Below are 57,671 nucleotides of genomic sequence, written 5' to 3' on the forward strand. Positions count from 1 at the left end.
TCCCGGACAATTAATGTTTGCAAGATCCACAATCTCATCTGAAATACTTTCTACGACTTCTTGAATTACTTGCTCAGATAATCCTAGTACAGCAGCCATTGTACCTTGTCCTTTTGGAAATGCATCTTCCATTAATTTTCCACGGGTCGCTACTAATGGCAATGCATCTTCTATGGAGATAGATTTCGCAGCAACAAGCGCACTATATTCTCCTAAACTATGTCCAATAACCATAGAGGGTTTAACATCTGCATCCTCTAACAACTGAAAAAGGGCAATACTAGATAATAATAATGCGGGTTGTGCATTTTCTGTTTCGGTTAGGGTTTCTCCTGGTCCATCAAACATAAGACCTCTTAGGTCTTTACCAATTACCTCATTAGCCTTTGTATATAATTCTTGAATACTAGGAAAAGCATCGTGAATGCCCTTTCCCATCCCAACAGATTGAGATCCTTGTCCAGGGAACATAAACGCGATCTTTTTCATTAGCTTTCCTCCCCACCTTGTTTCAGCGTTTCGACTGTTTCTTTTATCGTCTCTATCATCTTTTGGTCGACCATGTTACAAGTTTGCTTAATCGCACTATAGATTGCTCGCCTATTAGAGGAACCATGTGCTTTAATTACTGGAGCAGCAAGGCCGAATAACGCAGCGCCACCATATTCAGAGTAATCTAATTTGTCTTTCAAACCTTTTAGATCACTCTTAACCAATCCAGCTGCAAGCTTCGTTTTTAAGGAAGCCATAAAAGTTTCTTTTAACATTGAAAATAGTGAAGAAGCTGTACCTTCAATCGTTTTCAAGGCAATATTACCACTAAAGCCATCAGTTACAACTACATCAGCTACACCATTTAGTAGGTCACGTGCTTCAACGTTTCCAACAAAATTAATAGGAGCTTTTTTCATTAAATCAAATGCTTTTTTAGTTAATTCATTTCCTTTTCCATCTTCTGTTCCCACATTCAGTAAACCAATTCTTGGATTTTTAATAGAACGTACTTTTTCTGCATAAACCGATCCCATAATAGCATATTGCAATAAGTGATTAGGCTTTGCATCAACGTTTGCACCAACATCTAACATTAAAAATCCTTGACCATCTAATGTTGGAAGGGTCGGACTTAATGCTGGACGGTCAATTCCAGGTATTCTTCCTACAACAAACAGTCCTGCACTCATAAGTGCACCAGTATTGCCAGCTGAAATACATGCATCTGCACGTCCACTTTTAACTTCTTCAGCCATCTTTACCATAGAAGAATTTTTCTTTCTTCTAACAGCCCTAACTGGTTCATCATTACCACTGATAACTTCATCTGTATGGATAATTTTAATTCGTTCTTGATTCGTCAAAAATTGTTTTATTTTTTCTTCATCACCAAAGAGTGTTATTTCTAAGTTATTTATTTCCTTAACTGCATCCATTGCACCTAGAACAATTTCTTTAGGTGCGTGGTCACCACCCATAGCATCAATTGCAATCTTCATTTGTTATTCTCCTTTTTTCTCTGTTGAACGGTACATATGAAATTCTCCAGAAAAAACTTTTTCACTCTCTACAAAACTATCAACCTGAACTATTGTAAGTCCTTTCTCACTCACACCTTGAACAAAAGCTTTAGCAATTACCCGTTCTCCTTGATGTACTTGTCTCTTAAATTGCAAAACAGAAGTAGCAGTTAACGCTAATTCGTCATTAATTACCGCAACCGCAAGTGAGTTTGCCTGAGCGAAAAGATGATGACCTCTAGCAATATTATTCCTTGTAAAAACATGCTCCCTATCGATATCCAATATAGAGATGGCACGTTTGTCCAGTTCTAAATCAATAATCTCACCAATTACGTCCTCTAAAGGCAAGGACTTTACTGTTTCATTCCATTGATACTTAGCTACAGTCTTAATCCTCTCCCGCAATTCTGGAATAGATAATTCCATACGGTCTAAACGAATGGTTTGAATACTAACACTAAATTTTTTCGCTAGCTCTTCATCTGTTATAAAAGGAGTTTCTTCAATTGTTTCCCTAAGTTTCTCTTGTCTCTTTACTTTCGGTATCCTCATGAAAGCACCATCCACTTTATTTATTTTCTATAAATATCCGTTGCTACTATGACTTGGTACTAATAGTAATATATATTACTCATTAAAATATTGCAAGTATGAATTAGTCGAGAATTGTATCAAACACTCCTTCATTTTCTAATAAAATTCTTAACTGTTTATAATTCGGGTCTTCTTCTAACAAATTAAATTCAATAATTTCTTGTGCATCATCTCTTGCTGTTTCTAATGCCCGATAATCATGAATCATATCTGCTACTTTAAATTCCGGTAACCCACTTTGCTTTGTACCAAAGAAGTCTCCTGGGCCACGCAACTTTAAGTCCTCTTCCGACAGTTTAAATCCATTATTAGTTTCGGTCATAATCCTCATTCTCTCTTTTCCGGTCTCACTCTTAGGATCAGCTATTAAAATACAATAACTTTGCTTATCACCACGCCCAACCCTTCCACGTAATTGGTGAAGCTGAGATAATCCGAAACGTTCTGCATCATAGATAACCATTATAGTAGCGTTAGGAACATTAACACCTACTTCTACTACTGTAGTTGAAACAAGAATGTGAATATTGTTCTCTGCAAATTCTTTCATTACTTCTTCCTTTTCTGTGGAATGAAGTCTCCCGTGCATTAACCCAATCCGAATCGATGGTGGATAATATGCTTCTAACTGATTGTATAAATCCACTGCATCTTGAATATCAAGTTTCTCCGACTCTTCAATTAATGGACAAATAATATAGGCTTGCTCTCCTGCTTCCACATGTTTTGCAATAAAGTGCAGTACCCGATCAAAAGTGTTCGCTTTCGTCCAATAAGTTTCGATTACTTTCCTTCCTGCAGGCATTTCATCAATAACAGAAACATCCATATCACCAAATGCTGTTATAGCTAATGTTCTAGGGATAGGTGTTGCTGTCATAAATAGGACATCTGGGTGCAATCCTTTACTAGATAATGCTCTTCTTTGGTCCACACCAAATCGATGTTGTTCATCCACGACAACCAAACCTAGATCGTCAAAGTGAACATCATCTTGAATTAAAGCATGGGTTCCAACAAGAATATGCACCTGATGATTTTCCACATTTGCCAGTATTTCTTTTCTTTTCTTTCCTTTAATTGAACCTGTTAGTAATTCAACCTTTGCAAGTGGTCCAAACATTTTGGTTAAGGATTGAAAATGTTGCTCAGCTAAGATTTCTGTTGGCACCATTAAAGCACCTTGTTTTTTTGCAGTAATAGCAGCATACAAGCTCATCGCAGCAACAGCAGTCTTACCCGAACCAACATCCCCTTGTAACAAACGATTCATTCGATATGGGGATTTCATATCAGATAATATTTGTTCTAAAGACTTCTTTTGTGCATTTGTCAACTCAAAAGGAAATTGTTCTATAAAGTCACGGAGCTTACCTGCATCATATTGTTGAGCATTCCCAACACTCGCTTCACGACGCCTTTTTCTAAGTATTTGTATTTTCAACTGGAATAGCAATAATTCTTCATAGGTAAATCTTCTCCTGGCATGCTTTAATGCAACCCGATTTTCTGGGAAATGCATCGTTTGCATTGCATCTTTTCGACTAGGAATTTTGTATGCTGTTAACATATCCTGGGGTAATATTTCTTCAACCTGATTAGCATAATCACGAATAGCCTGTTGTATAGCTTTTTTCAAGCGATAACTCGTGACATCTCCTCTTACGGAATAAATCGGTTGAATATCAGTAGATTTTTCTATGGAGCCTTTCTGATAATTGCTAACGGTTATTTGAAGACGATGTGCATCCCATTTTCCTGTCAAGGTAACCACATCATCCATATTAATTTGTTTTTTAGCAAAAGCTCTGTTAAACATGACTGCTTTTACAGCAATATTCTCTACCTCAATATTAAACGTTAATCGGGATTTTTTTCTTCCATAAAAGGAAAGAGAAGGGGTATTTAATACCCTTCCCTCTATCGTAACTTTATCCTCATGAACTAACTCGCTTAGAGGTTGTATCTCGATTACATCATATCTCGAAGGAAAATAGAACAATAAATCTTTGACTGTGACTATATTCAAAGCCATTAATTCTTCCGCAAACTTATCTCCTATTCCCTTAATATCGACAACCGAATTATCTAACATATTTCTTCACTCATTTCTAAACTGTCGTACCAAAAATCTTTTCCTTTAACAATCTTCCAGTTGGCGTATCAGCAAGACCACCTTCACCTGTCTCACGTAATGAGGATGGCATTTGTTGGCCAATACGATACATTGCACCAATAACTTCATCACAAGGTATACGGCTTGTTACACCTGCCAATGCTAAATCTGCAGATACTACTGCTAACGCTGATCCACCTGCATTTCGTTTGACACAAGGTACTTCTACTAAACCTGCAACAGGATCACATACAAGGCCGAGCATATTTTTCAGTGTCATGGCAAAAGCTTCCGCAGATGCCTGGGGAGTTCCGCCTGCCATCTCTACAATAGCCGCCGAGGCCATTGCTCCTGCCGAACCAACTTCAGCTTGACAACCTCCTGCAGCACCTGATATAAACGCATTATTTGCAACAACTAGGCCAAATGCACCAGCAGTGAATAAATACCGAATCATTTGTTCTCGAGTTGGGTGAAGTTGTTCTTTGACTGCGAACAATGTTCCCGGTACTACACCTGCACTACCAGCGGTTGGTGTTGCACAAATGACCCCCATAGCTGCATTTACTTCATTCGTACCCATTGCTTTACTAACTGCGTCCAACATCAGGTTACCAGATAAGGGAGTCTTCTCACGCATATAAGTTTGGATCTTTACTGCATCTCCACCCGTTAAGCCAGTAACAGAGTGTACGCCTTTCAAACTATCTTCAACTGCTTTTTCCATTACTTGAAGATTTCGTTCCATTTCTGCAAAGACTTCTTCGCGTGTTTTATTTTTAATGTCCATTTCTTGACGTATCATAACCTCAGAAATTAACAGGTTCTCTTTTTCAGCAATTTCAACTAATTCCGCAACAGTACGAAACATGGTTATTCTCCCCTCTAGCTAACAATTTTAGCAATTTGAATAATATGGTCAGCCTCTTTTAATTCTAGTAGAATATTATCTTCAACATTTTGATCTGTTTCAATTACCATTAAAGCTTCTTTTCCAACATCTTTTCTATTAACTTCCATGTGTCCGATATTAATCTCATGCTTTGCTAATATCTTGGTAACAGAAGCAATAGCTCCGAAACGATCGTTATGCATGATAAGAATTGCCGGGTGATTACCTGATAACCTTAATTGAAACCCATTTAATTCCGTTATTTCAACTTTACCTCCACCAATGGAGATACCGACAATTTCAAGCTTATCATCATCATCCCCAATAATGAGCCGAACTGTATTGGGATGATCCGTTTTAGCACTGTCTTCAATAAAAACAATTTCGAGACCTTTATCTTTAGCTATATCCAATGCTTTACTCATACGTGTATCTTCAGTTGCAAATCCTAACAGGCCTCCAGCCAATGCAAAATCTGTACCATGTCCTTGATATGTTTTAGCAAAAGAACCATATAAATGAATCTTTGCCCATTTTGGTTGTCTTCCAAATAAATTTCGTGCTGCAAGACCAATTCGTGCTGCTCCTGCAGTATGGGAACTAGAAGGTCCAACCATCACTGGACCAATAATATCGAAAACGGAATTGTATTTCATTTTGACACCGCCTTGTCATATACTTAAATTTTGACGCCTATTGTAAATTATAACAAAAACTACTATAATAATCATTTGTGGATTATAGATTTTTAGATTTATATTGATTATGTATATAATCGGGTGGGAGAGGGAAAAGAAAACACAGGAGAAATCTATGCCTTTATTTTCTAAAGACATGAATGTATCATACAAAAATGAAATCATTGCAGGTATTATAGGATATCTCACAACAGTCTATATCGTTGTAGTCAATGGATCTATTTTAAGTGAAGCTGGTATTACAGTAGAATCTGGTATGATGGCTACTATTTTAGCAAGTTTTGTTGGAACTCTTATTATGGGGATTTTCGGTAAATTACCATTAATTTTAATTCCAGGCATGGGAATTAATGCATTATTTGCATATTCCATTGTACAGGGAAATGGCCTAAGCTTTCAGGAAGGTCTTGCTGTTGTACTAGTAGCTTCTATACTGTTCCTAATTACCGCATTCACTAAACTGGGACTACTTCTAAAAGAAGCTATCCCCGATTCTCTAAAACACGCAATTAGTGTAGGTTTAGGATTTTTCTTAATTTTAATCGGATTAGAAAAAAGCGGTTTAATTGCAAGTGGAGAAAATACAATCATTGCAATAGGAGACTTCAGTTCGCCAGTTATTATAGTGAGCTTAATGACCCTTTTTATTGCGATATTTTTATTTGTGAAGAATGTTCCGGCTAACTTCCTAATTACGATGCTGATTGGAACGGTACTTGCCTATCTTTTTGGCATTATAGAAAATGGTACCCAAGTAAATAATTTCTCAAGTGATTTAATTTTCATACCGGCTTTTACAGCAATAGATCAATTGTCGTTTTGGCTAGCAGTATTTCCACTGGCAATGATCCTGATCTTTGAGAACATGGGATTGTTAAATGGTCAATTAGCAATGTTAGGAAACGAAAAATCCTATAATAATGGCTATAAAACAACCGCAATCTCATCCTTGACATGTGCATTTCTTGGTACATCACCAACAGTTTCAGCGGCAGAAAATGCAGCGGTTATTGCTTCAAAAGGAAAAACTGGACTTGCTGCTATCATTGCAGGCCTATTGTTCCTTGGGACTATATTTGTGATTCCTTGGATTACCATGATTCCAAATGTAGCAATAAGCCCTATCTTAATTATAGTCGGCTTTCTAATGGTACAAAACATCCGGCATATTCCATTAGATAATATCTCAGAAGCTATACCTGCATTCTTAATTATCGTGATGATTCCATTTACTTATAGCATTGCTGATGGTATGGCATTTGGGTTTATTGCTTATCCAATTGTGAAGCTTGCATTAGGTAAACAGAAAGAATTGTCTGTAGCTATAGTCATTATCTCTTTATTATTCATTTGTGATTTTGCTTTGAAAATTGCAGGTGTCTAATAGAACTAAAAGATTCGCCTTCTGTGAGGCGAATCTTTTTTTAGTAGTACTAATTAGTACGTACAGTTTGTTACTATTTATAAGAAACTGTGCGGCTAATAGTTGTGGTTGGGAGCAACATACCCGCTACAGAAATACACTCCGCTTTCCGCTGGCGGCTGGTGAGCCTCCTCAGAGCTAAAGCTCTTGCGGGGTCTCACCGATGCCTATCATCCCGCAGGACAATGGTTTTCGGTGGGGCGAGTAATCGCAGTCCCAAGGAACGCTACGAAAGCGATACATCGCACGCAGAAAAAGTGATTTTATTTTTCAAGGAGTCTCCGTGTATTTCCTTCGCTAGTTTGAGTGAAAAAAGATTAACAATTAAAACCAACACAATCATTATTTGCTATCTTAAAGTAGGAAACCTAAACCAGCGCAGGCAGAATACGTAGACTCCTGCGGGAATAGCACGTGTCCGAAGACCCCGCAGAGGTGGTTTTTCCTCGAGGAGGCTGAGGCCGGGCCCGCGGAAAGCGGAGTATTCTGCCGGAGCGGTAACATACCACTTTCATCTATAATAGAAATGACAATCGTTACCGCACAGTTTCTAACACACTATTTGTAGATTAAACTAATCGGTATATCAACAATTTATTCTTGGGAATTTTCCTCTTCCCATACCTGATTTAAAACTTGAGAAAATACTTCTACCGGTTGCGCACCAGATACAGCATATTTGTTCACAAACACAAAGAACGGAACACCTTGTACACCGACAGTTCGTGCTTCTGATATATCTTGTGTTACTTTATCGCTATAGGCTTCAGATTGTAAGATACTTTTTACTTCCACACCATCAAGTCCAACTTCTTCTGCCAAATTAACAATCGTATCTGAATCGCTTAGTATTTCACCTTCTGTAAAATGGGCCAAGTAGAAGCGATTAAAGAATTCATTTCCTAAGCCTTTTTCTTTTGCATATTGAAAAACGCGGTGTGAGTCATTTGTACTAGCAAGCTTGGCTGTATTGTAATTAATATCTAAGCCAGAATCTTTCGCCATATCGACAACTTGATTTAGCATTGTATTAGCCTGTTCCAATGGTATTCCTTTCATTTCTGAGAAGGTTTGTGCATAGCCCTGATTAGGAACATATTTTGCATCTGGCATTAGTAAGAAGCTCTTATATTCCACTTCTACTTCACTTCTGTGTTCAAAGTTTTCTAATGCTTTTTTCAGATGAGATTCCCCTATAAAGCAGAATGGACATACAAAATCTGACCATATCGTTATTTTCATTATTTTCCCTCTTTCTTTTTTTCAATTGGTCCACAAATTCCAGTATTAATATCACATACAAATCCTGCGGAAGTGTCTATATCTAAACTTTTAATTTTTCTTATCCCATTCATTCCTTTTGATGCTACCTTAGAATTCTTTTGATCTGAAGATTGCATAGAGTTGGATTCTTCATCTCTTAACATTGCTAATTCCTCCTCCCTTGATTATGTATGATTATAAAGGAATACTCTACTACAATCTAATAATTGGACTGTGAAATTAGCATAATTAGGCTTGTTCAAAGAAATAAAAAAGCCAAATCTAAGAGATTTGACTTTTTTTCCAGACAACAAATATTATTCTACAGAGAAAATATAGGAATAAATCGGTTGGTTGCCATTATGAACTTCAATTTCTATATCTTCGTAGTTCTCTTCTACATAGCTTACTAAGCTATTCACTTCTTCTTCTGTAACATCTTCACCAAATAGGATAGTTAAGATTTCATCATCTTCTGTGATTAACTCCTGGAAAAGCTGTTTTACAGCCTCAAATCGCTCCTTATGAGTTGTCACAATCTTACCATCAGCTATACCCATGAAGTTTCCATTTTCAATAGAGATTCCGTCAATTTGTGTATCTCTAACTGCATAAGTAATTTGCCCAGTTTTAACAAATGAGCTAGCTTCAGTCATATTATTCTTGTTCGTTTCCAACGATTCCTCTGGATGAAACACTAAAAGAGCACTTATCCCTTGTGGAATAGTTTTAGTAGCTATTACTGCAACATTTCCTTCAGCCAACTCTTGTGCCTGTTCAGCCGCCATCACAATGTTTTTGTTATTAGGAAGAACGATCACATTCTTGGCATTTGCTTTGTTAATAGCTTCTGTAATATCCTGTGTACTTGGATTCATAGTTTGTCCGCCTTCGATTACAACTGTTGCACCTAAGCTTTCAAATAATGTTTTAAGACCAGAACCCATTGCAACTGTTACAATACCAAACTCGGCTTTTTCTTTAGGTGTTTCATGTTGGGCTTTTTCTCCGACGATAGCTGTATGTTGTTCACGCATGTTTTCAATTTTCATATTGATTAAGCTACCATGTCGTTGACCAATTGTTAATACATTACCAGGATATTCAGTATGAACATGTACTTTCACAACGTCTTCATCAGACACAACTAGTAACGAATCACCATGTTCACTTAATTCATTTCTGAAATCTGTTTCATCAAACGGATTTTCCTTTAATTTGTCATCTTCAAATTTAACCATGAACTCAGTACAATATCCAAATTCAATATCTGATGTATCCATAAAATCTTGGGCAGATTTATGGTGCTCAGCATTTATCATATTATCCATTTCAACCGTATCTATATCTTCTGGAAGTTCCTCACCTTTTAAAGCAGCTAAGAATCCCTCGTATACAGTAACAAGACCCTGTCCGCCGGAATCAACCACACCTACCTCTTTCAAGACAGGTAATAAATCCGGTGTCCGTTTCAAGGATGCTTTTGCTTCTTGTAGGACTTTTTCCAACATAACAATAATATCATCTTCTGTCTTAGCTATTTCAACAGCTCTTTTCGCTGCATCTTTAGCTACAGTTAGAATCGTTCCTTCAACAGGCTTCATAACTGCTTTATAAGCGGTTTGCACACCTGTATCAAAAGCAATAGCCAAATCATCGGTTGTTAATGAAGCTTTCTTCTCCATCCCTTTTGCAAAACCTCTAAAGATCTGAGATAGGATAACTCCAGAATTTCCACGCGCACCCATTAGTAGACCCTTAGAGAAAGCAGCTGCTACCTCTGAGATATTTTCTGATTTGTTCTTCTTAACTTCATTTGCACCTGAAGTCATGGATAAATTCATATTAGTTCCAGTATCACCATCTGGCACTGGAAATACATTGAGTGCATCTATTTTCTTGGCATTATTTGTTAAATGGTGAGCTCCCGTTAATACCATTTGTGAAAAAGTGATGCCATCTAGCTTTTGTACTGCCACAATATTTCCTCCCTTTAAACAGGCGTGCAAAATTAATCTTTTGCAACACGTACTCCTTGTATGTAAATATTCACGGAATCAATTTCAAGCCCTAATGTTTTACTTAGTGTATATTTGACTTGAGATTGTACATTATTAGCTACTTCGGAAATCTTTGTACCATAACTAACTATAATATACATATCGATATGTAAAGAATTCTCTTCTTGTCTTACAACTATTCCCCTGGAATAATTTTCTTTACGCAGAATTTCTGCTATACCGTCTCTGATTTGACTTTTAGATGCCATCCCAACAATTCCATAACACTCAACTGCTGCACCACCTGCAATTGTTGCAATAACTTCATTAGTTATAGTTACGTGACCATCTTTTGTATTCAATTCAATGGACATGATTATCCTCCTTTAAAGTTCTTCATCTTAAGGATATTTTACTACAAATCACTTGCATTTGCACTTAACACTCTTTGGGTTATCTTTTCTTTTTCATGTAATAATTATGATGTATAATCCTATAATGTCATGTGTTACAAAGATTTTGCCTCTTATAACAATGAACGATTCCACTCATTCTGTCAAGTGATAATTCTTTGCATACTTATTGCAATCTATCTCTATCTGTGGTAAATTGTATAAGTATTAATTTGACTTATGTTAGAGTAGGAGGGATTAACATGGCAAGAAAATGTGTTATTACTGGACGTAAGACTAGCACTGGAAACCAACGCTCTCACGCTATGAATTCCAACAGACGTAATTGGAAAGCTAATGTACAAAAAGTTCGTATTATGGTAGACGGAAAACCTAAACGTGTTTACGTATCTGCACGCGCACTTAAATCAGGTAAAGTGGAACGCGTATAATATATACCTTATCATTTTACTGTATTACATTAGTTATTAGCTAAAAGCACCCATATTAAACCATGGGTGCTTTTTTCTATTTGTGTGAGTTATTTCAACCGGTAACCAAATTAAATGTGATCAGCTTGTATACATTCTAATGAGTCCATACAACCCGTACAAAAAAAGTGCTTCTGCCAATAAATGACAAAAGCAAAGTGAAATTACTTATCTTTCTTAAAAATCCCGATCACTACACGAACAAATCCTCCAAGTACTCTAGGGAGCTTAATAGTATAAAATTTCATAAGTTCGCCCTCCTCCATTTACAAACACGTATACATGAATCGTATTAATTTTTATCCACGACTCCTTACAACTAATACTATGCCTTTATTAAATGAAAAAGTACCATTATTTGATATTAGCTTGTTTGAAATAGAAAGAGTTGAACTCATTTTAATTGTTGCATTTGTTAATGGATAGTAAAACCCAGTAAGTGTTAAACCACTAACTTGTTTCGTCATGGGAATAAAAGAAACAGTAGGAAAATGCTCATTGTGTCTAATATGATGTTCCCCAGGATGATAGAGAACTAGCTCGTTAAAACGGTCTATAATCACTCCAGATACGTTAAACTTTAAAACCTGCTCTAATAATTGAATATTAATTAATGTATGATCCAGTCTACCACCAGTTACACCAAAAAAGTTTATCTTAGATGGTTTTAGGGATAGTGCCCGTTGTAGAGCAAGTTCTAAATCCGTAAAGTCCTTCTCAATCCCAAATTGTTCAAAGCTCTCAGTATGATCCTTTATGATTTCTACCTGTTCATCAGTAACCGAATCAAAGTCCCCTATAGCATAGTCTAGTGGTATCTTCTGCTCAATAACGAAAAGAGCCCCTTTATCAGCTCCTATCCAAATATCTATTGTTTCACGATATAAGGATAAATCAGGAATTAGATCTTTAGGGCCATTTCCAACTATTCCGATTGCTACCATTTAGTTCTACCTATTGTCTAGCAGCTTGTCTTATTTCAAGAATAGCTTGCTCTCTATCCGTTTTATTAAAGACTGCACTACCTGCTACTAAGACATCTACTCCAGCATCCACACATGCTTTTGCAGTTTCAATATTTACTCCACCATCTACCTCAAGTTCGAAAGATAGCCCTCGTTCTCTTCTCCACTCAGCAACTTGTTTCATTTTTTCTAATGTCTGAGGGATAAATGATTGTCCACCAAAACCAGGATTGACTGTCATAATTAGTACTAAATCAACCTCACTCAAACAATCACGTATCATTTCTACAGGCGTCCCTGGGTTCAATGCAACACCTGCTTTTACACCGTTAGCCTTAATTAGCTGAAGTGTTCTATGCAAGTGAACGCTTGCCTCTTGATGCACTGTAATGATGTCTGCACCAGCCTTTGCAAATTCTGGTATATATTGATCAGGATTATCGATCATAAGGTGAACATCTAATGGAAGTGTTGTTACGGGTTTTATTGCATCCACAATCAAGGGACCAATTGTAATATTTGGAACAAAATTACCATCCATTACATCTACATGGATATAATCAGCTCCACCTATTTCGACATCTTTAATTTCTTCCCCCAGCCTTGCAAAATCAGCTGATAATATGGAAGGTGCTATTTTAACCATCTTAATACCTCGGCTTTCTAGATTGTATTTCTTCCAAAAAACTAATGTAATGCTCATAACGGTATTTTGGAAGTTCTCCATTTTCTGCTGCACTTTTAACAGCACATTTAGGCTCTTTAGAATGTAAGCATCCTCTAAATTTACAGTGTTCCTTTAATTCTCTTATCTCTGGAAAACAATCCATTAATTCCACAGATTCAATTTCAGTGAAATCTAATGCACTAAATCCAGGAGTATCAGCTACAAGTCCATCATTTACTTCTATTAATTCAACATGTCTAGTTGTATGTTTTCCTCGTCCTAGACTCTTGGATATATCCGCCGTTTTTATTAAAGCATCTGGACTAATCGTATTTATAAAGGAGGATTTACCAACTCCTGATTGTCCAGCAATAACAGTTACTTGATCCTTTAGGTACCCTTTTATACGATCCATATCTTGTGGCTCTTTTGAGGAAAAAAGCTCAACTTGGTAGCCAATGGACATATAGTCAGCCTGATATTTTTTTAGAGATTCTAATTGATTCTCAGTCAGTAAATCCGTTTTAGAAATAAAAATAATAGGTGTAATTCCTTTTGCTTCAATTAGCACCAAAAAACGATCCAGTAACGTGGTACTAAAATCTGGCATAATCGCCGAACTCACAATGATAGCCTGTGTAATATTAGCAATGGGAGGACGAATTAATTCATTCGTCCTTGGTTTTATTTCCGTAATATAGCCCTCTTTTTCCTCACGTATATCAAATGACACGAAGTCACCAACTAATGGAGTAATATTCTTTTTACGAAATACACCTCTACCTTTACACTGATATAAATCATCCGTTGTTTGAACATAGTAAAATCCACTTAAAGCTTTTACAATTCTGCCCTCCGGCATTTATTCACCTTCTTCATATGGAATAGTTTTATCAACTAGGATCTCCCCGTCACGCATGACTTTATAACGTCCTTCTGATCCCTGTTCAATTCTTAACTTTATGGTTATTGTTTCATCTTTTGTTATTTCATATTGTTCAGCTACCACGGAAAAATCTTTATTATCATAGTCTTGAATATAAATGTTAATGATCTGAGGAGGAAGATTTTCATCTTGATTTCCTTGTTCATTGCCATTTCCATCCCCACTACCGTCACCATTTTCATCTCCGTTATCAGGATTAGGTTCATCATCCAGTGTATATTTAACATCAAATTCAATTGTGTAGTTATTTACTGGTAATGTTTCTGGTCCGATTGATATATATACATCAACCGTATCCCCTTCATTTAATTCCGTATTGGCGGCTGGGTCTTGACGTATAACGATGCCTTCCTGAACCGTTTCTGAATGTTCTTTAATTGCATGCATCTTTAACCCTAATGATTCTAAGTGTTTTTTCGCAGCCTCTTCCGTATACCCATTTAAATTATCTAATTCAATTGGTTCTTTACCTTTACTTACTTCGAAAATTACATTTGTGTCTTCAGGGATAACTTCCTCCCCTGCTTTTGGTTGCACTTGTTTTAAGATTTCTCCTGCAGGCTTATCCGAAAATTTCTCATAGATAACAATGTTGTCAGAGGAGTATCCTTTTTCAATTAATAAGCGTCGAATATCCCCAATCTGCCTGCCTTCATAATCAGCAAATTCTATCTTTTCTTTTCCAGAACTAACGTATACTGTTACGGTTTGTCCTTCTTTAATAGTTCCGTTTGGGTTAGGATCAGTTTTAACTACTTTCCCTTCTTCAATTTCTTCTGAAGGTATGTCATCGCCACGTTCCACCTCTAAGCCTAGCGCTTCTAATTCATCGACTGCATCATTATATTCATAATTAATAACATCCGGAATGGTGACATCTTTTGGCTTTGTGAGTCCAGGAATAACAAAAATTAAAACTAGGGCTAAAGACAATAACCCAAACAGAATTATGGCTGTTATAAGCCATTTTTTCTTTTTATTTTTATTTTTATTTTTCGTTTTGTTTTTCTTTTTACTTTTCTTTGTCTCTACTGTTCCCTTTTGGGGTTGTGCATTTTCAGTAACTTTCCTTGTTTCTGCATTCGCTTGATGAATGATCGTATCTTGATGTATATTCTCTAGTTGATTTTCTGTAATGATGGGTATAGCCTTAGTTTCTTCTCCCACTTCAGATGGTGGAACAAATTTAGGTTCGTCCAATTTTTCTGGAGAAAGAGCCACATCTAAACTGTCTTCCATTTCATAAACAGTATTATATCGATGAAATGGATCTTTCGCTGTTGCTTTTAGAACGATGTTTTCTACACTTTGAGGCACATCTGGACTAAACCTTCTAACAGAAGGCGTATCACTCTGTAAATGCTTTAAGGCAATTGAAACTGGAGACTGACCTTGGAAAGGTAATCGTCCTGTTAACATTTCAAAAAACACGATTCCTAGTGAATAAATATCAGATTTTTTAGTAGCCATTCCTCCCCTTGCTTGTTCAGGAGATAAATAATGTACAGAACCAAGAATGGAATTGGTTTGGGTAAGAGATGTTGCACTTAATGCAACAGCGATTCCAAAATCTGTTACTTTTATATGACCATATGTATCAATTAATATATTTTGTGGCTTAATATCACGATGAACAATTCCATTTTCATGGGCGTGAGCAATTGCCGCAGTCATCTGCTTCATAATTTCTATTGCTTCAGGCACATCAATTGGACCATATTGTTGAATAAATTCCTTAAGAGTCATACCATCTACATATTCCATGACCATATATAGAATTTGTTCTTCTTCACCAACATCATAGATGGTGACAATATTAGGATGAGAAAGACTTGTCGCAGATTGAGCCTCACGATCAAAGCGTGCGATGAATTCTTGATCATTCGCATATTCTAATCGAAGAACTTTAATAGCGACTTGACGATCTAGAATAATATCCTTGGCAAGATATACGTCAGCCATCCCACCTCCGCCAATTTTTTCTTTAATACGATAACGCTCGCTTAATAAGTGTCCATTTAGCATGATTGTTCACCTTCTTCCACCGTCGTTTCATGCTGTAAGATTACAAGCGAAACATTATCCTCCCCACCACGTTCATTTGCTAAATCAATAAGCTTTTGACCAACTTCTTTAATATCCGTAGTAGATTTCATATAATCGGCTAGTTCACCATCTAGAACTTTATCTGTCAACCCATCCGAACATAATAATAGCTTATCCCCATCTTCCCAAACTATGGTCTGAATATCAGGTTCGACTAATTCACTCGTTCCAAGTGCTTTAAGTACAACATTCTTCCTGGGGTGAACAAGTGCATCGTCTTTTGAGATTTGTCCTGATTGAACAAGAGCATTGACTAATGAATGGTCTTCCGTAATTTGTTTAAAACTAAACTCATTATATAAATAACATCTACTATCCCCTATATGGGCAACTGTAATGAACTCTTCCGTACATATTGCCACTACAATTGTTGTACCCATTCCTTGACATTCTTCTTTCTCCAGTGAATGTTGATAGATTGATGTATTTGCTTCAATTAAGGTTTGCTCAAGCCATTCCTCTGCCGCTTCAGGGGACTTTAATCCTTCATTTTCACGCCATCTCTTTTCCAAGATTGTAGTTGCCATCTCACTCGCAACGTCACCCGCTTGATGACCACCCATTCCATCTGCGATAATGGCTAAATACTGACCGTTATCACCTGGGAAAATACCACCTGAATCTTCATTGTGGATTCTGACTTGACCACGATCTGTCAAAAAATGTCCTTCCATTTCTACCACCCCTAATCATAAAGCAATACTTTTTTAATATAAGTATTACACAAATTACCAAATAAGAATATCTTTTTCTTGCAGATTCCCATACTTTACTACTAGACTTCTGGAGTTATTAAGATTTACGAATTAGTCTAGTTAGGAAAAAACCATCGGTCTGAAAATCTTGTGGAAATAGTTGTAGACCAAACTCAGATACACCCTTTGATTTCTGCAATTCTGTAGGTAGTTCATTAAAAAAGGATTGATCCAGTTGATAGTTCGGATGGTTATATAGAAAATCCTTAACTACATATTCATTTTCTTCTGGGTCGACCGTACAAGTACTATAGACTAATAAACCATCTTGTTTAAGCAAGGGAGCAATGGTATTCAAAATTTCCTGTTGTATCTCAGAAAGTCTCTTAATATCTTCTTCCTTTTTATTATACTTAATATCAGGTTTCCCTCGCATTACTCCTAACCCTGAACAAGGTGCATCAACTAAGATTCGATCAAACGTTTCTGATTTATATCGTTTAGATAACTTCCTTGCATCAAGTGCCTCGGAATCAATAATGGATAAATCTAGTTCTACAGCTTTATTTTCAATAAGCTTAATTTTTTTCTTATGTAAGTCATGTGCATGAATGACACCTTTATTTTGCATTTTCTCAGCTATATGAGTGGCTTTACCTCCTGGTGCACTGCACGAATCTAATACAGTAAACCCAGGTTGTGCGTCAATCACTTCTCCAACCAGCATGGAACTTTGATCTTGAATCGTGATAAAACCCTTTTCAAATAAAATTGACTTTAGAATATTACCTTGTTCAATAATAATTCCTTGATCCGAGAAAGTAGATTCTGAAACTTTGTAACCTTCTTGCCTTAATTGCTCCATCGCTTCATCTCGTGAAATCTTCATCGGTTGAATGCGAATGGAAATGGATTTATGACTAAGATTAGCCAAACACATCTCTCTTGTTGTTTCATGACCATAATGGTCTATCCATCTTTTTACTAACCATTCTGGATGACTTGTTTCAATAGCTAGACGCTTAATTGGATCCTTAATTTCATTTAATGTTGGAACACCATTTCGTTGAATGTTTCGTAGTACTGCATTAACAAGGGAAGCAATGCCTTTATGCCCTCTTTGTTTTGCTATCTCAACTGCCTCGTGAATGATGGCATGATCGGGTACTTTATCTAGATAAACCATTTGGTAAGTAGACATTCTTAGTAACATCATGACCCATGGCTCTACCTTCTTCTTTTGATTAATATAATGGTTTATATAGTAATCTAATGTCATTTTTCGTTGTATCGTACCATAAACAATTTCAGTTAATAACCCCTCATCCTTTGGGGAGATATTCTTTGATTTAATTTCATGATTGATTAATAGATGACTATATCCGCTATCTTGTTCAATACGGAGTAATAAGTCTATTATGGTATTTCTAAGAAGATATTTTCCCATTATTATTCACCCATTTTTGTGCCGACTTTTATTCGTTCACTAGAACCTTGAAGATAGTCCTTTACGGTCATCCGTTTCTTTCCAGCTGGTTGAATTTCCGTGATACGTATTCCTTTATTATCGCCACAAACAACCGTAAAAGCTTCATTATGATCTATTGTAATAATTTCCCCAGGCTCTCCATTATATTCCACGTCAATCGGTTCCCCCCACCAAATCTTCATATTTTGATTTTGATAGGTTGTAAAGGCCACTGGCCAAGGATGAAGTCCTCGAATTTGGTTATAAATTTCGATGTTAGATTTATTCCAATCAATGCGCTCTTGCTCACGTTTAATATTTGATGCAAATGTTGCTTTAGAATCATCTTGTTTAATCGGCACTATTTCTCCATTAAATAATTTAGGTAGTGTTTCCATTAATAATTGGGCACCAACTTCAGATAATTTATCATGCATGGAACCTACATGGTCATTTTTTTCAATCGGGATACTTTCTTGAGTAAGAATATCGCCAGCATCCAATTTCTCAACCATATACATTATCGTAATTCCAGTTTCATTCTTGCCTTCCATAATTGCATAGTGTATTGGGGCTCCACCTCTTAACTCAGGGAGTAATGACGCATGTACATTAATACAACCATATGAAGGTCCTTCTAGAAGTTCATTTGGCAGAATCTGTCCATATGCAGCTGTAACAATAATGTCTGGATTATAATTCAATATTTCCTGATATTCATGCCGAATTTTTTCAGGTTGAAACACTGGAATGCCATGAGTTTCTGCTTCAATCTTAACTGGAGGAGGTGTTATAACTTTCTTTCTACCTTTTGGCCTATCTGGCTGAGTAACTACTAAAACTACTTCATATTCTGAATGAACTAACTTGTTCAATATCGGAACAGAAAAATCTGGCGTTCCCATAAATACTATTCGCTTCATTACATAACCTACTTCCTACATAAGATGGTATGGTTGCATATCTACTGTTATTAATAAGTCCTCTTTTCGGACTTCATCAGCAAACTGATCCATTATTTTTTTAATGTATTTTCTAAGATTTGGTTCATTTTTGTATTTTATCATGCATTGATAGCGATATCTATCTTTCATCTTAGATATCGGTGAAGGTGTCGGACCGAGTACAATGGTTTCTTCACTAACAACTCTCATCAATAATTGGACAATTCGTTGCGTGATTTGGACTACCTTAACATGATTTGGATGTGAAACGGTTAATAAAGCTAAAAAAACATAAGGAGGATATCGAAATGTTCTTCTTATCTGCATCTCCCGCTTAAAAAACTGATTAAAATCATAGCTACTAGCAAGCTGAACACTATAATGTTCCGGAGTATACGTTTGCACTATAACCTTACCTGGTAATTCATGTCTACCAGCTCTACCACTTACTTGTGTAATAAGCTGAAAAGTCTTTTCACTCGAACGAAAATCAGGTAAATGTAGCATAGAGTCTGCGGTTAATACACCTACCAATGTTACATTTCCAAAATCAAGTCCTTTAGCAATCATTTGGGTTCCTAATAAGATATCTGCTTTTCTCTCTGCAAAACTTTTTAATAACTTTTCATGTGAGCCTTTTTTCCTTGTTGTGTCTACATCCATCCGTATAACCCGTGCATGTGGCATTAGTTGATTTAATGATTCTTCGACACGTTGTGTTCCGGTTCCAAAATAACGAATAGAATCACTTTGACATTCTGGACACTCTAATGGCATTCTTTCCTCATAAGAGCAATAATGGCATTTTAATTGATTGTTTCTTTTATGATAAGTCAATGCTATATCACAATGTGGGCATTGTTTAACGTGACCACAATCTCTACACATAACAAAGGTGGAATAGCCTCTGCGGTTAAGTAGTAACACTATTTGTTCACCACGGGCAATTACAGATTCCATACTTTCCATTAGTTTAGAAGAGAACATGGAGCGATTTCCAGCATGCAATTCTTCACGCATATCTACAATCTCAACATCTGGCATTGCTTTTTCATTTGTTCGTTTATCTAAGGTTGCTAACTTATAGACGTCTTTTTTCGCTCGAGCATAAGATTCTAATGTTGGAGTTGCACTTCCTAGAACAACGGGACAATGATGGTACTGACCTCGTTTAATTGCCACATCCCTTGCATGATACCTGGGTTGATCTTCTTGTTTATATGTAGTTTCATGTTCTTCATCAATGATAATAATCCCTAAATTTTCAAAAGGAGCAAAAATTGCTGACCTTGCACCTACCACAACTCTTACTTTTTTGGTTTGTATCTTACGCCATTCATCATACTTCTCACCATTTGACAGAGCACTGTGCATGACTGCTACTTCATCACCAAAGCGTCCCTTGAAACGTCTAACCATTTGTGGTGTAAGTGAAATTTCTGGAACTAATACAATGGCCTCTTTTCCTTTGTTTAAGACCTCTTGTATGGCTTGAAGATAAATTTCTGTTTTTCCACTACCGGTTACTCCATGTACAAGAAACACATCATGTTCATCGTTAATTATTTTTTCGTTTATAGGTTGTAATGCCATTCTTTGTTGTTCGGTTAATGTAAGCGGATATGTTGTTTCAAAGGAATGGTTCTCATAAGGATTACGATATACTTCTTTTTTATACTCTTTTAATAATTCTTTATCAATAAGTGCTTTAACAACCGTTCTATTTCCATTTGTGAATTGAAATAATTTATTTTGCTCAATTGGATCTGGCTGTTGAAGAAAATGAGAGAGAATTGCTCGTTGTTTTTTTGCATTAGCTGGTAAATCCATTAATGTTTCTTCTAATAAATAATGTTCTTTGTTTGGTTCAATTACTGTAACTAGTTTTTTAGTAACTTTTGATTTAACAAGATAATTAATGGAAATCGTAGTTTCCTGGACGGCCTTCTGCAATTTAGAATATGGGATATTAGAACCTTCGAATTCCTCAAAATCTATAACATCCCTACCTGCAAATAAAAACTCAAATTCTTCTTCCATTCGTTCTTTAGTGTTCCGAACAATCTCTTTCTTATATTGTGCCTTTAACACTTGAGGTAACATGGCCTGATACGCAGTTATGTACATGGTTAATGTATCCTCAGCTACCCATTTACCTAATTCTAATAATTCCTTAGTTAAAACAGGTTGAATATCTAGTACATCGATAATTTCCTTCAATTTATCAAATTCAGATGTAGACTCGATTGCCACAACAAATCCAGTTATTTTCCTTGGTCCAAAAGGAACAATGACTCGCATGCCTTCGGAAAGAATATCTTGAAATCGATTTGGTATTGCATAATCAAAAGTTTGGTTTATGGTTTTCGCTTGAACATCAACTATTACCTTTGCAATATTCACGCTTTCTCATCCTTCATATCTCGTAAAATCAGCGTTAGTATTTCTTTTGCAACTTCTTTTTTAGTTGCTTTTGGGATTTCATATTCTTGCAATTTCTTATTAAAATAGGTAGCTATATTGGTATCACCTTCAAAACCAGCACCCTCTTGCCCTACATTATTAACAACAATAGCATCTAAGTTTTTGCGTTTTAGCTTGTCCAACCCATACTTTTTAAGATTCTGTGTTTCTGCAGCAAAACCAACGAGGAATTGTTTGGTTTTCATCTCACCTAAAGTTTTCAATATATCTTTTGTTCGTTCCATTTCAATTTGTAGTATGCCATCTTGCTTTTTCATCTTTTCATCATAGGTATGAATAGGTCGATAATCTGCGACCGCAGCAGCTTTTATAACTATATCATGAGAAGGAAATTCTTTAGTCATTGCTTGATACATCTCTTCAGCAGTGACCACATCAATTCGGTTGATGGAACTAGATGGGACATCTAAATTTACTGGGCCTGATACTAATGTTACTTCTGCTCCCATTTCTAGAGCAGCTTCAGCTAGTTTATATCCCATTTTGCCTGATGAGCGATTAGTGAAAAAGCGTACTGGGTCAATACTTTCCCTTGTGGGGCCAGCAGAAATCAGAACTTTTTTACCCAATAATGGTCGTGGGCTGTTTTGATGCGCATTTATCACTTCAATAATGGTCGATGGTTCTTCTAACCGCCCTTTACCAATCCATCCACAAGCTAGATAACCTGCACCCGGTTCGATAAAGAAGTATCCAATATCTGATAATGTCTGCATGTTTTTCATAACGGCAGGATGTTCATACATATTCACGTTCATGGCCGGTGCAATATAAACATTAGCCTTCGTTGCCAGTATAGTAGTTGTAATCATATCATCTGCAATCCCATTGGCAATTTTGCCAATAATATTTGCTGTAGCTGGTGCGATGATTAAGATATCAGCCCAATCAGCCAAATCAATATGAGCAATTTTTTTTGCATCTTTTTCATCAAAAGTGTCCGTAAAAACCGGATTTCTTGATAGTGCTTGAAACGTTAGAGGGGAGACAAATTCAACAGCTGATTTTGTCATCATCACTTTTACATTGGCCCCTTGTTGAGTTAACTTACTAGTTAATGCACAAGCTTTATAAGCAGCTATTCCACCAGATACTGCTAATAATACGTTTTTATTCTGCATCGCTAATAAACACCTTTCCGAATACTACTTAAATCTTCTAGTCTAGTTATACCATAATTTACAATTAAAAAATAATCCCTTGCATCTTAATGCAAGGGATACTGTTTTACTACTCATTATCGAGTTTTAGTTCTTCTGCTGCAATTTCCTCAAGAGCCATTCCTACAAATTTATGAGATTTCGGATTTGCAATTCGATGGTTCTTTAATTCACGTAATTGTCTAGCTCTTTTTGCAGATAGTGTAACTAGTGAATATTTTGATCTGATTTTTTCTTGTAATTCATCAATGGATGGTTCTAGCATCATGATAAATCATCCTCCAGTATTTTTTTATATTGGGCAGCAATTCGCTCTCTCTTACAATGTTCAGCTTGAATAATAGATTGTACCTTTTCTACAGCTTTTTCCACATCATCATTTACGACAACATAATCATACGAATCCATCATCTCTATTTCATTGCGAGCTTCCTTTAATCGATTAAGGATTACATCCTCTTTTTCCGTTCCTCTATTAACAATTCGATTTTTTAACTCATCTAGACTTGGTGGGAATAAAAAGATAAAAACACCTTCAGGAAAATTCTCCTTAACTTGCATAGCCCCTTGTACTTCAATTTCTAAAAATACATCATGACCTTTATCTAATGTTTCCACCACGTAATCTTTAGGTGTGCCATAGTAATTATTGACAAACTTAGCGTATTCTAACAGCTTACCTTCCGCAATTAACTTTTCAAATTCTTCATTTGTCTTATAAAAATAGTCAACACCATCTACTTCGCCTGGACGAATTTCTCTTGTTGTCATGGAAATGGAATATCTCAATTCCGTTTTCCGTTCAAAAAGCTCTTTTCTCACCGTTCCCTTTCCTACACCGGATGGCCCAGAGAGAATAAATAAAATACCTTTCTCTTCAATCAAATTATTTCCTCCTAAAAACTTATCACTATTATTCGTCAGTCATCTCATCATGACTTAATACGCGTTGTCCAACCGTTTCTGGTTGCACGGCAGACAATACTACATGGTCACTATCCGTAATAATTACTGCTCTGGTTCTTCTTCCATATGTAGCATCTACTAGTTTATTGTTATCTCTTGCCACAGAGATAATTCTTTTAATCGGAGCTGATTCAGGTGACACTATTGAAATAACGCGGTTCGCTGAAACAACATTACCGAATCCAATATTTATTAATTGTAATCCCACTGTACTTCCCCCTGTCGTTCTAAACTATTATATAAGCTTTTTTATGAAAATAAAAGTATCTCCAATGCATTACTCGATATTTTGGACTTGTTCTTTAATTTTCTCAATTTCGCTTTTAATTGAAACGGTCCATTCACCTATTTGTGAGTCTGTAGATTTTGAACCAATTGTATTTGCCTCTCGGTTCATTTCTTGCACAACAAAGTCAAGTTTTCTACCAATAGGGTCTTCGCTTTGGCATATTACTTTTATCTGTTCCAAATGACTTAATAGACGAGTAATCTCTTCTGTGATATCGCCTTTTTCTGATAGCATTGCTATTTCTTGATGAATTCTTCCATTATCTAAGGAAATAGAATCTTCTATGTATTCCTCTATTCGCTTTTTAATTCGTAACCGGTACTCTTCAATTACTTTCTCTCTTCTTCCCTCTAATAATAGTACCATATTCCGAATACTTGATACACGCTCTATTAAATCTTTTATTAGATTTTTACCTTCCTCTAATCGCATTTCATCAACTTGCTCGCAAGCCTTTGTCACAGAGGAGATAATCATTTCTTGAAGTTCTGCAGGTTTATCTTCATTTTCAACAATTGTAAAAAGATCTGGCAATTCCGTTAGTATAGATACTGGTATATCACCCTTTAGTGAATATCTGTTCTTAGCAGTTTGTAATTGTTGAATAAATTGGTCCATTAAGTCCCAATCGGCGACAATTGTCTTATTTTTGAAGTTGCCACCATTTAAATCTATATGTAATTCAATACGACCACGATCGAAATAAGACTTTATGGTCTTTTTAATTTTATCTTCTAAGAATAGGAAAGTTCTTGGGTATTTTGGAATGATATCTAAGAAACGATGGTTTACAGATTTAATTTCAACTGTGATGGTTGTGTTCCCTAAATGAGTTGTAGTGGTTCCATATCCTGTCATACTCTTTGCCAAAAAATCACCTACTTTTTAAGAGCTATTGTACATTATAGCATATAAGACAATTATTAATCGATATCCAGACATAGTTGATGTAGTTTTTAATGCATGATGATTTATAGAATTATTTATTAATCTCATTAAAAAAATAAGAAAAACCTTCCACAGTAAATTAGTGAAAGGTTTTTCTATTATTATTTTTTTGTGAATCCAAAAAGTACTGTAGGTATTGCAGCTAGTCCGAGAATTAACATCCAATCTCGTAATGCTAATGGTACGGTATGGAATACAGGTTGTAACGGTGCCCAGTAGATAACTACTAACAATAATAGCACGGAAGAAATGACAGCAAATACTAGATACATGTTTTCAAATGGATTTCGTTCAAATACTGATTTTTCACTTCGACAATCAAATACATGTATTAGTTGTGCCATTACTAATGTTGTGAATGCAATTGTTTGTCCATAAACAAGATTATCTGGATTATCTTGGTAGGCAACCATAAATCCGATTAAAGTTACGATTCCAATCAAGATACCTCTAGAAATTATTTTAAAACCCAATCCTCTTGCAAATACACCCTCATTTGGACTTCTTGGTGCACGTTTCATAACGTCATCTTCTGGTTTATCAAGCCCTAATGCCATGGCAGGTAATCCATCTGTTACTAAGTTGACCCATAGTATTTGCACAGGAACTAATGGAAGCGGCATTCCAAGTAACACAGCAAATAACATGACTAATATTTCACCAACGTTTGAAGCTAATAAATACCGAATGAATTTTCGGATATTTTCATATATATTACGCCCCTCTTGAATAGCTGCTTTAATTGTAGCAAAGTTATCATCTAATAATACAAGAGAAGAGGCTTCTTTGGTTACATCCGTACCACTTATCCCCATACTGATACCGATATCACTGGCTTTTATCGCTGGGGCATCATTTACTCCATCACCAGTCATTGCAACAATATGTCCCTTTGACTGAAATGCCTTTACAATCTTAAGTTTATGTTCCGGTGTTACCCTTGCAAATACATATACATCCTCAATTGTCTCCTCTAACTCACTCGTTGACATTTGATTTAATTGACTTCCTTCTAAAACCAATCCATTATCAGGTAATAATTTCAAATCTTTTGCAATTGCCCGAGCAGTTTTGACATGATCACCAGTAATCATCACAGTCTTAATGCCTGCTTGTCGACATTCCTCTATGGCAGCCCTCACTTCTTTACGTGGAGGGTCGATCATTCCATAGAGCCCGATAAATGTTAAATCCTTTTCAAGAAAAGCAGACTCTAGAGACATCTCCTTAGATAAAGGCCGCATACTGATGGCAATAGTACGGAGTGCTTTTTCAGCCATTCCATCAATGGCATGTTCTATATGATCACGATCACGTTGTTTTAATATTTTTCTTTCTTTGTGGTCTAGAAAGTAATTACAACGTGGTAATAGTACATCTGGTGCTCCCTTTGTTATAAGGAAACGCATTTCATTTTCGTCTTCAACTACTACACTCATACGCTTACGATCAGAATCAAATGGAATTTCCTTTATAATTTTAAAATTATCACCACTCAAATGATTTAAGCCAATCTTCCTTGCTGCTACTACAAGAGCCCCGTCAGTTGGATCTCCATCAACATAATACTTTCCCTTTTTTACTTGAAGGGTTGCATTATTACATAGTTGGCCATATAAGAGCATCGTTTCAAGATTGGGGTGTTTCTCATTTAACTTCTTCTTCCCAATTAAAAATTTCCCTTCAATATCGTATCCATCACCTGTAACAAGAATATTTTCTCCGTTTAAGAACATTTCTTTAACCGTCATTTGATTTTCTGTCATCGTACCCGTTTTATCTGAACAAATTACAGACGCACAGCCTAATGTTTCTACTGCGGATAACTTTCGAACAATTGCTTTTTTCCGGATCATTCGCTGTACTCCTAGAGAAAGGGCAACGGTAACAATTGCTGGTAAGCCTTCTGGTATAGCTGCAACTGCTAAAGACACTCCAGCGAGGAACATATTATAAACAGGATGCCCTTGTATTACCCCTAAACCGACTACTAATATGGTTAGAAGAATAGCAACTACGATTAATATTTTCCCTAGTTCTGCCAGTTTCCTCTCTAATGGGGTTGGGATTTTCTTAGTACTTGACATTAAGGATGCAATTTGACCCATTACGGTATTCATTCCAGTGCCAACCACGATACCAATTCCGGATCCTCTAGTTACTAAAGTTCCCATGAAGCCCATATTTACTTGGTCACCAGCATCCAAGTCATCACGAGTTATTGCTGTAGCATGCTTCATAACCGGTAACGATTCACCCGTTAAGGCAGATTCTTCAGTTTCTAAGCTTGCGGACTTCACAATTCGAATATCTGCTGGAACACGGTCTCCACTACTAACCTTTACAATATCACCAACAACTAATTCTCTTGAAGAAATCTTTTCCCATTTTTGATCACGAAAAACATTCGCCATTGGAGCAGACAATTCTTTGAGTTTCTCTAGTGATTTTTCAGCCTTTTGTTCTTGGAAATAGCCAATAAAACCATTGACTAATACAATTACCATAATTGCAATAGCATCAACAAATTCTCCAAGCATCCCCGCAATTAAGGTAGCTGCAAGTAATACAAGTACCATAAAATCCTGAAATTGCTTTAAAAAGATAATCCATTTTGATGTTTGTTTTGTTGACTCCAGAACATTATAGCCATATTGCTTGTGTCGTTGTTCGACCTGCTTAGGTGTAAGTCCCCTATTTGTGGTCACTTGAAGCTTTTGTTCCACCTGTTCTACATCTAATTGATACCACTTTTTCACGTCGCATTCCTCCAGCTTTAGACGAGGCAAAAATGAAGCCTCTTTTACTCAATAGTGATATCTATGCAGACTTGTCCTAAAAAATGCTATAATTTGGGATGAGAGGTGAATCAAATGCCATTTGACGGTATTGTAACGAGAGCAGTGACTAATGAATTAGTTGACCTGCTTGTTCCAGGAAAAATAACCAAAATACATCAACCATCTGATACTGAAGTAATTATGACTATTCGGAGTCAAGGAAAGAATCAAGTATTATTACTATCTATTCATCCTACATACTCACGAATACACATAACAAAGAACACTTTCCTTAACCCACCTGATGCACCTATGTTTTGTATGGTTCTACGCAAGCACTTATCTGGTGCTATTCTTGAATCAATCGAGCAGGATGGAATGGAGAGAATTATTACCTTCACCGTAAAATCTCGAAATGAAATTGGAGATATCTCTTCTAAAAAACTTATTCTTGAGTTAATGGGTAAACACAGTAACCTCGTTTTGGTTGATGGTGAAAGAGGACATATTATTGATAGCTTAAAACACGTTTCAATGGCTCAGAATAGACACAGAACGATACTACCTGGGTCAGAATATGTCTCACCACCTAAACAAGATAAATTAAACCCTCTTGAGACAGATGGAGATACATTCATTCGAAAACTAGATTTTAATGCTGGTAAATTGGACTCGCAAATCGTACAACTTTACACAGGATTTTCTCCATTTATTGCAAAAGAAATCATAAGCCTAGCAAATTTAGGATCAGATGAAACTTATAAAGAGATTTTCATCCAATTACAGGAGCAGATAAGCTCTCATCAGTATGTTCCTACTATTTATCAAAATAAAAAAGAAGAATTCCATGTGATTCCTATAACCTCATTTACAGGAGAAAAGAAAGAATTCTCTACAGTAAACGAGATGTTGAACCAATTTTATTCAGGTAAAGCAGAACGGGATCGGGTCAAACAGCAAGCAAAAGACCTATTTCGATTTATTCAAAATGAACGAGATAAAAATGAAAGAAAACTTAAAAAACATGAACGAACTTTACAAAAAGCAGCAAATGCTGATAAATACCAAAAACTTGGGGAACTATTAACCGCTAATATGCACCTTGTTAAACAAGGTGATACTGCTATTTCTGTAGTCGATTATTATGATCCAGATCAAAATGAAATAACAATTGAATTAAATCCAAATAAAACTCCAAGTGAGAATGCTCAAAGTTTCTTTAAGACTTATTCCAAATTGAAAACTTCAAAAATAAAAGTAGAAGAAGAAATCAAAAAAACAAAAGAAGAAACTACCTATTTTGATCAGCTACTGCAGCAAATCGAGGTAGCGGGTGTAGAGGATATTGAAGAGATACGGGAAGAACTTCGTGAAGAAGGTTACCTAAAAAAACAGAGTCAGGGTAAACGAAAGAATAGGCAACAAACTCCTAAACCTGAAGAATATATAGCGACAGATGGAACTTCCATTTTCGTTGGAAAAAATAATAAACAAAATGAATACTTAACTATGAAGCTTGCTCATCGTGATGAACTGTGGTTCCACACAAAGGACATTCCTGGTTCTCACGTCATCATTCGTTCCAAAGAACCAAATGAAGAGACGATTCTAGAAGCAGCCCAATTAGCTGCATATTTTAGTAAATCCCAGAGTTCCTCATCTGTACCAGTAGATTATACTAAAGTTAGACATGTGAAAAAGCCTAATGGTTCTAAACCTGGATTTGTAATTTATGATAATCAGAAGACTGTATACGTAACACCGGACAAATCGGTTGTAGAAAAATTAAAGAAATAAGAAGAGTAGGTAGACACTGTAATGCTACAATACACAGTTGTCTACCTATTCTTAAAAATTATGTATTTAACCTAATAGGTCTTTTTCTGAAGGATTGTGAATGAAGGTTAATCTTATACTGAGTAGATAAAAACTGTGTGGTAACCACTGCTAATCTCTCAAAAAATAAATGGGTATAGTGGTATGATTCCGCTCCGGCAGAATACTCCGCTTTCCACGGGCACGGCCTCAGCCTCCTCGCGGAAAGTTCACCGCTGCGGGGTCTTCGGACACGTGCTATTCCCGCAGGACAATGGTTTTCGGTGGGGCGAGTAATCGCAGTCCCAAGGAATGCTTCGTCAGCGTAATCATCGCACGAAGAAAATTGTTCTTTATTTTCGAGGAGTCTCCGTATTCTGCCTGCGCTGGTTTAGTATTCTAATTATTGTTAGTTATTGATCATGTTTTGGATTTAAGTGGTTCTATTGCCCTTAATCACTTATTACTAGTGTATTTCCGAAGCGGGTATGTTGCGCTATACAAAATCCTTAGTTACCGCACAGTTTCTATCAACTAGGACACAAACTTTAAGAGAATAGCCTAATAAAAAGGAATGTTCGAGTTATTAGTTTCGAACATTCCTTTTTATTATTACATAAACGATTTCTCTGTTAACATCTTTATAAACTCATTTACTTGGGGTAATTCAAGTATTCCTTGCTGATAAGAAACCCATGTATAACGCGTTACAGGCTTACCATCAAATTCCAGTGCAACATGTGGAAATTCATCCATCATAGAATCCGAAACACTTTTTGGAAGAACGGCCATTCCAATCCCTTGTTTCATGAATTGTTTACAAGTTTCAATTTGATCCACTGTCATGGTTCTGAGTGGCTTAATTTGATGTTGGTGATGATAAAGCCAGTTATCTACAAGCTCATGCATACTATCATCACTTTTAAAAGAAATAAGAGGTCGTTCCTTTATGGATTCCTTTGGAAATGGCTCTGTATCAAAAATATATAATGGATCATCAAATAACCGAATACTTGTACTTTCTTTAAGCTTTTCGCCACGTATAATACAAACATGGTAGTCCTTATGATTCCTCTTAATATCCTCACTGATTCCAGTAACTAAATCAATCGTCACTTTAGGAAACTTATTTGTGTATTCTCCGAGTATTTTAGGGAGAAAACGCTGACTGATTAATGAAGAACAAGCAATCGAAAGAGTTCCTTGCACTTCATGACTTGACTTTGAAAGCTTATTCTTTAAAGCTTCCTCTTTCTCGATAACCTGTTTTGCGTGATTTAGAATAATCTCCCCACTTGGTGTTAGAACAAGACTTTTGGGAGTACGGATAAAAATCATTACCCCAAAGTATTCCTCTATATACTTCAGTCGCTGCGTAACAGCAGGTTGGGAAATTAATATTGCTTTTGCTGTACCACGTATTGTTCCAATCTCATTCAATTTAAGCAGTAATTCATAATCCTCTATTTTCATAGTTAGCGAACCTCGGGTTAGATAATTTTTAATTATATACTTCTATTATATAATAAAAATCTACTTATTACATACTGTTTTTAGGATTCGATAGAGTTGCGCCATTTTAATAATATAGATTTCTCGTTTTCACCAAGTCTACCTTCTTCTACTAGCACTTGTATTATTTCCTCATAGTTTGTAAGACTTCGATAGTGAATATCCGCTACTTCAAAGTTAGTTTGTGCTTTTTTTAGCCCATATGTAAAGATTGACATAACTTCAAGCACCTTGGCTCCAGAATTTCTTAGTGCATGAACAACTTCTAATGAGGAACCCCCAGTGGAAATTAAATCTTCAATGACTAGTACATTACTACCCGCAACACTTTCCCCTTCGATTTGATTCCCTTTACCGTGACCTTTTGGCTTGGAACGAACATAAACCATCGGAAGGTTTAAACGTTCTGCTAACCATGCTGCATGAGGAATCCCGGCAGTCGCACAACCGGCAATAACATCTGGTTTAACCTCCATATGACCAACCATTTCTACAAAAGCATCGGTAATACGTTGACGGACCTTGGGATATGACATGGTGATTCTATTATCACAATAAATTGGTGACTTTATTCCAGAAGCCCATGTAAAGTACTTATTCGGGTTTATTAGCACAGCTTTGATGCTTAATAGGTCTTTTGCCAGTCCTTGACTTAGTTGCATGTTGATTCCTCCCATTCTACTAAAGCCTGTTCATAAGCTTTTTTTGGATTTTCTGCTTGTGTAATACTACGACCAATCACTAAGTAATCCGCTCCATTTTTCCGGGCAATGCTAGGTGTTGCAACACGCTTTTGGTCATTTACATTGGAATCAACAAGCCTAATTCCAGGTGTAACCGTAATAAAATCTTCACCACAAATGGCTTTAACTCGGTTTACTTCATGTGTAGAACAAACCACTCCATCTACCCCTGCTTTTTGGGCAAAAGAGGATAATTTCACGGTAGTTTCTAGCAGATTACCAGGTATACCCATTTCGTTATTTAACACTTGTTCATCCATAGAGGTTAATACGGTTACAGCTATTAGTTTGGTATCAAAGTTAGGATTACCATTTAATAGCCCTTCCCTTGCTCTTTGTATCATTTCACTTCCTCCAAGTGCATGAATATTAACCATATCTACTTCTAAACTTGAAAGTACACTCATGGTACGCATAACAGTTGTAGGAATGTCATGAAGTTTTAAATCCAGGAAGATCTTATGGTTATTCTGTTTTAATCGTTCAATAATCCGAGGACCTTCACGATAATAAAGTTCCATTCCAACTTTAACTGGAACACCTTGTAAATGATTGTCCTCTATAAAACTATTCGCTTCTTGCCAATTCGGAAAATCCAATGCTAGATATATAGATTCTTTCATGAAACAATCCCCTTTCCAATCACTTCTTGAACGGAGTGGAAGCCGTATTTTTCTATTACACTTGGTAACTCATCAATTATGTCTGAACAAATAAATGGATTTTGAAAATTTGCTGTACCAATCGCAACAGCACTTGCACCAGCTAATAAAAACTCCAAAACATCCACCGCACTTTGGATACCACCCATTCCAATAATTGGAATATTAACTTGCTGGCTTACTTCATAAATCATACGAATAGCCACAGGTTTAATGGCAGGTCCAGATAATCCTCCCGTTTTATTAGCAATAAGTGGTTTTCTACTTGGCACGTGGATTTGCATACCTGTTATAGTATTAATCATCGATAATCCATCTGCCCCAGCGGATTCAACTGCTTTAGCCATCGATACAATATCGGTTACATTCGGTGATAGTTTTACATATACCGGTAGATGACTAACTTTTTTCACAGCCTCTGTTACACGTGCTGCCATCGATGGATCCGTACCAAATTGAATCCCACCTTCCTTTACATTAGGACAGGAAATATTTAGTTCAAGTGCATGGACTTTGTCCGCTTCGTTAAATGCATAGGCTACTTCTTCATATTCCCGTAATGTGCTTCCTGCTATATTCGCAATTATATTCGTATCGAACTGAGACAAGAAAGGGACTTCCGTTTCGATTATTTTATGTACCCCTGGATTCTGAAGCCCAATTGCATTCAACATTCCCGAAGCTGTTTCTGCAACTCTTGGTGTTGGATTACCAAAGCGTTCACTACCGGTTGCTGCTTTCATGATCACAGCACCTAGTTTACTAAGATTATAGAATTCACCATACTCACGGCCAAATCCAAAACAGCCTGATGCTGGCATAATCGGGTTCTTTAAAGACAAGCCAGGAAGTTCAATTGCTAGATTCATAATGTAACCTCCTCTGCTTGGAAAACCGGCCCATCTTTACAAATTTTTTTATAACTAGTACCATCCATGGTTGGTAAGACACATGCGAAGCACGCTCCAACCCCACAGCCCATTCGCTCTTCTAAGGAAATATAACCATTCTTTCCTTTAAGCTTAGTTGTTAGAGCCTTAAGCATTGGAATAGGGCCGCAGGAATAATAGCAGTCAAATTCATTAATTTGATCTAATACATCTGTTACAAATCCCTTATACCCATACGAACCATTATCGGTAACAATTAAGGTCTCCCCTAATTCTTGGAATTGCTGCTCATAAAACACATGATCTTTCTGTTGAAATCCAAGAACGGATACTATGTTAATTCCTTTTTCTTTTAGTGTTTTACCTAAATAATACAATGGCGGTACACCAATTCCTCCCCCAATCAACAACACCGTCGAATTGGTTTCACCGTCCATTGTGAAGCCATTACCAAGGGGACCGATTACATCCAAATATTCACCTTGTTGATAACTTGCTAGTTTGTTTGTACCTTCGCCATTTACCTTAAATAGAATTTTTATTTGATTTAATTGTTTATTACAATCCGCAATGGAAATGGGTCTTCTCAAAGTGTGTGTGCCTACATGGATGTGTAAAAATTGACCTGGGACGGCAAACTCAGTAATATTTGAGTTTTCAAGCACCATTTCTATCGTATCTTTTGCTATATACGTGGTGGATACAATTTTCATTTTGTCCTTTAACATCATAATAAAATAGCCTCTTTTGTCTGTACAGGATAGGCAGAAAACGTGGTGGAATCAATAACATTTAGTATAGCGTTTGCTGTGTCTAAGTTTGTCAAACAAGGAATTCCCCGTTCTACAGATACCCTCCGAATTATAAATCCGTCAGATCGTGGTTGCTTTCCTGTAGTAATGGTATTTACTACAAATTGAACTTTGCCTTGTTCAATGATAGATAGAACATTCTCATCCTTAGCTCCAACTTTTGCTACTTCAACAACTGGGAGGTTTGCCCCTCTCAAGAAAGACGCTGTTCCCGCTGTTGCGTAAATCTGAAATCCTAATTGATGGAACCGCTCAGCAACATCCAACATTTCAAGTTTATCTTTATCTGACACTGTAATTAATACTGCCCCTTCACTTGGCACCGAGATACCCGCTGCAAGTAACCCTTTATATAAGGCTTTTTCCATTGTTTTATCATAACCAATTGCTTCGCCTGTTGATTTCATTTCCGGACCAAGAATGGTATCTACACTTCGTAACTTCTCAAAAGAAAATACTGGTATTTTCACAGATACTAAATTAGCTTCTGGTAGAATACCTGAATGATAGCCTAATTTGCTAAGCTTTTCCCCTAAAATACATCTTGTTGCTAAGTTTGCCATAGTAACTCCTGTAATTTTACTTAAGAATGGTATGGTTCTACTCGCTCTCGGATTTACCTCTAATACATAAACATCCTCATCACAAATAATAAATTGGATATTCACTAAACCTTTTACTCTTAAAGCTTTTGCTATCTTTAATGTTGCGTCGAAGCATTTTTCTTTTACTGTTTCCGATAGTCTTTGTGGTGGGTATACGGCAATCGAATCACCTGAATGGACTCCAGAGCGCTCTATATGTTCCATTATTCCTGGAACAATTATAGTCTCTCCATCACTAATGGCATCAACTTCTACTTCAATTCCCGTGATATATTTATCAATTAAAATTGGATGTCGGTCTGTAATATGACCTGTTTTTTCTAAATATGCTTCTAGTTCAACGGTATTGTAAACAATCTCCATACGGCTACCACCGATAACATACGAAGGACGAACCAATACTGGATACCCTATAGATTCAGCCACTTCTATTGTATGGTCCATATGTTTAACTGCTTTTCCTTGAGGGCGTAATAAATGAAGTTCATCCAATAACAACTCAAATTTATCCCTGTCTTCTGCAGTATCTATTGCCTCAAGATCCGTTCCAAGGATTGTAACCCCGCGTCTTGTAAGACCTTCAGCCAAGTTTATAGCGGTTTGCCCCCCAAATTGAACAATAACGCCTTCTGGTTTTTCAAGGTTAATTACATGCATAACATCTTCCAATGTTAACGGTTCGAAATAAAGCTTATCTGATATACTAAAGTCAGTTGAAACTGTCTCAGGATTATTATTCATAATAATAGCTTCATAACCCATTTCTTTAATTGCTAAAACAGAATGGACAGTTGCATAGTCAAACTCAATTCCTTGCCCAATGCGGATAGGTCCAGAACCTAGTACCAATACTTTACGATTGGTTGAGGATATAGATTCATTCTCCTCTTCATATGTGCTGTAAAAATACGGTGTCTGTGACTCAAATTCCGCTGAGCATGTATCAACCATTTTGTATATAGGGATGATATTTTCTTTCATACGAAATTGATAAAGTTCATCAACAGTTATTTCCCAAAGTCTTGCGATATGATTATCTGAAAAACCTTTTTCTTTTGCCTCATGCAAAACCGTCTTGGAGTACTGATTAGAACTAATTTTGTTCTCAAACATGACTAGGTCTTCAATTTTCTTTAAGAAGTATGGATCTATTTTTGTTAAAGCAAAGATCTCGTTTAACGTGATACCTCGACGGAATGCTTCAGCTAATACAAAAATTCGTTCATCATCTGCTTTCTGTAATCTAATTTTTAAATCCTCAACAGATGCAAATGTTAAATCTGCTAACCCTAACTCCTCAGTTCCAATATCCATGGAACGTATTCCTTTTAACAAGGATTCTTCAAAATTTCTACCAATAGCCATAATCTCTCCGGTTGCTTTCATTTGTGTTCCTAATTTACGGTCACCGGTTACAAATTTATCAAACGGGAAACGGGGAATCTTTGTCACTACATAGTCGAGTGCTGGTTCAAATAAAGCAAATGTCGTTCCGGTAACTGGGTTAATAATTTCATCCAAAGTTAAACCAACAGCAATTTTTGCTGCCATTTTCGCGATTGGATAACCAGTTGCTTTTGACGCTAGTGCACTTGATCGACTAACTCGTGGATTTACTTCAATGACATAATAATGGAAGCTGTTGGGATCTAATGCTAATTGCACATTACATCCACCCTCAATTTTTAAAGCACGGATTATTTTTAACGATGCATTTCTAAGTAGTTGGTATTCTCTATCACTTAAAGTTTGTGAAGGTGCAACTACTATTGAATCACCAGTATGAATACCAACAGGGTCAATATTCTCCATATTACAAACAACAATTGCTTGGTCATTTTTATCACGCATAACTTCATATTCAATTTCTTTAAATCCAGCAATATTTCTCTCTATCAAGCACTGATGAACTGGGGACAAGGCCAAGCCATTTCGGGTTATTTCACGTAAATCACTCTCGTCATGACACATACCGCCACCGGTTCCACCTAATGTATAGGCTGGTCTAACAATAAGTGGGTATCCAATTCTTTTCGCAAAATCAATAGCATCTTCAACGGTATTAACAATTCTACTTTCCGGTACTGGTTCCTCTAATACACTCATTAGTTCACGAAATTTTTCTCGATCTTCAGCTTTTTCAATTGCTTCTAATGAAGTACCTAATAATTTGACATTGTATTGGTCAAGAATACCGATTTTATCGAGTGCAACAGCTAAGTTTAAACCAGTTTGACCACCTAATGTTGGGAGTAAAGCATCTGGCTGCTCTTTTCGGATAATTTTAGTTAAAAATTCAACTGTTAATGGCTCCATATAGACTTTGTCTGCAACGGTTTGATCCGTCATAATAGTCGCTGGATTTGAGTTAGCAAGTATAACCGTATATCCTTCTTCCCGTAATGCTTGACAAGCTTGGGTACCTGAATAGTCGAATTCAGCTGCTTGCCCTATTACAATTGGACCTGAACCAATTACTAAGATTTTCTGGATGTCTTGGTTTTTAGGCATAAACTTCTTCCTCCCTATTCGCAATGTGACCTTCAATTAAAGTAAGAAAATCATCAAATAGATAATTAGAATCTTCTGGTCCTGGAGAGCTTTCTGGATGATATTGAACTGAAAAAGCAGGATACACTTTATGCTTAATTCCTTCAACTGAGTTATCATTTAAAGCAATTTGTGTTAAAGTTAAATCAGTATTTTTTAATGAAGACATCTTCACTGCATAGCCATGATTTTGTGAGGTTAAGAAAGACTTCTCATTCACCAAATCTTTAACCGGATGGTTTCCACCTCTGTGACCAAATTTCATCTTTTCTGTCTCAGCTCCACAAGCTAAAGCTAGTAATTGGTGGCCAAGACATATTCCAAAAATTGGAATAGTTGGCACAACTTTTCGTATCATCTCAATTGCCTCAGGTACATCTTGCGGATCTCCTGGACCATTTGTTAGCATGATTCCATCTGGCTTTAATCGTAAGATATTCTCAGCTGGATAATTGTATGGAACGACTGTCACATGACAGTTTCGTTTGGTTAATTCTCGTAAAATACCATGCTTCATACCAAAGTCTACAAGAACGATACGGTATCCACGTCCTGGAACAATATATGGTTTAGTTGTTGAAGTTTGTTTAACTTGGTCATGTGAAATAGGTGTAGCCGCTAATCTTTCCATTATTTCTTCTTTGGGAACCTCAATATTGGCTAAATAACCTCTCATTGTCCCAGCCTTACGAATAATCTTCGTAAGCTTTCGGGTATCAATTCCAGCTAGGCCTGGGATATCATGTGCTTTTAAAAAACTATCAATAGTTTCAACGCTTCTAAAGTTTGAAGGATACTCACTATACTCTTTAACAATTAATCCATTGATAAAAGGGGCTACTGTTTCAAAGTCATCTCGGTTAATGCCGTAGTTTCCAATTAATGGATAGGTTAAGGTTACGATTTGTCCACAGTAGGATGGGTCAGTGATGATTTCCTGATAACCTGTCATACCAGTATTAAAAACTACCTCACCACTTATTTCTTTATTACTTCCAAAACCTTTTCCAATCAAAACAGTACCATCTTCTAATACTAGTTTTCTTTTAATCATTTGCATCCTCCTCGTAGACAATTTCTCCTTCATACATGGTGAGTACTGGAATTCCTGTTACATTCCAATTATGAAACGGTGTATTTTTTCCTTTTGAATAGAAAGTAAACTTATCAATTGTCGTTTCTACTTCAAGATTGACTAATGTTAAATCTGCTATTTCTCCCTCGGCTAATCTCCCATATGGCAATTGAAAAATTGTCGCTGGTTTAATGGTTAGCCAGTCTACTAATTGCTTTAATGTAACCTCACCAGTTCTCACAAGATTGGTATAAAGTAGTGGAAAGGTTGTTTCTAAACCAACGATTCCAAACGGAGCTTTTAATATGCCTTGAGCTTTTTCTTCCTCTGAATGTGGAGCATGGTCGGTTGCGATAAAATCTATGGTTCCATCTAGCAAGCCCTCCATTAAAGCTTGTTGATCTTCCTTACTTCTAAGAGGCGGGTTCATTTTATAATTAGCATCATCATGAAGTATGGATTCTTCATTTAATAGCAAATGATGTGGTGTCACTTCAGCCGTAACTTTAATCCCAGCTCTTTTAGCATCCCGAATGACTCTTACCGATTCTTTTGTACTAACATGACAAACATGGTAATGACAGCCAGCAGACTCAGCTAATAAGACATCTCTTGCGATTTGTACGGATTCACTTAATGAAGGGATTCCTGGTAGATTTAAACGGTTACTCACATCCCCATCATGTACAACACCTCCGTAAATTATTGAATTATCCTCACAATGCGCTACAATGGCTTTGTTATTTTCTGCTGCTTTTCTCATCGCTTGAAGCATAGTATCAGCAGTTTGAATGCCAACACCGTCATCTGTAAAAGCAAATATTTCTAACTTTGATATACGATCAATATTCGTTAATTCTTCACCTTTTAGTCCTTTTGTAATAGACGCATAAGGAAGCACACGAATAGAAGCATCTTGTTCAATTTTATCTAGTAAGCTATTAATTGTTTCTTCACAATCTGGAACCGGATTCGTATTAGGCATAGAGCAAACAGTTGTATAGCCACCTCTTGCAGCAGCTTTTGTTCCTGTCTCAATGGTTTCTTTATGTTCACCGCCTGGTTCACGTAAATGGATATGTACATCGATGAATCCTGGTGTTAAAAGATTACCTTTACAGTCTATCGTTCTGTCTAAATTCTCTTCCTCTATTGAGGAGCTAATTTTTAAAACTTTACCCCCATCAACTAGAACGTCACAGCTTTCTAACTCACCATCTTCTAACAATCTTCTAGCATTCCTTAATAAGACTTTCATCAATAATCCCCCATTCTTCTAGCACATATGTTAAGATTGCCATTCTAATATAAACACCATTTTCCATTTGTTTAAATATTCTTGAACGGCTACACTCCACTAAATCTCCATCTATTTCCACACCGCGATTAATAGGTGCTGGATGTAAAATAATGGCATGTTTTTGCATTTTACTTTCTCTTTCTTTTGTTAATCCAAATTGTGTAAGATAACTTGAAGTTTCATGTTTTTCATCATGTCTTTCATGCTGGATTCTTAATAGCATGACAACATCACAAAACGGAATAGCTTCATCCATGCTTACATATGGATATTCGAGTGATTCATCTTCATAACCTGGCGCTGCACTTAAAAATACATTTGCACCAAGCCTTTTCAATGCATGTGCATTAGATTTAGCTACCCGACTATGCTTTATGTCACCAACAATGACTACATTCAAATTCTCAAATCTACCATATTCCTCATAAATAGTGAGTAGGTCTAACATACATTGTGATGGATGTTCTGCTTTCCCAGCTCCAGCATTGATGATTGGGATGTTAATACTTTGCTCTAATTCAGAAATCCAATCATCAGCCTGGTGCCGTATTACCAGTACATCGGCACCGATGGATTCAAATGTTTTGACCGTATCGTATAGAGACTCACCTTTTTGTATGCTTGATGACTCAGGGTAGAAGTCTAATGCTTCTAATCCTAGTTTTCTTTCAGCTACAGTGAAGCTCATTTTTGTTCTTGTACTAGGTTCAAAAAATAAGTTCGCTGCGAATAGTTGTTTCGGTATGGCGTAGTTTGTTGCTTTGTATGTTTTGGCTTTTTCTAGTAGTCTTGTGATTTGTTCGTTAGATAATTGGTTGATTGAGATAAAGTGGTTCATGAATGACACTCCTGTCCGGTTGAAATGTTGGAAAACGTGAGCCTCTTGAAACCTATACGTTTACAATAAAAAAACCTCTTTGCGGTTTTAGTCGCAAAGAGGTATACGTGCAGAATTTTTAAGCACGTAACATGAGCGACCTTGTAAACCTCTCTGGATTTAATTAAAGGTCAAAATATTATTTTTCATAGATAGATACTAAATCAGTACCATGATCCACTTCGTTTAACTGAACAACAATTATCTCCTTGTCTGATGTTGGAATGTTTTTCCCAACATAATCGGCCCGGATTGGTAGTTCTCGATGTCCACGATCAACTAAAACTGCTAATTGGATTTGAGAAGGTCTTCCTAAATCCATAACTGCATCCATCGCAGCACGAACAGTTCTACCTGTGTACAGTACATCATCAATCAAGATAACTTTTTTATTGTTTATATCAACAGGAATATCTGTATCACGTATTTCAGGCTCATTTGATTCTACTGCCTTCGCTAGATCATCGCGATACAATGTAATGTCTAAATCACCAATGGGTAGTGTAATACCTTCTATGTTTCTTATTTTTTCTTGAATACGCTTTGCTAAAGGTACTCCCCTAGTTTTAATCCCTACAATAACTAGGTCATCTCCACCTTTATTTTTCTCTAAGATTTCATGAGCAATACGGGTAAGCGCTCGATTAACTGCTTGCTCATCCAAAATTTCTGTTTTTTTATTCATTTCCTTACCCCCAAAATAAAAAACCCATTTCTCCATGAGGAAAAAAGGGTTTTAAATACATGTATCCCGTAATTTAACCGTTCCCTTTTTAGCCTCTCTGGACTGATTTAAAGGTTCTTATTCATTTGCTCTATTATTTCAGAATTAAATAGTTCTGTCAATACATTTGTTCCAGAGTTTCAAGAAGCTTTTGAAAATAGCTTGGTGCTTCCACTTCAAAACGCAACCACTCTCCAGATACAGGATGTGTAAACCCTAACACTTTTGCATGGAGAGCTTGTCCATTCGTATCTAAAGTTTTACGAGGACCATATTTAGGATCTCCAACTAGCGGAAATCCAATATAACGCATATGAACACGGATTTGATGTGTTCTTCCGGTCTCTAGTTGACACTCAATATGAGTGAATTCTTTAAAACGATGTAAAACGTGAAAACGAGTTACAGCTGGCTTTCCATTTTCGACAATTCCCATTCTTTGCCTATCTTTTAGGTCTCTACCTATCGGTGCATCCACCATACCAGTATCATGATTGATAACACCATGAACTACTGCTTCATATTTTCTCTCGACATCCTTATTAGATAATTGTTCAGCAAGGCCTGTATGTGCTTTATCACTTTTAGCTACTACTAAAAGCCCACTTGTATCCTTATCAATACGATGTACGATACCCGGACGTTCAACACCATTGATTCCTGATAAATCATTGCAATGATACAAAAGTGCATTTACAAGCGTTCCGGACTGGTGCCCTGCAGATGGATGAACTACCATTCCTTTAGGCTTATTTACTACTAATAAATCTTGGTCTTCATAAACTATGTCTAATGGGATATTTTCCGGCTCGATATCTAATGTTTCGATTTCGGGCGTATTCCACGTAATAATATCGCCTACCTGACATTTATAATTAGCCTTAATGATTGCATTATTAACTTTAACTAGCCCTTTTGTTATCCAGCCCTGAACTTGTGATCGTGATTGTTCAGGATTGATGTCAGCTAAAAGTTTATCAATACGTAGTTTATTTTCTTTTTCGGTTACAACATGCTGTAAGCTCATTTAAGCCTTTCCCTTCTGTTTCTTTTCCTCGAATAATGTTGCGATTATAACTAGTATAACACCGATAGTTAATGCTGAATCAGCAATATTAAAGATTGGAAAATCATAGCCAAATATAATAAAGTCAAAGAAATCTACAACCTCTTGATGGAATAAACGATCAATAAAGTTCCCAATTGCCCCACCTAAGATGAGACCAAGAGCTGAAGCAAAAAGCTTATTGTCCTTACCATATTTATGTAAATAATAAATAATCCCGATGATTACAATAATAGTAATAACATAAAAGAAGCCCATTTTACCTTCTAATATTCCCCAAGCAGCACCACTATTTCGATGTGATGTTAAATAGAAGAAACCGTCAATTATTGGTATTTGTTCATATAATTCCATGTTCTTCACGACGAGATATTTTGTGATTTGATCAATTGCAATTGCAATAACTGCTATAAGATAATAACGATACATTCATTTTTCCTCCGATATAGCTATTTCTCTCTCTGTAAGTAAGATTAAAATCCTTAGTTTATCTTATACTTTATTAGGCAGAAATTCAATAATTTGTGATAGAGATGAATACCTTTTCGGCTTAGTAAACAAATAAGAGTACAAATCACAAAGGATTTGTACTCTTACTCTCTTCTAAATACTTAAGTTATACTTAAGCATGATAATGCTCTTCAACTACATTTGCACAACGTGTACATAGTGAAGGATGATTGGCATCTTCTCCAACTGTTTCAGATGCAACCCAGCATCTTTCACATTTTTCACCTGGATGTTTTTCAACTAGAATACTTACATAGCGATATTCATTTACATTATCCGCATTATCTACAACATTTGCTTCTGAAACAATTAGCAATTGATGAACATCTTCAATTGAATCTAATACTTCTTTTGTTTCGTTATCTCTAGGAACAACTGTTATCTTAGCTTCTAATGATTTTCCAATTACTTTTTCATTACGCGCTTCCTCTAATGCTTTTAAAACATCGTCTCGGACTGCCATAAAGTGATTCCACTTGTCTTCAAGTCCAGTAAATCCATCCACTTCTCTTGGTTCTGGAATATCCGTAAGTTGTGGACTAGGTTCCTTAACTCCAGGAATATACTCCCATACCTCATCAGCCGTATGAGGTATGATTGGCGTTAATAATTGTACCAATGTTGTTAGGATTTCATAGTATCCAGTTTGAATGCTGCGACGACGATGATTGTCTCTAGCTTCAATGTACAGAATGTCTTTTGCAAAATCTAAATAGAATGAGCTTAAATCATCTGCACAGAAGTTATGGATGCGATGGAAGATAGGTGAGAACTCATATCTATCGTAGCTTTCACGTACTTCTTTAACCAATGTTTGTAAACGATGCAGCATGAATCGATCTACTTCTTCCATTTCCCTTTCTGGAACACGATCTGTTTCCGGATTGAAATCTGCAAGGTTCGCTAACATGAAACGGAATGTATTACGGATTTTACGATAACTTTCCGATGTTTGTTTTAAGATATCATCAGAGATACGAACATCAGCTTGGTAATCAACAGATGCTACCCATAGGCGAAGAATATCAGCACCTAATTGCTTTAATACTTTAGATGGTAAGATAACATTACCTAATGATTTACTCATTTTACGTCCATTACCATCTAGAGTAAAACCGTGACTAATGATGGACTTATACGGTGCTTTTCCTGTTACAGCAACTGCGGTGGATAGTGACGAGTTGAACCAACCTCGGTATTGGTCACTACCTTCTAAGTACACATCTGCTGGTCTTCTATGATCTTCACGATTTAATAGTACCCCAGCATGTGATGATCCAGAATCAAACCAAACATCCATAATATCCATTTCTTTTGTAAATTTACCGTTTGGACTATGTTCCGATGTATATCCTTCTGGTAATAAATCTTCTGCTTCACGTTCAAACCAAATGTTGGAACCATGTTCAGCAAAAAGGTTAGCTACATGTTCAATAGTTTCATCTGTTATAATCGGTGTTCCATCTTCACCATAGAAAACTGGAATTGGAACTCCCCAAGCACGCTGACGAGAAATACACCAATCTTCACGATCACGCACCATGTTATATAACCTTGTTTCTCCCCATGAAGGGTACCATTTAACTTGTTTGATTTCATTTAGGATATCTTCACGAAAGTCCTTAATTGATGCAAACCACTGTGCAGTTGCACGGAAGATAGTTGGCTTTTTCGTTCTCCAATCATGAGGATAAGAGTGGGTAATAAAACTCATTTTTAATAATGATCCTACTTCCTCTAGTTTCTCGGTTACTACCTTATTTGCATCATCATAAAACAGTCCTTCAAAACCTGGTGCTTCACTTGTAAATACACCTTTCTCATCTACTGGGGAAATCGTTTGTAAGCCATATTTATTTGATACATAAAAGTCATCTTCCCCATGTCCAGGTGCTGTGTGTACACATCCTGTACCAGCATCAGTTGTAACATGCTCACCTAACATCACAAGTGATTCTTTGTCATAGAAAGGATGTTTTGCAGTAACACGTTCTAATTCTTGTCCCTTAAATGACTTAATAACTTGTGGGTTATCCCATTCTAACTCTTCTGTTAAACTCTCTAATAGTGCTTCTGCAACTACGTATTTGTTACCATCTGCTTCGACTACGACGTAATCGACTTCAGGATGAACACTAATACCTAGGTTTGCAGGAAGTGTCCAAGGTGTTGTTGTCCATATTACAATCTTATCTCCTGCATTTAAGACATCCTTACCATCTAATACGTCAAATGATACGTAAATAGATGCAGAGCGTTTATCATAATACTCGATTTCCGCTTCAGCAAGTGCGGATTCAGAAGATGGAGACCAATATACTGGCTTTAACCCTTTGTAAATATAGCCTTTCTTTGCCATTTCACCAAAAACTCTAATTTGCTCTGCTTCATAATCTTTAGTAAGAGTGATATATGGGTTATCCCAATCACCTCTAATACCTAACTGTTTGAATTGTGTTCTCTGGTTATCCACCTGTGACAATGCATATTCTGCACAAAGTTGTCTAAACTCAGCTACAGATAACTTTTTACGGTTAACTTTTTTGTTCTTTGTTAAAGCTGTTTCAATCGGAAGACCATGTGTATCCCAGCCTGGAACATATGGTGCGTGATAGCCTGACATTGATTTATAACGAGTAATAAAGTCCTTTAACACTTTATTCATGGCATGCCCAATATGAAGGTCTCCATTCGCATATGGTGGCCCATCATGCAAAATAAATAGCGGTCTACCTTTTGTTCTTTCTAAAGACTTTTCATATAAATTAACTTCTTCCCAATTCTTTTGTCTTTCTGGTTCTTTGTTCGGTAAATTTCCACGCATTGGAAATTCAGTTTTTGGCATCAGTAATGTTTCTTTATAATCCACTGGTTCTTCCTCCTTATATTTAACACGCAATTTTAACTATTAAAAAAATAATAAAAAAAGCCTCTCTAATCCCAAAAGGGACGAGAAGACTCGCGGTACCACCCTTATAAATTTAAAATGATTACTCATTTCAAATTCACTCGATATTCGTAACGTGAATTACACGTCCAATTCTACTTCCCCTGTTCAAATTGGATACTCTAGAGTGATATTCTAAAAACGTGCTGTACTAGGCTCCCACCAATTCCTAGCTCGCTTAACAAGCATACTGTTTTTATACTGTCTCTGTCATCGTATGTGAAATATGATTTACCTATTCGTGTATGCATTATATGTAAATTTTCTTTAAACGTCAAGGCTTAAGATTCTTGTTTAGCAAATTCTAAATCTTTTCCCATCTCTACTTCAAATAATTCTTCCCAATCATCTGTACCAATCATATCGAGTTGAGCTTCAACTAACATCTTTAATCGAGTTCGGAAAACTTTTGCTTGTTTTTTTAATTCTTCAACTTCAATCGAAATTTTGCGAGACTTGCTTAAAGCTTCATTAATAATACGATCAGCATTTTTTTCTGCTTCCTTTATAATAAGCTTTGATTCCTTAGAAGCATTACCTTTTAGTTCTTCAGCTGTTTCCTGTGCAATTAGAATGGATTTATTTAATGTTTCTTCAATATTAGTAAAATGACTAAGCTTTTCATTCATTTGTTCTATTCTTTCTTTTAATTCCTTTTTCTCACGGATAACTATTTCATAGTCTTTAATAACTTGATCTAAAAATTCATTAACTTCATCTTCATCATATCCACGAAAACTTCTAGTAAATTCTTTATTATGTATATCTAGTGGTGTTAATGGCATAGCGGTTACCTCCCTAAAAAATTTTAATAGATAGTATAAGTCCATTATTAGTATACCAATTATATTCGACAAAAAGTAAGTTTTTCCTGCAATTTTAGAATTTTTTTAACTAAAAAATCTGAAAGAACGACTCTTTGATATCATTATATATCAAAAAACCGTTCTTTACTATACCTGTAACAAAGCTATTGTTACTTTTAGTTTTTCCTTTTTTGTTTGTCCAGTAATTCCAACAAGCTTACTACGACCTTTTCCTCTCAGAGAAATTAAGTCCCCTTCACGTAAAATAAACTTGCTATCCTCTACTATTCTATAATTAACCTTCACTAATCCTTTTTGAATGACAATTTGTGCATCTTTTCTAGAAATTGAATAGATTTCTTTTATCATAGTATCTAATCGTAGTGAAGAGACAATCTTCTCCGATTGAGACCAGATAGACTCATATTCAATTAAGTCTGCAAACTGCTTTTCTTCAAAACTAACCGTCGCCCGTTTAATACCAGTTAAATTCATGATTACAAATGATGTAAAATCTTGATCAAGAATTATTTGGATCTTACCATCACCAGCGAAAATATCTCCAAGTTTTTTCCGCTTTACCCCTAATGATAAAAAAGCCCCTAATACATCACGGTGTGCTAACGTAATAAACTTTTCCTGATAATTGGCCTGAACTACAGATATATTAAAATCCTCATCTGTAATTACTTCATAATAGGGTGCAATAATTGCTCTTTTTCTTTCTGAATGGTGGCCGCCACCAAATAAACGCATTTGCAAATCATTATGAGCAGTACCAACTAACATTTCAACAATCTGTTGTTCACGTGGATCCAGAAAATCTGTTAGTTTAGACTGAAATGATCGCTCGACTTGTTCTATCCATGATAATACCTGGTCAATAAAACTATGTTCTTCTTTGCGAAAATGTTGATAAATATCCATTTAGTTCATTCACCCAGCAATAAATCGCACAATCATCCCATATAACCCCCAAATTCCAGCACCAGCTAAACGCAACACGATAATGGCTACAATTGGAGAAATATCAATCATACCTAACGGGGGGATGATTCTACGAAATGGATCCAGAAACGGTTCATATAATCTAGTCATAAAATTTCCAAATGCTGATTCTCGAGCACCAGGAAACCAAGACATAAAGATATATACAATTAATCCAAAACTATAGATGTTTAAGGCTTTATATAAAATATCAAAAATCATGTATAACATATATTAGTTTACCATCCTTTATTTAAATCTTCTTCATTCGTTTCCGATATGGAACCTGAAACATCTACGTTATCAGGAGCGCAAAGAAAAGTTTGGGAGCCCAGTCGCTGAATAATACCATTAACTGCGTAGACAGTTCCACTTAAAAAATCTATAATCCTTTTTGCCTCATTTCGTTCTACTCGTTGTAGATTGACGACTACCGCTCGTTTATTAACGATATTATCTGCTATCTGCTGTGCTTCTTCAAAAGTCCTCGGCTCACAAAGTACGACTTTGGATGAGGATGTTTTTACACTTGTTAAATTTATTACATTATTATTTGTTTGGTTTTTCTTGTTGATTGGCGCTTTTACTGGTTCATGTTCTTCCTCTACATACTCATATTCATATTCTTCGTCTACTGCAAAAAGAGTCTTTATCTTATTTTTAAAACTCAATCTTGTCACCTCACATATTTTCCCCTACTAATTTTGAGCCAATTCTAATATGGGTTGCACCCTCCATAATGGCAACCTCGTAATCATTGCTCATTCCCATGGATAAATAGTTACACGGTGCATGTCGATAATTTCTTTGTTTTACCTTGTCCCGTAATTCTCTGAGTTCGCTAAATACTTTATGTAATAATGCCTTATCGTCTGAATGTGGTGCCATTGTCATCAATCCTACAATCCGAATATTTGTATATTCAGATATTTCCTCAATGAACTGCATGACATTCTCTGGTTGTATCCCATGTTTAGATTCTTCACCACTTACATTTACTTGTACAAAACAATCCATGACGGTAGAAGCACGTTTGTTAATTTCTTTAGCTAAAGATAGCCTGTCCAATGAGTGTATATAATCTACCTTATCTATTATGTCTTTTACTTTTCTAGTTTGTAAACTTCCAATAAAATGCCATGAAACGGTCTTGCCGAAATGATTGTATTTCTCTATGAATCCTTCTTGACGATTTTCGCCAAGATTTAATAGCCCTGCATTTATCGCTTCCTTAGTTCTCTCTATTGTAACATATTTCGTTACCGCTATGATGGTAACGTCCTCAGGATTCCGATTGTTTTTTTGACACGCAGCTTCTATATTCGCTTTAATTTCTGTTAAATTTTGTGAGACATCCATTATTACTTATTTCTCCTCCCATGAAAATCAGCAGCTATAGCCAATAAACCCTAACATCCGGCCAGTTTCCCCTTGGTCCCGGCGATGTGAGAAAAATAGGTTATCATCTCTAAACGTGCAATATTTTGTTATATCTATATTACTACGAAGTACACCTGATTGTACAAGGATTTCGACATTAAGTTGTTTTAAATCTAATAAATAGTGTCCATTCTCTACAGGTGTTAACACTTGTTCTCTATGTTCCAACGGTATACGATTTTTCACAAACTCATCTACCTCATAATATTCCTTAGAAATACATGGTCCAATTGTTACATTGATGTCTTTAATATTACATCCAAGTGCTATTAATTTAGTCGTCATAACCTCAGCTATTCTCCCTACTGTACCCTTCCAACCAGCATGAGCTATACCAATGTATTTTGTAATTGGGTCAAAAAAGAAAAGTGGTACACAATCAGCAAAAAAAGCCGTACATAAGATACCTGTTTCTTTCGTTATTATTCCATCAACCCCCTCTAAAGACGACTCTACAGACTTTGCACCTTTCCCAACGTCTGTTGGTTCAACAATCTGTACTGAAGTATGATGTATTTGTTCACCAGCAACCCATTTTTCTAAAGGTATTTTAATAGTTGCAGCTAGCTTCTTTCTATTGGCAATTACATCATCATAATCATCAGATACATGTAAACCTAGATTATTGGAGGTAAAGTACCCTCTACTAGTTCCGCCATTACGGGTTGTGAAACCCACTTTTAAATTGGAGTCTAAATCCATCCATTTATTGATATATAATATTTCATTATCTTCTAATTCATAAGCGTCTACCACAGTAATTCCCCCTGCTAGTTTGAGCTCCTATTATTCAAGATATAACTTCGGACGCGTTATATCTTTCACTAGAATGACATCAGAGCCAATTGTAACGATTTGTTCCCAATATATCATCATTTCATCTGACTTTCCAAAAAAACCACCCTTTTTATCACGCAAATAGATTATTAGAGCAATTATTCTACCACGATCTGGGTCTATTTCTAAATCTGAAATGTGTCCTAATCTTTTTCCATCATTGATCACAATAACTTCTTTTACTTGAAGATCTGATAATTTTATCATCACGGCTCACCTACCCTTACTAGTGATGTATATGCATGAAGTTGTTCGTTCATTCTGAGCTAGGGTAATGAACTTTACAGTATAACCATAACAAAAAACGGAGCCTGTTATGAAAACTATCGTAACAGACTCCTTACATTTAATCTTTATCTTTTTTTCGTAATTCCCTTAAAGCTTCCCGTTTTTCTTCCACTGCCATTTTTCTAGCTATTCTTGGGGCATTCCACAATGGTGGTAGTAATAATAACGATACTGGAACTGCCGTGATAACAATAGAATTTTGAATAGAAGAGATACTATCACCCATCGGTAATATCATGACAGTAGTTAATCCAAATATGCCTGCCCAAAACACCCTTAACCAGCGTTTTGGTTTATCATTCCCTGTTAAAGTTGCAGCAACAGTATAGGACATCGTATCGACAGTTGTCACGACAAATATAATAGAAACAAGTAAGAATCCGATTCCAAATAATGTTCCCATTGGAAGTTGGTCTGTTATTGCCATCACGGCAGCCTCCATCCCACCTTCAGATAGTGGTTTAGAGATGGACCCTGGGTTTTCTTTTTCGAAATACACTCCAGTTCCACCAACTACAGAAAACCAGAAATTATTAACAATAGGCGCAACAATGGATACAGCTATAATTAATTCCCGGATTGTTCTCCCTCGTGAAATCCTACTGATAAATACAATGAGCATTGGGGCATAGCCAATAAACCAACCCCAAAAGAATATTGTCCAACCACCAAGCCAACTATTATCCCCACGGAATAGACTCATGGTAAAGAAATTTTGTAGATGTACTCCGGTTCCGCCTACAAAAGCATCAATAATAAACATAGTAGGACCTAAAAGGAGAACCATAAATGCTAAAAATATGGTGAAACCAACATTATAACGGCTCAAGGTTAAAATTCCACGGTCTACACCTGTCGCTGCAGATATGGCAGCAATGATAGCTAAAATAATAACAACGGAAATACTTAGAGTCATGGTGTTTGGTACATCAAATAGATGATTTAATCCATAAGCAATCTGTAACCCTAGGAAACCTAATGGCCCCAATGTACCAGCAACTGTAGCAATTATAGAAAAAGTATCAGCTGTAGTACCAATCATACTATTATGATATATTTTTTCTCCGAAAATTGGGTAAAGCAATCCTCGAGGACGTAATGGAAGCTTTTTATTATAATGCACATACATCATTACAATTGATGCAAGAGTACCTAAAATCGCCCATGCAGTAAATCCCCAATGCATATAGGATTGGGCGAATGCAGCGAAAATATTATTAAATTCTCCTCCACCAAATAAAGGTGGTGTGTTCATGTAATGATACATTGGTTCCGAAGCAGCCCAGAATACACCACCACTTGCCAACAACGTTACTAGTATCATTGCAATCCAGCGAAAATAACTATATATTGGTTTGTCTTGTTTCCCTAAACGCACTTTACCATATTTGGAAAATGCAAGACCTAAACCGACTAAAAAATTACCTAACAAAAGTAGTTGCCAATAGGCTCCAAACAAATCTGCCGAGTACTCAAACAGTACGGAGATTGTTTTTCCGACTCCTTCACTGTTAAAAATGGATAACAAAATAAATACAATTAAAAAACCACCACTTGCAATAAACACAGGCCAATCCAAATGTTTCTTATTGTTAAATCTCACGCTTAACCTCCTAATTATGTATAAGCAAGTGTCTAAAATATTATTTTTCATTGAAGACCGTTGGGTAGAAAGTGAATATTTAAAACTGCCTCTTAATTATAACCATCGACATAACCACCGGCTTGCTCAAATGTAAAACACGGTTATTAATTATACAGGGTACAAATCTACACGTCAAAGCATCTAAAAATGACTATCAAATCGAGTTGCGATTCAATAGTCATTTACTCTTTATAATTCACATGATAATCTAATTTAAATTTATTCAAACATCTGTTTATTCATTTGGCTAATTGCTGCTTTTTCTAGTCTGGACACTTGTGCTTGTGAGATACCGATTTCATCGGCAACTTCCATTTGTGTTTTCCCTTGAAAAAAGCGTTTATTTAAAATCATTTTTTCTCGTTCATTCAATTGATACATTCCTTCCTTTAAGGAAAGTTTATCAACCCATGTATCATCTTTGTCTTTTTCATCACTAATCTGATCCACTACAAAAATTGGGTCTCCCCCATCATTATAAATAGGCTCAAATAAGGAAACAGGATCTTGAATAGCATCCATAGCAAATACCACGTCCGAGTGCGGAACACCCATTTCCTCCGCAATTTCTGCCGGCGTAGGTTCTTTTGATGTTTTATTTATTAGCTTTTCACGTACTTGCAATGCCTTGTATGCAATATCTCTTAGAGAACGAGAGACTCTAATTGGATTATTGTCTCTTAGGTATCTTCGTATTTCTCCTATAATCATGGGCACTGCATAGGTAGAAAATCGCACATTATGACTTAAATCAAAGTTATCAATCGATTTCATTAAACCAATACAACCAACTTGAAATAAATCGTCTACATATTCACCACGATTATTAAATCGTTGAATGACACTTAATACAAGACGAAGATTTCCGTTAACTAATTCCTCTCTTGCATTAATGTCTCCCGATTGCATTTTAACGAATAATTTTTTCATTTCCTCATTCGTCAATACGGGTAATTTTGATGTATCAACTCCACAGATTACTACTTTATGTCTAGTCATTCTATACCCTCCCAGTTGGAGATGCTGTTCAAGGACAGTATCTCCTAGGAAGGGAAAATTTATGCAAATCTACAAATTATATTAGGACATAAATACGGTCATATTTTCTAGTACATTCTAGTATTATCAAGGCTAAACCATTTTATTAAATTCTTTTTTCAATCGACGAATAATTTTCTTTTCTAACCTTGAAATATAGGATTGAGATATCCCTAGCATATCGGCAACATCTTTTTGTGTTTTTTCTTCTTCACCAATAAGACCGAACCTAAGCTCCATGATTTGCTTTTCTCTTGCATTAAGTTGTGAAAGTGCATTTTGCAATAAGTGTTTATCCACCTTTGTTTCCAAATTTTTAGTAATCACATCATCATCGGTTCCTAATACATCTGATAATAATAATTCATTGCCATCCCAATCAATGTTTAAAGGCTCATCAAACGAGATCTCTGATTTCAGTTTATTATTCCTTCTTAAGTACATTAATATCTCATTTTCAATACATCTAGATGCATATGTAGCTAATTTTATCTTTTTTTCTGGATTAAAAGTATTGACTGCTTTTATTAATCCAATGGTACCAATACTAATTAAATCTTCTATATTAATACCTGTATTTTCGAATTTTCTTGCTATATAAACGACTAATCGAAGGTTTCGTTCAATCAGCACAGACCTTGCAGCTGGATCCCCATTTGTCAATTGAACTAATAGCTCACCTTCTTCTTCCTTTGAAAGAGGAGGTGGTAATGCTTCACTTCCTCCTATATAATAAATTTCCTCAGATTTAATGCCTAATCGTACGAGTAGTTTATACCACCAAATGCGCATTTTAAATGTAATTTTTTTCATTATGTAACGCTCCTTTTTCTAGTTTGTATTTTACTTATTTACAAGTGATGAACACATACCCAACTATTAATCACTAATTGTAATTTCTAATTATATAAACCATGTTATGCCGAATGAATAGTTGCTAGTTTAATAATTTGTGGGTGAAGTAAGCAATGATAACGTTTGTCTTTTGTTAAATCTGCAAATTGAATACCAATTAAGACCTTAGTGGCTACAATATGGTGATTTTCGTATAGAATGGTTAATTTTTCGGGTCTAATAGCTAAAAGAAAATTACTCTTACCTTCAACCCCATGAAATGGAACAACTTGAATATAGTTCTCCAAAGATTTCGGAATTTGTTCCATATTAAATTCTTCATAAGCCCTTTTTAAATGTTGCCAATCTTCTCTGATAAACCATTGCTGTAAGAATACCTCATCACAAATAACGACAGGTCGCTTTGTTAATGGATCCACTAGTTGATTACCACTGTCAATGAACCCTGTAGTTGTTAAAGTTCTATTGTTTATGGTGATGGAAACCTCATAAAGTTGATCGTATCGAATTTTTTCGATTGCGTGCTTGTCCAAACGATTCTTCGTAAACCAAAATACGATTGGAAATCCAATTACAACAAAAATCCAACTAATCGGGTCCCCATATCCACTACTAAAAGATAGGAATCCTGCAGCAGTTATAGCAACTGGACTTTGTAATAGATAATGCGCAGCAAACATTCCACCTCCAATTGCAAATGATACAAAATAAAATAATAATAGCTGCTTTATCATTCGATTAAAGGAGATAAATCGGAATGTAACCAAAATAATTAGAATAGAATAAAGTATCTTTCCGAATACCGTAGTGATATACGAGTTTGGAAAATAGAGAGTCATTGGAACAATTAATGATGCAAAGAAGGCCCCTATTATTAACCTGCTTTTAGGTGAAGATTCGCGACAGAGCGCCTGTGTTAACATTAAAAGCATGAAATCTAAGAGAAAGTTCAAAACCCAAACTGCATCAAGGTAAATAGTCATACTATTCTTTCCTTTCTGGGTTTTAGTAAGGTTTTATTCTGTTTTTTTTATTTCATCTAAGAAATTCACTCCTTTGAAATCTAATATTTTTGGAGAAAACTACTCAGATATACTATTCTGACAAGTTAGAAATCTACTGAAATTAGAAGTATAAAGAGAAGTATAAACTAGTTATGAAGCGAAGTCTGTCAGTTCTTGTATGAAAATTAATGCTAATTTCAACTAGTTATGTCGAGGGTACTTAAGAGAATTTTTGATTATAAGTTGCCTACACTGGAAAGAAGAAGAATATTATATTATTCGCTAGAATACTACAAAAAGAAAAAACGTATAGCTATATAGCCATACGTTCGTTTCTATATGAAACATTATCTATTTCTATTGCGGTTACGTAAGAATGTTGGGATATCTAAAATATCTTCTTCTTGACGTGGTCTGGCTTGTTGTTGCATCGGTTCTTTTGTGTGAACATTATCATCATTAGCTCTTGTTGCAGCAGTTTGGTTTTGATTAATTGCAGGACGTTGTCTAACTGGTTGTTCTGGTTTTTTGTTTTCATCAAAACCAGTAGCGATAACCGTAACAATGATTTCATCTTTCAAATCTTCATTGATAACCGATCCAAAAATTACATTAACCTCTTCATCAGCAGCATTGGTTACAAGATCTGCAGCTTCTTGAACTTCATATAGACTTAAGTTCGTACCACCAGTAATATTCATCAGAATACCATGAGCACCATCAATTGAAGTTTCTAGTAATGGAGAGGAAATTGCCTTTTTAGCAGCTTCTGTAGCACGGTTTTCTCCAGTCGCAATACCAATCCCCATTAATGCAGACCCTTTATTAAACATAATTGTCTTAACATCGGCAAAGTCAACATTAATCAATCCTGGTTTTGCAATTAAGTCTGAAATACCTTGAACCCCTTGTCTTAATACATTATCAGCTTCTCTGAAAGCTTCAAGCATTGGGGTATTTTTATCAACAATTTCTAGTAAACGATCATTTGGAATTACAATTAATGTATCAACATTATTCTTTAATGCTTCAATTCCGGAGACAGCTTGTGTAGATCTTCTACGACCCTCAAATGAAAATGGACGAGTTACAACACCAACTGTTAGTGCACCTAAGTCTTTTGCAACTTGAGCGATTACTGGAGCTGCACCAGTTCCAGTTCCTCCACCCATTCCAGCAGTAACAAATACCATATCAGCACCTTGAAGAATTTCTTCTAGCTGTTCTCTACTTTCTTCAGCTGCCTTTTTTCCTACCTCAGGATTAGCACCTGCGCCAAGTCCTCTAGTAAGCTTGCCACCTATTTGTAGTTTAGTTTCTGCTTTTGATAAATTTAAAGCTTGTGCGTCAGTATTAGCAGCGATAAATTCTACACCTTCAACACCATGATCAATCATTCGGTTTACAGCGTTATTTCCGCCACCACCGACACCAATAACCTTAATCGTAGCCAATTGGTCAATACTTGTATCAAACTCTAACATTTTTCGTTCCTCCTAATATGCAAATTACAAGATTTCTAGAAGCTAATTTTAATGTGGGAACGCTTATTAATCGAAGAAATACTTAAATAAATTAGCAATTCCAGACTCTTTTTTATCTTTTTCATTCTCAGTAGTAGTTTTGGTCGGTTGTTTCTTGATTCTTTTTGGTTTCGGTTCCTCCGCATGGGTGGTAATGGCTGGGAATAATTCTTTTCCTTGTATCTTTGCATTATGATATGCAAATTGTAGTATACCAACACTTGCGGTGAATTGTGACTCACGTACCCCAATATAATCTGGGATTGCAATACGAACATTAGCTTGGAATACATCACCAGCAAGCTCGAGTGCTCCCGACATTTTCATGGTTCCTCCGGTTAGAACATAGCCACCAGGTAGTTCATGATATCCCATTCTACGGATTTCTCTCTCGACATAGGCATAAATCTCTTCTAATCTTGCTTCGATCATATCCGCAATCTGTAATTGGTTGAAAGTTTGTCTTGCGTTACTACCAATAATTGTTACATCAAAGACTTCATCTTCTTGAGCATCATCGTAGAAAGCATGCCCATGATTTATTTTAATTTCCTCAGCCTCTTCTGTAGATGTGCGTAACCCAATCGATAAGTCTTTCGTGATGTTATCACCACCAAGAGGTATAACACTAGTCGAAACCATATGGTCATTCTCAAAGATTGAGACTGTTGTGCAGCCTCCACCAACATCGATTAATGCTACTCCCAAATTCTTTTCATCTTTTGAGAGTGCAACAGTGCCTGCTGATAACGGTTGTAAACAGATATCAGATACTTTCAAGTTAGCACGCTCTACACACTTCAAGATGTTATGTAATACTGTTTTGGAACAAGTGATAATTGTGCCTTCCATTTCTAATCGGACACCAATCATTCCTCTTGGGTCGGTAATTTCATCTAGTCCATCCACAATAAATTGTTTTGGAATAACATCTATGATTTCTCTCTCCGGCGGAATGGATATTACCTGTGCCCCATCAATTACTCGCTTTACATCATCGTTGGTGATTTCACGGTTTTCACTCTGAACTGCTACTACACCATGGCACGGTTGAAGTTGGATATGATTTCCACTAATGCCTACTACAACACTATCAATCTGCATTCCTACCATGCGCTCCGCTTGTTCAACTGCATTACGAATGGAATGTACAGTTTGATCAATATCAACGATAGCACCTTTCTTCATGCCATTTGATTTCGCTGTACCAACACCAATAATGTTTAATGAATCATTTAATACTTCACCAATAATTACTTTAATTTTTGTTGTACCTATATCAAGACTGACAAGTATGTCATTGTTGTTCAACAAAGGCACCTCCTATTTCAGAAACATAAAAAAACGATAAATTTA

General features: G+C 36.1%; 54 protein-coding genes and 1 other annotated feature (1 of these 55 cut by a window edge). Of the genes, 3 read left to right on the forward strand and 51 right to left on the reverse strand.

The window, feature by feature from the left end; translation table 11 throughout:
- From fabD to sdaAB, 6 genes are all read right to left on the reverse strand, one after another.
- Positions 1–489: the 5' portion of an ACP S-malonyltransferase gene (gene fabD / locus BN999_RS03015; RefSeq protein WP_096269919.1), read on the reverse strand. Its footprint begins 450 nt before the window's first position; only the first 489 of its 939 coding nucleotides appear in the window; the start codon lies at positions 487–489; its stop codon lies beyond the left edge, outside the window.
- The gene (plsX, locus tag BN999_RS03020; protein ID WP_096269920.1) at positions 489–1,493 is read right to left on the reverse strand and encodes a phosphate acyltransferase PlsX; all 1,005 of its coding nucleotides are present in this window, start codon (positions 1,491–1,493) and stop codon (positions 489–491) included. Before plsX ends, fabD begins: the two co-directional genes overlap by 1 nt.
- Before the next feature lie 3 nt (positions 1,494–1,496).
- Positions 1,497–2,069, reverse strand: coding sequence for a transcription factor FapR (gene fapR, locus BN999_RS03025; RefSeq protein ID WP_096269921.1), 573 nt, complete (start codon positions 2,067–2,069; stop codon positions 1,497–1,499).
- A 103-nt stretch (positions 2,070–2,172) separates the two neighbouring features.
- Positions 2,173–4,206, reverse strand: coding sequence for an ATP-dependent DNA helicase RecG (gene recG, locus BN999_RS03030; RefSeq protein ID WP_096269922.1), 2,034 nt, complete (start codon positions 4,204–4,206; stop codon positions 2,173–2,175).
- Positions 4,207–4,222: 16 nt separating this feature from the next.
- Positions 4,223–5,098 (reverse strand): L-serine ammonia-lyase, iron-sulfur-dependent, subunit alpha, encoded by an 876-nt coding sequence (gene sdaAA, locus BN999_RS03035; RefSeq protein ID WP_096269923.1) that lies wholly within the window; start codon positions 5,096–5,098, stop codon positions 4,223–4,225.
- A gap of 14 nt (positions 5,099–5,112) precedes the next feature.
- Entirely contained in the window at positions 5,113–5,775 is a 663-nt protein-coding gene (gene sdaAB / locus BN999_RS03040; RefSeq protein WP_096269924.1) for an L-serine ammonia-lyase, iron-sulfur-dependent subunit beta, read from the reverse strand.
- Between the two features lie 157 nt (positions 5,776–5,932).
- On the opposite strand from sdaAB, the gene BN999_RS03045 reads away from it, so the two are divergent.
- The gene (locus BN999_RS03045) at positions 5,933–7,201 is read left to right on the forward strand and encodes an NCS2 family permease (protein ID WP_096269925.1); all 1,269 of its coding nucleotides are present in this window, start codon (positions 5,933–5,935) and stop codon (positions 7,199–7,201) included.
- Between the two features lie 633 nt (positions 7,202–7,834).
- Here the strand turns inward: BN999_RS03045 and BN999_RS03050 are convergent.
- The 4 genes from BN999_RS03050 to BN999_RS03065 all read right to left on the reverse strand — a co-directional run bounded on the left by BN999_RS03050 (position 7,835) and on the right by BN999_RS03065 (position 10,877).
- Entirely contained in the window at positions 7,835–8,482 is a 648-nt protein-coding gene (locus BN999_RS03050) for a DsbA family oxidoreductase (RefSeq protein WP_096269926.1), read from the reverse strand.
- Positions 8,482–8,667, reverse strand: a complete 186-nt coding sequence (locus BN999_RS03055; RefSeq protein ID WP_096269927.1) for a hypothetical protein — start codon at positions 8,665–8,667, stop codon at positions 8,482–8,484. The genes BN999_RS03050 and BN999_RS03055 overlap by 1 nt, the downstream gene beginning before the upstream one ends.
- A 153-nt stretch (positions 8,668–8,820) precedes the next feature.
- Complete coding sequence (locus tag BN999_RS03060) at positions 8,821–10,482, reverse strand: DAK2 domain-containing protein (RefSeq protein ID WP_096269928.1); 1,662 nt, start codon at positions 10,480–10,482, stop codon at positions 8,821–8,823.
- Between the two features lie 32 nt (positions 10,483–10,514).
- The gene (locus BN999_RS03065; RefSeq protein ID WP_096269929.1) at positions 10,515–10,877 is read right to left on the reverse strand and encodes an Asp23/Gls24 family envelope stress response protein; all 363 of its coding nucleotides are present in this window, start codon (positions 10,875–10,877) and stop codon (positions 10,515–10,517) included.
- A 281-nt stretch (positions 10,878–11,158) separates the two neighbouring features.
- Here BN999_RS03065 and rpmB point away from each other — a divergent pair, with 281 nt between their 5' ends.
- Positions 11,159–11,347, forward strand: a complete 189-nt coding sequence (rpmB, locus tag BN999_RS03070) for a 50S ribosomal protein L28 (protein WP_042144919.1) — start codon at positions 11,159–11,161, stop codon at positions 11,345–11,347.
- 203 nt (positions 11,348–11,550) lie between these two features.
- On the opposite strand, the gene spoVM is transcribed toward rpmB, so the two are convergent.
- The 15 genes from spoVM to BN999_RS03145 form a co-directional block, all read right to left on the reverse strand.
- Complete coding sequence (gene spoVM / locus BN999_RS03075) at positions 11,551–11,652, reverse strand: stage V sporulation protein SpoVM (RefSeq protein WP_306418992.1); 102 nt, start codon at positions 11,650–11,652, stop codon at positions 11,551–11,553.
- Positions 11,653–11,685: 33 nt separating this feature from the next.
- Positions 11,686–12,330, reverse strand: a complete 645-nt coding sequence (locus BN999_RS03080) for a thiamine diphosphokinase (protein ID WP_096269930.1) — start codon at positions 12,328–12,330, stop codon at positions 11,686–11,688.
- Between the two features lie 10 nt (positions 12,331–12,340).
- The gene (gene rpe / locus BN999_RS03085) at positions 12,341–12,997 is read right to left on the reverse strand and encodes a ribulose-phosphate 3-epimerase (RefSeq protein WP_096269931.1); all 657 of its coding nucleotides are present in this window, start codon (positions 12,995–12,997) and stop codon (positions 12,341–12,343) included.
- 1 nt (position 12,998) lies between these two features.
- Positions 12,999–13,880, reverse strand: a complete 882-nt coding sequence (gene rsgA, locus BN999_RS03090) for a ribosome small subunit-dependent GTPase A (RefSeq protein WP_096269932.1) — start codon at positions 13,878–13,880, stop codon at positions 12,999–13,001.
- Positions 13,881–15,989: a Stk1 family PASTA domain-containing Ser/Thr kinase gene (gene pknB, locus BN999_RS03095; RefSeq protein ID WP_096269933.1), complete on the reverse strand. Its 2,109-nt coding sequence runs from the start codon at positions 15,987–15,989 to the stop codon at positions 13,881–13,883.
- Positions 15,983–16,744: a Stp1/IreP family PP2C-type Ser/Thr phosphatase gene (locus tag BN999_RS03100; protein WP_096269934.1), complete on the reverse strand. Its 762-nt coding sequence runs from the start codon at positions 16,742–16,744 to the stop codon at positions 15,983–15,985. Before BN999_RS03100 ends, pknB begins: the two co-directional genes overlap by 7 nt.
- A gap of 118 nt (positions 16,745–16,862) precedes the next feature.
- Positions 16,863–18,212, reverse strand: coding sequence for a 16S rRNA (cytosine(967)-C(5))-methyltransferase RsmB (gene rsmB / locus BN999_RS03105; RefSeq protein WP_096269935.1), 1,350 nt, complete (start codon positions 18,210–18,212; stop codon positions 16,863–16,865).
- Positions 18,213–18,214: 2 nt separating this feature from the next.
- A complete protein-coding gene (fmt, locus tag BN999_RS03110) occupies positions 18,215–19,156 on the reverse strand; it encodes a methionyl-tRNA formyltransferase (protein ID WP_096269936.1) in 942 nt (313 codons plus the stop codon).
- Positions 19,157–19,171: 15 nt separating this feature from the next.
- Complete coding sequence (priA, locus tag BN999_RS03115) at positions 19,172–21,580, reverse strand: primosomal protein N' (RefSeq protein ID WP_096269937.1); 2,409 nt, start codon at positions 21,578–21,580, stop codon at positions 19,172–19,174.
- Positions 21,577–22,782, reverse strand: coding sequence for a bifunctional phosphopantothenoylcysteine decarboxylase/phosphopantothenate--cysteine ligase CoaBC (coaBC, locus tag BN999_RS03120; protein WP_096269938.1), 1,206 nt, complete (start codon positions 22,780–22,782; stop codon positions 21,577–21,579). Before coaBC ends, priA begins: the two co-directional genes overlap by 4 nt.
- 109 nt (positions 22,783–22,891) lie before the next feature.
- Complete coding sequence (gene rpoZ / locus BN999_RS03125; protein WP_096269939.1) at positions 22,892–23,089, reverse strand: DNA-directed RNA polymerase subunit omega; 198 nt, start codon at positions 23,087–23,089, stop codon at positions 22,892–22,894.
- Entirely contained in the window at positions 23,086–23,706 is a 621-nt protein-coding gene (gene gmk, locus BN999_RS03130) for a guanylate kinase (protein ID WP_096269940.1), read from the reverse strand. Before gmk ends, rpoZ begins: the two co-directional genes overlap by 4 nt.
- A 28-nt stretch (positions 23,707–23,734) precedes the next feature.
- Positions 23,735–23,995 carry an extracellular matrix/biofilm regulator RemA gene (remA, locus tag BN999_RS03135; RefSeq protein ID WP_096269941.1) on the reverse strand — a complete coding sequence of 87 codons (261 nt, stop codon included), beginning with the start codon at positions 23,993–23,995 and terminating at the stop codon, positions 23,735–23,737.
- Positions 23,996–24,064: 69 nt separating this feature from the next.
- The gene (locus BN999_RS03140; protein ID WP_096269942.1) at positions 24,065–24,946 is read right to left on the reverse strand and encodes a YicC/YloC family endoribonuclease; all 882 of its coding nucleotides are present in this window, start codon (positions 24,944–24,946) and stop codon (positions 24,065–24,067) included.
- 179 nt (positions 24,947–25,125) lie between these two features.
- Positions 25,126–27,783 (reverse strand): calcium-translocating P-type ATPase, SERCA-type, encoded by a 2,658-nt coding sequence (locus BN999_RS03145; RefSeq protein ID WP_096269943.1) that lies wholly within the window; start codon positions 27,781–27,783, stop codon positions 25,126–25,128.
- Positions 27,784–27,897: 114 nt separating this feature from the next.
- Here BN999_RS03145 and BN999_RS03150 point away from each other — a divergent pair, with 114 nt between their 5' ends.
- Positions 27,898–29,601 carry an Rqc2 family fibronectin-binding protein gene (locus BN999_RS03150; RefSeq protein WP_096269944.1) on the forward strand — a complete coding sequence of 568 codons (1,704 nt, stop codon included), beginning with the start codon at positions 27,898–27,900 and terminating at the stop codon, positions 29,599–29,601.
- 630 nt (positions 29,602–30,231) lie between these two features.
- Here the strand turns inward: BN999_RS03150 and BN999_RS03155 are convergent.
- The 26 genes from BN999_RS03155 to ftsA all read right to left on the reverse strand — a co-directional run bounded on the left by BN999_RS03155 (position 30,232) and on the right by ftsA (position 57,626).
- On the reverse strand, positions 30,232–31,092 hold the full coding sequence (locus BN999_RS03155; RefSeq protein ID WP_096269945.1) for a LysR family transcriptional regulator: 861 nt from the start codon (positions 31,090–31,092) through the stop codon (positions 30,232–30,234).
- 80 nt (positions 31,093–31,172) lie between these two features.
- Complete coding sequence (gene pyrE / locus BN999_RS03160; RefSeq protein WP_096269946.1) at positions 31,173–31,793, reverse strand: orotate phosphoribosyltransferase; 621 nt, start codon at positions 31,791–31,793, stop codon at positions 31,173–31,175.
- Positions 31,784–32,497 (reverse strand): orotidine-5'-phosphate decarboxylase, encoded by a 714-nt coding sequence (gene pyrF / locus BN999_RS03165; protein WP_096269947.1) that lies wholly within the window; start codon positions 32,495–32,497, stop codon positions 31,784–31,786. The genes pyrE and pyrF overlap by 10 nt, the downstream gene beginning before the upstream one ends.
- Complete coding sequence (locus BN999_RS03170) at positions 32,494–33,405, reverse strand: dihydroorotate dehydrogenase (protein WP_096269948.1); 912 nt, start codon at positions 33,403–33,405, stop codon at positions 32,494–32,496. Before BN999_RS03170 ends, pyrF begins: the two co-directional genes overlap by 4 nt.
- On the reverse strand, positions 33,402–34,154 hold the full coding sequence (locus BN999_RS03175; protein ID WP_303621461.1) for a dihydroorotate dehydrogenase electron transfer subunit: 753 nt from the start codon (positions 34,152–34,154) through the stop codon (positions 33,402–33,404). The genes BN999_RS03170 and BN999_RS03175 overlap by 4 nt, the downstream gene beginning before the upstream one ends.
- Positions 34,154–37,354 carry a carbamoyl-phosphate synthase large subunit gene (carB, locus tag BN999_RS03180; protein ID WP_096269950.1) on the reverse strand — a complete coding sequence of 1,067 codons (3,201 nt, stop codon included), beginning with the start codon at positions 37,352–37,354 and terminating at the stop codon, positions 34,154–34,156. The genes BN999_RS03175 and carB overlap by 1 nt, the downstream gene beginning before the upstream one ends.
- Positions 37,347–38,447, reverse strand: a complete 1,101-nt coding sequence (gene carA, locus BN999_RS03185) for a glutamine-hydrolyzing carbamoyl-phosphate synthase small subunit (RefSeq protein ID WP_096269951.1) — start codon at positions 38,445–38,447, stop codon at positions 37,347–37,349. Before carA ends, carB begins: the two co-directional genes overlap by 8 nt.
- Entirely contained in the window at positions 38,440–39,726 is a 1,287-nt protein-coding gene (locus tag BN999_RS03190; RefSeq protein WP_096269952.1) for a dihydroorotase, read from the reverse strand. Before BN999_RS03190 ends, carA begins: the two co-directional genes overlap by 8 nt.
- On the reverse strand, positions 39,701–40,606 hold the full coding sequence (locus tag BN999_RS03195; protein WP_096269953.1) for an aspartate carbamoyltransferase catalytic subunit: 906 nt from the start codon (positions 40,604–40,606) through the stop codon (positions 39,701–39,703). The genes BN999_RS03190 and BN999_RS03195 overlap by 26 nt, the downstream gene beginning before the upstream one ends.
- A 178-nt stretch (positions 40,607–40,784) precedes the next feature.
- Complete coding sequence (gene pyrR / locus BN999_RS03200) at positions 40,785–41,330, reverse strand: bifunctional pyr operon transcriptional regulator/uracil phosphoribosyltransferase PyrR (protein ID WP_096269954.1); 546 nt, start codon at positions 41,328–41,330, stop codon at positions 40,785–40,787.
- 157 nt (positions 41,331–41,487) lie between these two features.
- Entirely contained in the window at positions 41,488–42,396 is a 909-nt protein-coding gene (locus tag BN999_RS03205) for an RluA family pseudouridine synthase (protein ID WP_096269955.1), read from the reverse strand.
- On the reverse strand, positions 42,397–42,864 hold the full coding sequence (gene lspA / locus BN999_RS03210) for a signal peptidase II (protein ID WP_096269956.1): 468 nt from the start codon (positions 42,862–42,864) through the stop codon (positions 42,397–42,399).
- Positions 42,865–43,057: 193 nt separating this feature from the next.
- Entirely contained in the window at positions 43,058–45,814 is a 2,757-nt protein-coding gene (gene ileS / locus BN999_RS03215) for an isoleucine--tRNA ligase (RefSeq protein ID WP_096269957.1), read from the reverse strand.
- Between the two features lie 73 nt (positions 45,815–45,887).
- Positions 45,888–46,115, reverse strand: a binding site (T-box leader).
- Between the two features lie 58 nt (positions 46,116–46,173).
- A complete protein-coding gene (locus BN999_RS03220) occupies positions 46,174–46,677 on the reverse strand; it encodes a DivIVA domain-containing protein (protein WP_096269958.1) in 504 nt (167 codons plus the stop codon).
- 168 nt (positions 46,678–46,845) lie between these two features.
- The gene (locus BN999_RS03225; RefSeq protein ID WP_096269959.1) at positions 46,846–47,625 is read right to left on the reverse strand and encodes a YlmH family RNA-binding protein; all 780 of its coding nucleotides are present in this window, start codon (positions 47,623–47,625) and stop codon (positions 46,846–46,848) included.
- A gap of 9 nt (positions 47,626–47,634) precedes the next feature.
- Positions 47,635–47,916, reverse strand: coding sequence for a YggT family protein (locus BN999_RS03230; RefSeq protein WP_096269960.1), 282 nt, complete (start codon positions 47,914–47,916; stop codon positions 47,635–47,637).
- A gap of 8 nt (positions 47,917–47,924) precedes the next feature.
- Positions 47,925–48,356 (reverse strand): cell division protein SepF, encoded by a 432-nt coding sequence (locus tag BN999_RS03235; RefSeq protein WP_096270376.1) that lies wholly within the window; start codon positions 48,354–48,356, stop codon positions 47,925–47,927.
- Positions 48,357–48,366: 10 nt separating this feature from the next.
- A complete protein-coding gene (locus BN999_RS03240; protein WP_176481857.1) occupies positions 48,367–49,044 on the reverse strand; it encodes a YggS family pyridoxal phosphate-dependent enzyme in 678 nt (225 codons plus the stop codon).
- Positions 49,045–49,071: 27 nt separating this feature from the next.
- Positions 49,072–49,881 (reverse strand): peptidoglycan editing factor PgeF, encoded by an 810-nt coding sequence (pgeF, locus tag BN999_RS03245; protein WP_255247385.1) that lies wholly within the window; start codon positions 49,879–49,881, stop codon positions 49,072–49,074.
- 30 nt (positions 49,882–49,911) lie between these two features.
- A complete protein-coding gene (locus BN999_RS03250) occupies positions 49,912–50,169 on the reverse strand; it encodes a YlmC/YmxH family sporulation protein (RefSeq protein ID WP_096269962.1) in 258 nt (85 codons plus the stop codon).
- A 139-nt stretch (positions 50,170–50,308) separates the two neighbouring features.
- On the reverse strand, positions 50,309–51,853 hold the full coding sequence (locus BN999_RS03255) for a BCCT family transporter (protein ID WP_096269963.1): 1,545 nt from the start codon (positions 51,851–51,853) through the stop codon (positions 50,309–50,311).
- Positions 51,854–52,114: 261 nt separating this feature from the next.
- Positions 52,115–52,894, reverse strand: a complete 780-nt coding sequence (sigG, locus tag BN999_RS03260; protein WP_096269964.1) for an RNA polymerase sporulation sigma factor SigG — start codon at positions 52,892–52,894, stop codon at positions 52,115–52,117.
- A gap of 132 nt (positions 52,895–53,026) precedes the next feature.
- Positions 53,027–53,746: an RNA polymerase sporulation sigma factor SigE gene (gene sigE / locus BN999_RS03265; RefSeq protein WP_096269965.1), complete on the reverse strand. Its 720-nt coding sequence runs from the start codon at positions 53,744–53,746 to the stop codon at positions 53,027–53,029.
- Between the two features lie 104 nt (positions 53,747–53,850).
- Entirely contained in the window at positions 53,851–54,771 is a 921-nt protein-coding gene (spoIIGA, locus tag BN999_RS03270) for a sigma-E processing peptidase SpoIIGA (RefSeq protein WP_096269966.1), read from the reverse strand.
- A gap of 368 nt (positions 54,772–55,139) precedes the next feature.
- Complete coding sequence (ftsZ, locus tag BN999_RS03275; RefSeq protein WP_096269967.1) at positions 55,140–56,276, reverse strand: cell division protein FtsZ; 1,137 nt, start codon at positions 56,274–56,276, stop codon at positions 55,140–55,142.
- A gap of 66 nt (positions 56,277–56,342) precedes the next feature.
- On the reverse strand, positions 56,343–57,626 hold the full coding sequence (gene ftsA / locus BN999_RS03280) for a cell division protein FtsA (RefSeq protein ID WP_096269968.1): 1,284 nt from the start codon (positions 57,624–57,626) through the stop codon (positions 56,343–56,345).
- Between the last annotated feature and the right edge of the window lie 45 nt (positions 57,627–57,671).

The organism is Paucisalibacillus globulus, assembly GCF_900184735.1.
GTDB classification, from domain to species: Bacteria; Bacillota; Bacilli; order Bacillales; family Amphibacillaceae; genus Ornithinibacillus; species Ornithinibacillus globulus_B.

What these genes read in the sequence shown, in the direction of transcription:
- plsX (WP_096269920.1), bottom strand. Translation starts at nt 1,493, where the DNA reads ATGAAGATTGCAATTGATGCTATGGGTGGTGACCACGCACCTAAAGAA.
- fapR (WP_096269921.1), bottom strand. Translation starts at nt 2,069, where the DNA reads ATGAGGATACCGAAAGTAAAGAGACAAGAGAAACTTAGGGAAACAATT.
- recG (WP_096269922.1), bottom strand. Translation starts at nt 4,206, where the DNA reads ATGTTAGATAATTCGGTTGTCGATATTAAGGGAATAGGAGATAAGTTT.
- sdaAA (WP_096269923.1), bottom strand. Translation starts at nt 5,098, where the DNA reads ATGTTTCGTACTGTTGCGGAATTAGTTGAAATTGCTGAAAAAGAGAAC.
- sdaAB (WP_096269924.1), bottom strand. Translation starts at nt 5,775, where the DNA reads ATGAAATACAATTCCGTTTTCGATATTATTGGTCCAGTGATGGTTGGA.
- BN999_RS03045 (WP_096269925.1), top strand. Translation starts at nt 5,933, where the DNA reads ATGCCTTTATTTTCTAAAGACATGAATGTATCATACAAAAATGAAATC.
- BN999_RS03050 (WP_096269926.1), bottom strand. Translation starts at nt 8,482, where the DNA reads ATGAAAATAACGATATGGTCAGATTTTGTATGTCCATTCTGCTTTATA.
- BN999_RS03055 (WP_096269927.1), bottom strand. Translation starts at nt 8,667, where the DNA reads ATGTTAAGAGATGAAGAATCCAACTCTATGCAATCTTCAGATCAAAAG.
- BN999_RS03065 (WP_096269929.1), bottom strand. Translation starts at nt 10,877, where the DNA reads ATGTCCATTGAATTGAATACAAAAGATGGTCACGTAACTATAACTAAT.
- rpmB (WP_042144919.1), top strand. Translation starts at nt 11,159, where the DNA reads ATGGCAAGAAAATGTGTTATTACTGGACGTAAGACTAGCACTGGAAAC.
- spoVM (WP_306418992.1), bottom strand. Translation starts at nt 11,652, where the DNA reads ATGGAGGAGGGCGAACTTATGAAATTTTATACTATTAAGCTCCCTAGA.
- BN999_RS03080 (WP_096269930.1), bottom strand. Translation starts at nt 12,330, where the DNA reads ATGGTAGCAATCGGAATAGTTGGAAATGGCCCTAAAGATCTAATTCCT.
- rpe (WP_096269931.1), bottom strand. Translation starts at nt 12,997, where the DNA reads ATGGTTAAAATAGCACCTTCCATATTATCAGCTGATTTTGCAAGGCTG.
- rsgA (WP_096269932.1), bottom strand. Translation starts at nt 13,880, where the DNA reads ATGCCGGAGGGCAGAATTGTAAAAGCTTTAAGTGGATTTTACTATGTT.
- pknB (WP_096269933.1), bottom strand. Translation starts at nt 15,989, where the DNA reads ATGCTAAATGGACACTTATTAAGCGAGCGTTATCGTATTAAAGAAAAA.
- BN999_RS03100 (WP_096269934.1), bottom strand. Translation starts at nt 16,744, where the DNA reads ATGGAAGGACATTTTTTGACAGATCGTGGTCAAGTCAGAATCCACAAT.
- rsmB (WP_096269935.1), bottom strand. Translation starts at nt 18,212, where the DNA reads ATGGGAAAATATCTTCTTAGAAATACCATAATAGACTTATTACTCCGT.
- fmt (WP_096269936.1), bottom strand. Translation starts at nt 19,156, where the DNA reads ATGAAGCGAATAGTATTTATGGGAACGCCAGATTTTTCTGTTCCGATA.
- coaBC (WP_096269938.1), bottom strand. Translation starts at nt 22,782, where the DNA reads ATGCAGAATAAAAACGTATTATTAGCAGTATCTGGTGGAATAGCTGCT.
- rpoZ (WP_096269939.1), bottom strand. Translation starts at nt 23,089, where the DNA reads ATGATGCTAGAACCATCCATTGATGAATTACAAGAAAAAATCAGATCA.
- BN999_RS03150 (WP_096269944.1), top strand. Translation starts at nt 27,898, where the DNA reads ATGCCATTTGACGGTATTGTAACGAGAGCAGTGACTAATGAATTAGTT.
- BN999_RS03155 (WP_096269945.1), bottom strand. Translation starts at nt 31,092, where the DNA reads ATGAAAATAGAGGATTATGAATTACTGCTTAAATTGAATGAGATTGGA.
- pyrE (WP_096269946.1), bottom strand. Translation starts at nt 31,793, where the DNA reads ATGCAACTAAGTCAAGGACTGGCAAAAGACCTATTAAGCATCAAAGCT.
- pyrF (WP_096269947.1), bottom strand. Translation starts at nt 32,497, where the DNA reads ATGAAAGAATCTATATATCTAGCATTGGATTTTCCGAATTGGCAAGAA.
- BN999_RS03170 (WP_096269948.1), bottom strand. Translation starts at nt 33,405, where the DNA reads ATGAATCTAGCAATTGAACTTCCTGGCTTGTCTTTAAAGAACCCGATT.
- BN999_RS03175 (WP_303621461.1), bottom strand. Translation starts at nt 34,154, where the DNA reads ATGTTAAAGGACAAAATGAAAATTGTATCCACCACGTATATAGCAAAA.
- carB (WP_096269950.1), bottom strand. Translation starts at nt 37,354, where the DNA reads ATGCCTAAAAACCAAGACATCCAGAAAATCTTAGTAATTGGTTCAGGT.
- carA (WP_096269951.1), bottom strand. Translation starts at nt 38,447, where the DNA reads ATGATTAAAAGAAAACTAGTATTAGAAGATGGTACTGTTTTGATTGGA.
- BN999_RS03190 (WP_096269952.1), bottom strand. Translation starts at nt 39,726, where the DNA reads ATGAAAGTCTTATTAAGGAATGCTAGAAGATTGTTAGAAGATGGTGAG.
- BN999_RS03195 (WP_096269953.1), bottom strand. Translation starts at nt 40,606, where the DNA reads ATGAACCACTTTATCTCAATCAACCAATTATCTAACGAACAAATCACA.
- pyrR (WP_096269954.1), bottom strand. Translation starts at nt 41,330, where the DNA reads ATGAATAAAAAAACAGAAATTTTGGATGAGCAAGCAGTTAATCGAGCG.
- BN999_RS03205 (WP_096269955.1), bottom strand. Translation starts at nt 42,396, where the DNA reads ATGAGCTTACAGCATGTTGTAACCGAAAAAGAAAATAAACTACGTATT.
- lspA (WP_096269956.1), bottom strand. Translation starts at nt 42,864, where the DNA reads ATGTATCGTTATTATCTTATAGCAGTTATTGCAATTGCAATTGATCAA.
- BN999_RS03220 (WP_096269958.1), bottom strand. Translation starts at nt 46,677, where the DNA reads ATGCCATTAACACCACTAGATATACATAATAAAGAATTTACTAGAAGT.
- BN999_RS03225 (WP_096269959.1), bottom strand. Translation starts at nt 47,625, where the DNA reads ATGGATATTTATCAACATTTTCGCAAAGAAGAACATAGTTTTATTGAC.
- BN999_RS03230 (WP_096269960.1), bottom strand. Translation starts at nt 47,916, where the DNA reads ATGTTATACATGATTTTTGATATTTTATATAAAGCCTTAAACATCTAT.
- BN999_RS03240 (WP_176481857.1), bottom strand. Translation starts at nt 49,044, where the DNA reads ATGGATGTCTCACAAAATTTAACAGAAATTAAAGCGAATATAGAAGCT.
- BN999_RS03250 (WP_096269962.1), bottom strand. Translation starts at nt 50,169, where the DNA reads ATGATAAAATTATCAGATCTTCAAGTAAAAGAAGTTATTGTGATCAAT.
- sigG (WP_096269964.1), bottom strand. Translation starts at nt 52,894, where the DNA reads ATGACTAGACATAAAGTAGTAATCTGTGGAGTTGATACATCAAAATTA.
- sigE (WP_096269965.1), bottom strand. Translation starts at nt 53,746, where the DNA reads ATGAAAAAAATTACATTTAAAATGCGCATTTGGTGGTATAAACTACTC.
- spoIIGA (WP_096269966.1), bottom strand. Translation starts at nt 54,771, where the DNA reads ATGACTATTTACCTTGATGCAGTTTGGGTTTTGAACTTTCTCTTAGAT.
- ftsZ (WP_096269967.1), bottom strand. Translation starts at nt 56,276, where the DNA reads ATGTTAGAGTTTGATACAAGTATTGACCAATTGGCTACGATTAAGGTT.